A 57,671-nucleotide genomic window follows, 5' to 3' on the forward strand; every position below is an offset into this window, starting at 1 on the left:
GTCAGTTGCCAGACACGGGACATTAATAAGCCCATCGTCACAACCATCACAACAACGATGATTGCCAGTTTGTGCCAGCTCGCTCCCTGCAGCGTTCCAAAGATCCAGAAAACAATGGCTGCCAATGTATCTTCAGACGCCATGTACTGCAGGAATGCCACACCGGAACTGAAAATAAAATGCAACGCCACCCCACCCACGATGATCGTCTCTGTCGATGCACCTCTCAGACGACCAATGGCAAAGATCGCCAGGGAACAGCACATCGCACACACAAATGCACTCGTTGGCACAAAGACTGTTGTCGTCCAGATCAGTGTTCCGGATCCCAGAACTAATGCCAATGCAGCACCGAAACTGGCAGCCGCGGAAACCCCCAGCGTATAAGGACTGGCCAGTGGGTTGTTCAAAACCGTCTGCATTTCTGCGCCGGCGATACCCAAAGCTGCACCGACAAATATCGCCATCAAAGCTGTCGGTATGCGGAAGGTCCACACGATCGTTCGATTCGCTTCGTTGACCGCCCCTGGCTGAAACAGGGTCGTCAAAACATCAGACAGAGACAATGGTGCCGGCCCGGTAATCACATCCAGAAACAATGAGCCCGTGACCAGAATGACCAAAGTCATAATCACGGCTAACCGACGTCGGCCCAGACGCTGATATGCCTGATTGAGATCGTTCGCTTTGGAACTCTGCATCAATCACCATCCAGGCTGGCCATCCAGGTCCCACTCATTTCAACGGGCATGAACTTCTGGTGAAATTCGTGTAACCGCTCTTCTGGATCCAGTTCTTTAAACTCTTCCGGATACAGCCATTTTGCCAACTGTTGCGCCGCTGCAAAACTCATAATGTGACTGCCAAACCGTGTGTGAATCCCATGCACACGACGCTGCTTGACCGCACTCAATTCTGACCAGCCGGGCCGTTCCGTGAATGCAGCCAGTCGCTTTACTGACTGATCCCGATCTGCATAATATCCCAGCTGCAGACTGTCAGGAAACGCGGTCCAATGCGCCCCCGTAATCACAATCACTTCCGGATCGGCGGTGATCAGGTACTCTGGTCGAATCACTCCCATGCCATATAGGCCGGAAATCGAACCGGCGGCGATATTTTGACACCGTAACTGTGCCAGCACACTTCCCCAGTTGACTGTTTTTCCCTGCTGATTTTCCCCGAATGTATTTCCATATTTGTCCGGTCCCTGGGTACCTGCTTCCAGATATATGGTGGGAATCTTCCCTTGAATGGTTTCGATTTTACTGAAAACCAGCTGCAGTTCAGCATCAATCCAGTCTGCTGCCGCATTTGCCTCCGTTACTTTTCCCAGAACTTTACCCAGCAGTCGAATACTCTTCTGTGGATCACGAAACGGATCTTCCGACTTCAAAAATAACAGAGGCACGCCCGCCTGTTGCAGTCGCTCCACTGTTTTCGAACCACGATTCAGCATATACGTATTCATGAGAACCAGGTCGGGCTCTAAAGCCAATACCGCTTCGGCACTCACCGTGTCGCGCAGGATATCTCCCAGAATCGTCACTTCTTCCAGACGTGGATACTGTGTTACAAACTTTTCATAGGTATCCAGATCGCCGGTTTTTAATGAGGAATCCCAGCCTGCCAGCTTCTCTTCGACTTCGTCTCCCAGCACTGTCGCCAGTTCATAGAGTCCCAGGCTGCGCATCAGGATGATGCGTTCGATCGGTTGTTTGAGCGTCACTTCCCGTCCGGCCAGATCAGTAACTGTGATCGTGGGGCTCTCTGCTGGAGTAGCAGGTACCGACAGCGTCTCCCGCTGACATCCGGCAGAAATCAAGACCAGTAAACTTAAAATGGCAGCCAGTATTTTCATTTCGATTCTTGGAGCTCGAGTTGGGTGGGAGTATGCGATCTAAGTGATCGGCGTCTTCGCCACCAGACCAGTAAACCAGTCACATATAATACGGCAGGCAGTAATCCCGACACAAAGACAATCCAGCGACCAGCCAACCCAAACGCTTCTCCATTATGCAGCGGAAACTGCCAGGCGAAGAAAGCGTCAGCCGCTGAACGCTGATTCCAGTCGCGCACCGCCAGCACTTCTCCGTTGAACTGATCAATCCAGACACGGCTGTTGCCCGAACTCTTTCTTACCTCCCCTTTCTGCCTCAGGCGAACCTCAAAAGAATCTTGCGGCTTTGAAGGAAGTTTGACGCGTTTAAACTCGGCGTCCGGAAAGAGGGACCGTGCAATCGCAGTCGCCTGGCTGACTTCAATTCGTTTTCCGGTAATCACAGGCGTTGATTTTTTATTTTCAGTACGCGGTGTCTCTTCTTTTAATACCGCCAGGACGCAAGGTCTGATCCAGGCAGGAAAGATCATATACACGCCCGTAAAGGAAATGACGAGCAACAACACTGCGGCTATGACCCCCGTGCTTTTATGCAGGTCATATTGAAAGCGGCGGCCACTGCGAATGGCAAATGCCGCCCGCCAGCTATGCCGCCATAAAGGCCACCAGAGATAAACGCCACTGGCAACTGACACCATCAGTATCAGACCACACATGCCAACAATAATTTCGCCTGGCCTGCCGGACAGCAGCTTGTAATGCAGACTGTAGAGCCACGTCATCAGGTATTCCCCCCAGACGCGCTGGCCCGTCACCTGTGCTGAGGAAGGATCGACATAAATCTGCGTAAAACCAGCTTCTTTATCGGCAGTATTTCGGAACCAGACCGTCCAGACACCGAGTGATGTGCGTGGCGGTTCTGCAAAAAACAGCTGCAGCCCCGGATCCGTGGCACTCAATTCTGCCGCTTCCAGAACTTCATCCACAGAGCGTATTGAATCACTTTCCTCTGTCAGTAGAATTTGCGGATTGAGCCATTCATCAATGGTGTGATGAAACACCAGCAGACTGCCCGTCAAACCAATAATGACAAACAGCAGACCCACGGTTAATCCGAGCCAGCGATGCGTGATCACCCAGAGCCTGCGCAGCCGATGGTTCAGCATAAATAAAACTCCCGGGAACCCTCAGGCTCAATGACTCAATTGAGAGAAGAGCCTTTCAAGATCTTGACATTCTCCAGCACGATCGGCGCCATTTCATTCGCTCCCTCTTCCACTTTCATATGAATGGTCGATTTTTTGGGATCGGCATACACGCCTTGCAATCGGTCAGGAGGCGGCGGAGGCATTCCCCCGTTCGGCGGTCGCCAGTTACGATCGGGCCATTCAATGGTCACCGTGTAAGCACCCGCTGGTGCACCGTCGGGCCCTTCATAAGTTGTCAGCTGATACACGCCTTCTGCATCGACCTTTCCACTGGGAAGCAGCGGGTATTTCGCTCCGGTCTGAGGCGATTCAGGGTGGAACCTGACCGTTGCCCCCGTCGCGGGTACCCCGTTTACAGTCAGACGACCGGTCACAGCGTTCGTCGTAATCTTATCGTACTCGGTTTCACTACATCCGCTGCACACAGCAAGACACAATACAGCCAGCGAAATGGCCAGTTTCTGAAACATCAAAAACATCTCCCTCAATTCTCTGAACGCATCGTTTCTTCAGCAGTCATGTCTCTGAAGAAACGATCGAAGTAGCCTCAAATGAACTTCTTCACTTAGAACTCGCCTACAACCTGACCATCCTGCTTACCAATCAGAGAACGAAACGTTCCCTTGTCGATATTGGCACTCAGAAATCGGACGGAGCCATCTCCCAGGCTGGCATGCATGCCACCGGTATGATAGGAAAACGCACCACCCCAGTCGTTCGTGCAATTGATTACACACGGACCGTAATACTGCAATCCATCATGGGTCCAGCTGCGAATGCGATCGTGCTGAGTTGACGCCCACCAGCCCTGGAAGTTGGTATCAACCACTGAAGGATAGACATAATCAGCAGGATCCTTTGGGACACTTCCTTTTCGTAGAATATTGGGAAAGTTACTGCGTTCGAAACAGAAGATGGTATTCGTCAAACCATCGGTGATGCTGTTCATTCTGGATCCACACTGTGTCCAGTTCACGCCGCCACTGATGTCACCGTTAAATAATGCGCCAGTAATCTCCTGGGGCGTAAAAGCGGGATCACGGAAACTGCGGGCGATGAAATAGTCACCGCTGCCTGCTCTCAAATTCGTATTGAAGCTGGAAGTGTCGTCTTCCTGCTCGATTACTCCCTGGATCGGACTGCTCCGTGGAGTAGAAGGACAATTAAATACGGCCAGTTGTGTCTGAATGACTGCCTGATTTGACTGATCTGAAACACCATTCGGTGCATTCTGATTAAACAGGTTATAAGCGGGTGCCTGATCCAGATAAGGTAATAACGAAATCCCCCAACTGGTGGTCCAATGTGATGTTGTCGCGTATGAAATACCGACGTCAGGTACCGGCAACATGTTGAATACGTCATTATAATTATGCATCGCCAGACCGAGTTGCTTCAGATTATTTTTACACTGAGAGCGGCGGGCAGCTTCGCGAGCCTGCTGGACTGCAGGCAGCAACAAGGCAATCAGGATTGCGATAATGGCAATCACCACGAGCAATTCAATTAACGTGAACCCACTTCTGGACGCACGGATACGCTTAAACGACATTTGGGAACTCCAGTTCAATCAGGCGGGAGAGTTGCGGCTTTGAAGAATGCAAGCGGCGGCAAGCAGTGAGACTGAGTTTCAATCTCCACCCATATAATAATGGGACTGCGAGAGATTTCAACCCTCGACTCCAGATAATGCACAGTAATGAGCTACAAGTGAGTAGAATTGTGCACAATTGATGCGAATCGGACGAATCTCTACCGGCTTTCGATCACAGAAGCCAAAGACAGAGTCAGAACTTACAACATGAGCAGCATGACTTTCAGCACACATGTTCTAAACAAAGAATCAGTAAACCTGAAATATCAGGCGATGATCTCCTGAATCAAATCGCCGCCCAGATCGGTCAGACGATAATCGCGACCGTTAAAGCGGTAGGTCAGTTTCATATGGTCAATCCCCATCAGATGCAGCAGCGTGGCATGCAGATCGTTCACGCCCACGCGATTATGGACTGCTTTATAACCGAAGTCATCGCTGGCACCGTACTGCACGCCTCCTTTGATGCCACCTCCCGCCATCCACATCGTGAAGGCATTCGGATTATGATCGCGGCCCTGACTTCCCTGTGAGTCAGAGGTTCTGCCGAATTCGCCGCCCCAGACCACCAGGGTCGAATCGAGCAGACCGCGGGCTTTCAGGTCAGCCAGCAGCGCACCAATGGGCTGATCCACCGATTTCGCAGCGATGCGATGATTCAGGCCAATATCACTATGACCGTCCCAGGGAACATCCGCAACTCCTCCGCCTCCTCCATTCGTACCCGCGTAGATTTGAATAAACCGCACGCCCCGTTCCACCATACGTCGCGCGGTGATACACTGTCGCGCAACTAATTCCGTCTCTTTCTGATCCACTCCATACAGTTTCTGTATGGTCTCTGATTCCTCTTTGACATCCAGTGCTTCCGGAGCTGCGGTCTGCATGCGGTAAGCCAGTTCAAACGATTCCAGCCGCGCCGCCAGATCCGCTTCGTGGGGGCGCAGCTTCTGATGGCTGGCGTTTAACTCATTCAACAGATCCAGTTGGCTCCGCTGCTGCTGATCGTTCATCGAAGTGAGTCGCGACAGATTGGAAATCGGCTGTTGGCTGCGACCATCGATGGCGGTTGGCTGATAAACCTTAGGCAGGAAGCCGGGAGCCCAGATCGGGTTTCCCCCCGCGAGGCATGGCACCATGCATCACCACAAAACCCGGCAGGTTCTGATTTTCCGTGCCCAATCCATAAGTCACCCAGGACCCCATACAGGGACGGCCTTGCAGAAATGCCCCCGAGTTCATTTCCAGCATCGCTGGAGTATGATTGTTCGATCGGGAAAAACAGGAATAGAGAAACGACATATCATCCACATGTCGGGAAACATGGGGAAAGATTTCAGAGACCCACGCCCCCGATTCTCCATGCTGCTGAAACTTGAAAGGTGATTTCAGTAACTTTCCGCTCGTCGTGAAGAAGCCGGTTTTGGGATCTGCGCCGGCCAGTTTCTCACCATCCTTTTTCTGCAGCATCGGCTTATAATCAAACGTATCGACCTGGGACGGACTGCCTGGCATAAACAACCAGATAATCGATTTTGCTTTGGGAACAAAATGCGGTTTGCGCGCTTCCAGACCTTCCTCTTCTTCTGCCCCTGCCGACTTGAGAATCCCCTGCTCTGACAGCAGCCCTGTCAACGCCAGGCTGCCAAATCCGGAACCGGCATTCTTCAGAAATGCTCTGCGTGCTTCAAAATGAAACGCGCTGCCTGACGGGAATTTATTTTTTCGTCTCATAGCGTTATATTTCCTGTGTATCGATTAAGGATAAATCTTTCAGGATCAGTCAACAAAGATAAATTCATTCATACAGAATATCAGCTGACAGAAATCAGCCATCGCCAGCGCAGTTGCCTCTGGATTCTTGCCATACGATTCGGTCTGGTAGTGAATGAATTCCAGCATTTTCTGCTGTTCTTCCGCACGTGGTTTTCGGGACAACGCAATCACATAGACTTCGTCAACGAGCTGCTCAAGTTTTTTGGTATCATCCTGACGAACCCGTTTAGCAAAATCTTCTGCCAGCTTCCGAATAAAGGGTGAGTTCATCATCGCCAGCGCCTGCGGAGGCACAGTCGTCACATTGCGTTTGCCGATGCTCTGGATTGCATCCGGTGCATCAAACAGTTGCAGGATCGGAATCAGTTTGTCGCGTTTGACAGTCAGATAAACACTCCGCCGCTTGTCTTCCTGCTTCAATGTTCCCGGTCCGAACATTTTAGGGTCAAGCGTGCCACTCACGGCCAGCAGGTGATCACGAATCACTTCCGCGTCCATCCGCAGCGCCGGTCGTCTCCACCACAGATGATTTTCCGGATCATGCTCCATTCCACTGGCATTGGTTGCCCCCGATTCACGATACACGGAACTCTGCATCATCAGCTTGTGAATCGGCTTCAGATTCCAGTTGTTCTCGACCAACTGAGTTGCCAGGTAATCCAGCAGTGCGGGATGAGTAGGCCGAAAACCCTGGGTGCCAAAATCACTGGGTGTCTCGACAATGCCACGACCAAAATGATGATGCCACATCCGATTGACCATCACGCGTGCCAGTAGATGTCCTGCGCCATGACTGGTATCGGTCAGCCAGTCTGCAAAAGCAACCCGAGGATGAATTGGTTTTTCTTTTTGGTCATCCGCAAACAACCACTGTTTTTCCTGCGCTTCACCGGTCATCAGCACCTGTAGAAATCCAGGTTCCGCCAGACCATCCTTGCGGTTGGAATTTCCCCGCACCAGATAATACACCTTGCGTGTATCGGAACCGAAATTATAAGTTGCCCCCCCTTTACGTGCCGCAAAGACCGGCATCAGATCCCGTTTGGGATGCTGCTGCATATTTTCCTGCTCGGCGTCATTCAGCTCAGCCCAACCTTCATCATAAGGCGCATACCACTTCAGCAACACCTGCTGCTGTTTTTCGTTACGCTCAGCTGCCGGCAGTGCCAGGATTTTCTGAACGTTGTCCGGGGGAGTCGTCTCCCTGGCTTTGAAATAAAATCCGGAAGGCCCCGTCGCATTCACAATTTTGACCAGCAGTTCATTCTTACCGGCTTTGAGCGCCAGCTTGACCTTGTCCTGATCCGCGGCGGCTGCCCCCATCACTTTTTTCGATAGAACCGACTTGCCATTCAGCCAGACCTGAATCGCATCGTCGCGGCCCAGTGAAATATCCAGAGGACCAGCCGTCGGTACTTCAATCGTTCGAAACAGATAATTCGCAGAGTTCTCGCCCGTCAGCGTATTGTGAACAACGCCATCCTTCCATTCCGGCTGGTGTATCCACTTCAACTTTCCTTTCAAATAAGTCTGAGTCAGATCAACTTTCTTTTCGAGCGCATTTTTTTTACTGAATGCCTGATTGAAGTTGTCAGCGGAAAATGGACCAATGACATGCCAGTCACTGAGCTCAGGTTGAATGGTCTCAGTCGGTCGATTCTCCAACCAGACTGCCAGTTGGGCCGGCAATTTTTCTTTCTCGTATTTTAAACGCGCATCAATAAACGGCTGATGCTTTATATCAAAAGCCGCTTTCTCTTTCTGATATTTTTCAGGATGCAGGTCATGCTGATAATCCTGGAACCCGGTTTCCGCAAACGCAGCGACCATCCGGTAATAGTCGTGACTGGAGATCGGATCGAATTTATGATCGTGGCAACGCGCACATCCAAACGTTAACCCCAATGTCGTCGTACCTACTGTGTGGATAATATCGTCCAGCTGTTCGTAGCGACTGCGTTCCCGTTCTTTTTGAGTCTGTTGTGAAGTGAACGGCCCTGCTGCCAGAAAGCCGGTCGCCGCCTGAGACATATAATCTATCGGCCCCAGTTGATCACCGGCAATCTGCAGCCGGACGAAATGATCATAGGGCATATCTTCGTTAAGTGCTTTGATTACGAAATCGCGAAAGTGATACGCTGCAGGTCGATCTCGATCAAAGGCATATCCGTTACTCTCAGCAAACCGGGCCAGATCCAGCCAGTGCCGGGCCCAACGTTCCCCATAATGCGGGCCAGCCAGCAGACGGTCTATCAGCTTCTCATACGCATCGGGAGCCGGATCGTTCACGAACGATTCCACATCCGCAGGTTCGGGAGGCAGTCCCCACAGATCGAAGAAGACGCGGCGGATTAAGGTTTCTCGACCTGCCATTTTGTTGGGAGTAATTCCCGCGGCTTCCTGCTTCGCCAGAATATACTGATCGATCGGATTCGTTCCCCAGGTTTTGTTCTGGGGAACCGGAGGGGGCGACTGATTGAGCGGTTGAAATGACCAGAACTGACGCCCTTGTTCAATATCAATCTTCTCAGTTTTTAATTCAGGTACCTTGCCATCGCGGGGATCGGGTGCCCCCATCTGAATCCATTTCTCAAAGTCGGCGATTACCTGGTCCGACAATTTGTTTTTCGGAGGCATCTCAAACGATTCATGCCGAATCGCCGCCATCAAGAGACTCTGTTTAGGATCACCGGGAACGATTGAGGCACCGGTGTCGCCCCCTTTCAGCATCGCCGGACCCGAATCCAGCAGCAGTTTACCTTCCAGCTTATTATTCTTCTTTGCGTCCAGGGAATGACATTCATAACACTCATTCACCAAGACCGGTCTGATTTTGGATTCGAAAAACTGAATCCCTTCCCGACTCGGTTCTGCAGGCTTGATGGCTTCAACAGCAAACGCAGGTTGAAACAGAGTGATGATTCCCAGGAGTGAGAGCAGACAATAGCGAATCATTAATATCATCCCTAATCAGCAAGGCGGGAAAGTGTGGAGAGAATATCAGGCAGAATCATTTTTTGACTATGATGGGATAGTCGGGTAGCCCCTTCATTTATACATGCAGACACATAAAGCAATACTTAATTGTACAAGGATCCAGACGCTTCGCAAGGATTATCGTTGCCACACCTGACGCCAGTTCTCGTCACATGAAACCGGACTTTCAGCTCTGAAAAGGCACGACTCTGCAGTAAAACAGGTAAATACACGCATCCGGAATGATTGACCACATTAAAAAGAAATGACAGTACCCGTCCGGGCAGACTCGGTTGCCGCTGCCATCCAGGCGACAGCGGCTTGAGATTCCCGGGGAGTAATCCGCGCGGGAGGTTCCCCTGTCCGTACACAATCCGCGAAATACCGCAGCTCTTCCTGCAGCACTCCCAGATAGCGGCCGAACGGACGAGGCCAGTACATCGTGTCAGGCATCTTCACTCCTTCCGCATCATGAATCGTCAAGCCCGCTTCGCCACAGTTGATATAGATCGCACCTTGCGTGCCAATGATTTCCATCCGCGCGTCGATCGTATAAGGCGTCGATTCCGGCAGATGCCAGACCGACTCGACCACGGCGACAGCACCGTTATCAAGTCTTGCAATCGACCAGCCTCCATCGGGATATTTATTTTTACCGGGATGGACTTCCTGCGCATACACAGTGGAAACGTTCGCATCACTGAACCAGAGCATCAGATCCGCATCATGAATTCCATCCCCCATCAAAGCGGAAATGTCATCGAGCACTGTCTCACCGATCGCTTTCGACAGATTCCGCCGCGCATGCATGGAGATAATGTCACCGATTCGTCCTTCTTCAATCGCCTGTTTCGCCAGTGTCACGCGCGGATCAAAGCGACAGATATGCCCCACCATGAAAAATCCAGCAGCGTCTTTGGCTGCAGCAACAATCTGTTCACAGTCAGCCACCGTCGGCGCCATCGGTTTTTCCAGCAGAACATGTTTCCCGCTGCGGAGTGCTTCAATGGCAATCTCGCGATGATCGTTAATGTGAGTGGTGATACTGACCACATCGACTTCAGGATCAGCCAGCAGTTCACGATAGTCAGTATACCGCCGCTTGACTTCCAGTCGATCCCCTATTTCAGTCAGGCGTTCAGGACGTCGGGTACACAACCCCGCCAGTTCAATTCCCGGCATCTCCGACAGGTTGTCAGCATGAACTTCGCCAAACCACCCCAGACCAATTACTCCCCAGCGAACTGTTTTTGACGAACTCAACATATGACTTTGGTCCTCTCGAATCATAATTTCAGCGACCTGTGATGTAACTCAAACTCTTCAAACTACCGCAAACCAGACTCCTCGTCCATGGAACCCTGATCTGGATTACCCTGATAATCCGCCCAGTTTCTTCAATAGGAATTCCATCGTCAGACCATTTCCAAGACCCGTTTCAGCTGTTTTTTGTCTTGTATGCCCTGTCCGCATCGCTTAGTATGGAGAGAACAACACCTGCGTTCCTCATACCTACCTGCCAGCGTTACCTATGATGCTCATACGATTTCTAATTCCTCTGCTTGTTGTTGTATTTGTTCCAGGCCCTTTTGGAACAATTCAAGCCGCAGAAAAACCGCTCCTCTTTGAAAAAGAGATTCAGCCGGTTCTCGCTGCAAAATGTGGCAAATGTCATAGCGACAAAGTTCGCAAAGGCGGACTTGATCTCTCAAATATTACCGGCGTACATCGTGGAGGAGAATCAGGTGAGTCTGCCATCGCAGAAACAGTCGATGACAGCATGCTCTGGATTCTGGTCGACGGAGGCGACATGCCACCTGAGGGACAGCCACAACTGACGGAAGCAGAACGCAACCTGATCCACAAGTGGATCGCCACCGGCGCCAAATCTGAAAAGCCCCATCAGCCTGAAGAAAAACAGATCACACAACACGATGTCCTGCCCATCGTCCTGCTCCGCTGTACCGCCTGTCATGGCGCACGACTGCAGCGGGGCGGCCTTGATCTGCGGACTCCTGCCAGCATGCTTAAAGGAGGCAAACAGGGCCCGGCGTTTCTCGCAGGCAATCCGGATGAAAGCCTGATGATCAAGCGCGTTGAAAGCCATGCCTGTCCCCCTCAGGAACAGCTGCTGAAGTTTTTTGTCAAGCGCCCCCCCCAGTCTGAAGTCGAAACACTGCGTGAATGGATCGCTGCCAAAGCACCGATTGTCGATCCGGAACCGGAAGTCGTCGGTTTGCAACCGGATCCCCTCGTTACCGAGGAAGACCGACAGCACTGGGCGTTTCAAGCACCGCGGGCAAAGCCTGAGATCAAATCGATTGATCAACTGATTCTCAAACAACTGCAGGCGCACGAACTGGAATTCTCTCCCGCAGCCAGCCGTGACACTCTCATCCGTCGTGTTTACCTGGATCTGACTGGCCTCCCCCCCACACTCGAAGAGTGGAAACAGTGGCGCAATACTGACGATGCGAACTGGTATGCATCCATGGTCGAACACCTGCTCGCTTCCCCCCGGTACGGCGAACGCTGGGGACGCTACTGGCTGGACCTCGCCGGTTACGCTGACTCCGAAGGGGGCGTCTCTTCCGACCCCCTGCGTGCCGTCGCCTGGAAATATCGTGATTATGTCATCGACGCTTTCAATAACGATAAACCCTACGATCGCTTTCTGCTGGAACAGATCGCCGGGGATGAACTAACCGACTATGAAAACGCGCCGGTGATCACTGAAGAAATCGTCGACAATCTCGTCGCCACCGGTTTCCTGCGGATGGGTATTGACCAGACCGGTTCCCGTACGATGAATTTTGTGCCCGAACGCCTGGGTGTAGTCTATGATGCCATCAATGTGATGGGCTCTTCGGTCATGGGGTTAACGCTGGAATGCGCCCGCTGTCATTCACACAAATACGATCCACTGCCGCATCGTGATTATTATCGCTTCAAAGCAATCTTCCAGGGCGCCCTTGATGAATACGACTGGCTCTCCTTTAAGAACCGTTCCCTGGAACTGGGCACTCCCGAACAGCAGAGCCGCGTCAAACAAACCAACCCGTTGCTCAAAAAGAGACTGAGTAAACTTGAAAAGAGTTACAAAAAAGCAATCGCCGCACAACAGGTCGCCATGCTCCGTCAGTTTTATCCGGACCAACCTGCAGAGGAACAGCAGGAAACCCTGCAGGCCTTAAAAATCGCCGATAACACCCGCACGCAACGTCAGCGGATTCTGGTCGAGAAATTAAGAATCGCGGAAACCATGCCCGAGTCGGAATTCTCGGAATCGGTACAGCAGGCACTGCAGAACGTGGCCTCCATCGAACAACAGATGAGCGAAGTGCAGCAGCAGATGGAACCACCGCACACAATCCGTGCCCTCTGGGATCGCGGTGAACCTTCCCCCACCTATATCCTGCTGCGAGGAGAACACGATCAACCTGGCCATCAGGTCGGTCCCGGCGTCCCTTCCGTCCTCACAGATGGACGTACTCCGTTCTCTGTCAAACCTCCTTTCCCGGAAGGAACCCCGAAAACCGGCAGAAGGCTGGCATTAGCCCAATGGCTGACTGCCGACGATCAGCCCCTCACTGCACGGGTGATGGTCAATCGAATCTGGTACCACCATTTCGGAACAGGCCTGGTCAAAACACTCGAGAACTTCGGCGTCAAAGGGGAACGTCCCTCTCATCCGGAACTGCTCGACTGGCTGGCTGTCCGGTTTGTCGAACAGGACTGGAGCATCAAAGACATGCATCGCCTGATGCTGAATTCGCGTACTTACAAACAATCCAGCCACATTACACCCGCGATTCAACAACATGATCCACAGAACCGACTGCTCTCTCACATGCCGCTCCGCAGAATGAACGCCGAAGCCTTGCGTGACTCGATCCTTGCCGTGTCCGGTAAACTCGATTCCACCACCGGCGGCCCTCCTGACTCAGTCACCGTCGATCGCAACGGACTTGTCAGTGCTAACGTGACCAGCAAAGGTGGCTGGCGTCGCAGTGTCTATCTGCAGTATCGTCGTACCCAGATACCAACGATGTTGGATACCTTTGATTACCCGGAAATGGGTCCCAACTGTGTCTCACGCAATGTTTCTACTGTTTCACCTCAATCCCTGATGCTCTTAAATAACGAACGCGTGCATTCTCTTTCTCATGCCTTCGCCAGCCGGGTTCGCAACCTGCTGCCCGATGATCAGAAATCGGACCGGGGTGCACAAATTGATCTGGTCTACCAATTGGCCCTCAGCCGCTTCCCCGGCAAGGAGGAACGTCAACTGGGACAAGCCACTCTGCAGGAACTGGAATCCCACTGGCAGGAAAACCCGGAAGCCGCTCTGGACACCTATTGTCATACGATTCTAAACTCTGCCGCGTTTCTATACATTGACTGATGAATATGAACAGCCAGCCTGAACCACTTTCCACCCGTCGAGACTTTTTTGCCCGCACCAGCGATGGCGTCATGGGCGCCGCGCTGACACATCTGTTATGCCAGGATTTCTTTGGGGGCACCGCAGCCCTGGCGAATGATGCCCCACACGCACCGCAGCAATACGACCTCAAACCCAAACAACCCCACCATCCTCCTGCAGCAACTTCGGTCATTCAGCTGTTTATGAATGGCGGACCGAGCCAGATGGATCTGTTCGACCCCAAACCGGTTCTGAACAAGATGGACGGCAAGCCATTCCCGGGCAACATTGAAGATCTGGGAAATTCGAATACCACCAGTATCGGCGAAATGCTGGGCGGCCAGTACAAGTTCGCCCGACACGGGGAATCGGGCATGTGGATGGCCGACGTCCTTCCCGAAACGGCAAAGATGACAGATGAACTTTGCCTGATCAACTCCATGTGGACCGATCACCCTAATCACGACAATGCCCTGTATAAAATTCACAGCGGCCGCCTGTTCATGGGCTACCCTACACTGGGCTCTTGGACCGTGTATGGCCTGGGAACCGAAAACCAGAACCTGCCCGCATACGTTGTACTCACCGATCCACTGGGCGCTCCCAAAAACGGCACACGCAACTGGACATCCGGCTTTCTGCCCCCCACGTACCAGGGAACCCGTCTGCGCCCCACCGGTTCACCCATTCTGAATCTCAAACCACAATACGACCAACCCTCGGCTGTCACCGAGTCCGCACGCAAACTGCTCAATCAGCTCGATTCCATTCACCGTGAAAAACGCCCCCATTACCCCCTGCTTGATGCCCGGATCGAATCGTACAGCCTTGCCGCACGCATGCAGATGTCCGCCACGGAAGCCCTTGACCTCTCGAGTGAAACAAAACACACGCTGACAGACTACGGCATCGGCGCGCAGGAAACCGACTCGTACGGCAAACGCTGTCTGCTCGCCCGCAGACTGGTTGAACGGGGAGTCCGTTTCGTCCAGATCTTCCTCGAAGAACAACCCTGGGACAGCCACGCCGACCTGGCCGCCAATCACCGCGCCATGTGTCAGCGAACCGACAAACCAGTCGCCGGCCTGCTCCGCGATCTTAAACAACGGGGCCTGCTCGACTCCACTCTGGTAATCTGGGGCGGCGAATTTGGACGCACTCCCACAACACAGAAATCCGCTAACGGCTTCTCAGGCCGTGATCATAACATGCAGGCTTTCACATCCTGGATGGCGGGCGGCGGGATTAAAGGGGGCACCACCTACGGGGTTACAGATGAATTTGGGCACAGCGTTGTCGAAAACCCCGTCAGTGTCCACGACTTCCACGCCACAATCCTTCACCAGCTGGGACTCCATCACCAGGAACTCTTTTACACCCGCAGTGGACTCGAAGAACGTTTGACCGGTGTCAATCCACCCCGCGTGGTCAAGGAGATCTTCAGTTGAACTCTCCGGATTGTGAATTCAACCGACGTGAGTTTCTGACGATAGCAAGCGCCGTTAGTCTTACAGCTTCAGTGCGAATCAAATCCACCTTGTCTGCAGAGAACCAGCCCCCCGTTCTCAAAATTATTGATACCAACGTCAGCCTGTTTCAGTGGCCTTTTCGTCGAGTTCCGCTCGACGGCACACAAACACTGGTCAAAAAACTTCAAGCTCTAGGCATAGAACAAGCCTGGGCGGGCAGTTATGAGGGAATTCTGCATCGTGATATCACATCTGTAAATCAGCGACTGACTGACGAATGCAGAGATTTCCCACAGTTGACCCCCATTGGAACTATCAACCCCTCGCTGCCTGGCTGGGAACACGACCTGCAGCAATGCATTCAAAAACATCAGATACCCGGCATCCGCCTGCATCCCAACTACCACGGCTATACGCTCACAGATCCACGTCTGCTGGCACTATTGAAACAGGCCACCACTGCAGGTCTGTTCGTTCAGCTGGCCGCGTCTCTCGAAGACATCCGCACTCAACATCAATCGCTGCAGGTTCCTGATGTCGACCTCACACCGCTCCCGGATCTGGCTGCGAAAGTCCCCGGACTCAGATTGCAGCTTCTTAATACGAAAGCCCGTCCGGATCTGATCAACAAACTCAGCCAGGCACCAGGTATATTTTTTGACACAGCCCGCGTGGAAAGTACCGACGGCGTACCTTCTTTCGTGGAGCGACTTCCTGCAGGACGTGTCCTGTTCGGTTCACATGCCCCGTTTCTGATTCCCGAGGCGGCTTTGGTTCGCGTCTATGAATCTTCTATTCTCGATTCTGCAGATCTGAGATCCGTATTGACAGACAATGCGACGCAATTCCTGTCTGCCAGCAAACCGAACCAGGATTCTGCGGTAAAGATCAAAGTCAAAACACAGGATTCAAAAAAAACGACTCCCCCGCGCCTGGCAGCTGGTCTGCCTGGCAATGAAGTGCTGGAAGGCTACCGCATCTGGGATTCGTACTTCACACCCGCACATTCTCATCCAGGTCGCGATGGCAGCAGTAGCCTGATTGCAGAAATTGAACGGGCGATGCCGGCTATCAATATCGGGAAGTTTGAAAAACTCTGCTACTTCCCGCATGTGGGCATCGGTACGACCACGGACCGTGAACTGGAACAGAAATTGAAATCGCATCCGGAAATTATTGAAAAACCGCTGAAACGCTGGCCTGACCTGCTGCTGGGAATGATTCAACTCAACGCCAACAATGTGACCGCTTCGCTGGAGGCGCTCAATCGCTGGCTGCAAGACGGTCCCATGCGCGGCGTCTATTTTCCCGGAGGTGGACCGGCGGCACTCACTTGCACGCATCGCAATTTTGATCCCCTCATTGAGCGGATTGCGGAATTGAACGGGGTGATCATGCAGCATACCTGGTTCATTACGGGAGGCAAGAAGAGCCCGGGAATGTCGACCCCCACCGAACTGGCAGTACTGGCAAAACGATTCCCGCAACAGAAATTCATCTGCGCTCATTCTGGCGGCGAGTGGGAGCGTGGCATTCGCGCAGTGCGCGATTCGGAGAATATCCTTGTGGAAACATCTGGCTTTGACCCCACCGCCGGCTTCATTGAAATGGCAGTGCGTGAGCTGGGCGCCAATCGAATCATCTTCGGTAGCCACCTGCCTTCGCGTTCTCTGGGTACTGAGCTATGTAAGGTTACCGCAGCGCAGATATCCGAAGCAGATAAAAGTCTGATCCTCGGCACCAATTTCCGCCAACTCTTGACTGCCGAGACTGACTAAGTCAGCTTCCATCAACACCAGACGGAGCAAGGCTGCTTTTCAGAGACTACTGGATTTCCAAGGCAGTCGTCTCGCTGAATGACTCAAATACCTGCGCCCCTTTAAACTTAGTAGCCCCTGTTCAATATTAAAACGGTAACCAGAGCGCATCACATTTAACCATAGCATCTCTCAATCTATTATACTCGGCTCAAATGCCCCTGGAGACACTACAGTAAAACTGGACACCGTCTAAAAAAACAGCCCCCGAAAACCAGAAGTTTTCGAGGACTGTCAGTCAATATTAAACTACCGGTATTAAACCACCGGATTAGTCCAACAGAGGATTATCCCCGTCTGCCACACCGCTGAAGAAATCATCGATTTCAGGCAGATGGCGTTCTGAGGCATCCAAAGCATCACTCATCAGCAAGTCACTATCATCGGCATGATCGTATCCCAGAGTGTGCCCCATTTCATGTAGCATAACGGTCAACAGATCCATTTGACCAAAGGCGGCACTGCCGGACCCGGCAACCAGATCACCATTCGCATCCAGACTGAATTCACTATTGTCGAATGGAGTGTCATCCACAAACCAGCCATAGCCAGCGGCGTTGACGTCGATCAGAATTGTGGTAGTGGTTGCTGCCCCGAGCATCGCGTCAGGCAGATCAGTCAGAACAAAACTGACGGACTCCAGCAGACTGACCTGAGTTTCACTTAACCCAGTCGCTTTCCAGTAGCTCAACGCAGCGTCGCGAACCGAATCCAGATCAGATTGAGTAATCGCGGCGGCATTCGAACTGCTGGCCCCCGCTGCTGCCATCAGTGGACCGGTACGTTCGATGCGAATGGCATCGGCTCGAATTCTTCCATTAGCAGCATTGTCGGTCAGTTCAACAGAAATCAAACCACCGGCTGTGACACTCACAGTCCCCAAAACCTCCCAGTTCGCCCCATCACTGTTCAGGTCATTGGGGGCCAGACGCTGATTGACCACAATTGGACCAGAACCGTTAATCGAGTATTCCGCATTCGTGGCAAGACTGCCATGTTTAGACCAGGTAGCGTATACAACATAGTTGTCACCAGGATTCAGACCGCTGAAGTCCCACGTTGCTGTTCCGCTATCACCGGTATTCAACTGCCGGGTATCACCCTGGAAGTAGGTCAGCCAGCCTGTCCCGTAGAAGTCGCCTGTGACGCTGAAACCGGCATCGCCGTCGTCCACAATCAGTGCTGTCGTCATCGTGGCAGAAAGATCAATCGTGAATGGGTCTTCGTCACTATCATCATTGGGGATGGTAAGTGTCCCGCTGAATACGCCGCCAGCAAGTGTTGTGTTGTTAAATTCGAGTTCAAACGTCGTTGATTGACCGGCATATAAGGTGGTTGTTCCAAGCGGTGTGGAAATACTGTAACCAGCGGCAGCGGGTGGGATGATTGCACTCAGATTGAGTGTATCGGTTCCCGTATTCGTAACCGTGAAGGTCTGGAACAGAGATTCTCCATAGAAGGCGGTTCCCATATCGATACTGCTCACACCATCAACCAGGTTAACCGCACCTGCCTGTACTTCGATTTCCGGAGCGACACTACCAGGTAACACTTTAGCCAGACGCATCGCATCGGCAGCCAGATGTCCGGAAATACCATTATCCAGTAAGGTAATCGTGAAATCACCACCAGCAGCAACCTGGAAGGTTCCGAGTGTTTCCCAGTTCACGCCCTCAGTATCATTAAAGTCATTGGCAGCAAAACGCTGATCCAGGGAAACGGTGATATCACCACCCAGAATTCCTGAAATCACAAATTGAGCATTGGAACTCAGACCACTGTGGGCGGCCCAGTGTGAAGCGATACTATAGGTACCTGCTGCCAGATTAGTGAAATTCCAAGTAGCCGTATTCGTACTAGCCACATTGTCACTTGGTAATTCATCCTGATCATTTTCGTAATAATCGTAGATCGTAGTGGCTGAGCGTGTAATCCAGTCACCAGTGGTATTGTAACCCAGTTCTCCGTTGTCGATAATCATGGTTTCCGCTGCTGATCCGGAAACAGTAAAGTTAAACGGATTCGAATCGGAAGTATCGACGTCGAAGGAAATCATCCCTTCGAAGCTTCCCACTCCGGTGGCATCCATCCGCAGTGTGAACGTGGTTGAAGCACCAGGTGCCAGATTGTTCGTTCCAAACCCACTGACCATACTAAAGCCAGCGGGAAGAGTAGCGAACGAGCCGAGTGCCATATTTCGTTCACCATAATTGGTCACAGTGAAAGTTTTAATGACAGGAGCTCCCACGATCGTATCATCAAATTCGACCGAGCCACTATCTTCAACCGTACCCCCATCCACCTCGACTTTGATCACAGGATCAACAACGCGATAGATGCGTACTTCATCAGCATAGACCACACCGTCAGCCAGATCGCTTAACATTACAGACAATGTATTACCAGTAATGACAACAGGATCGCCGATGTATTCCCAGTAAGTCCCATCATCCAGGAAGTCATTGGCACTGGTCTGTTGATTCACCAAGACGGTAACGGGACTCGCACCGCCAGAGATTGTGTAAGGAGCATTTGTGGCGGCTCCCAACCCGTTCATGGTCACATCAGAGTTGACATTCCAGTGGGCGACGACCTGGTAACGGCCTGGTTCCACATCAAAGTTCCAGGTCGCAGTATTGCTACCAGTACCTGTCTGGAACTCTTCACCAGCAAACAGGAACAGAGGATCTCCAACATTTCCTGGAGTATAGTCTTCCCAGGTTCCAACCGTGGAGAAAGTGGGATTGGGATCAGTAATTTCCACAGTCGCCGGACCTGCTTCTCCACGAACCGTAAAGTTGTATGGGTTCTCGTCAGGATCTCCGGTGGTGAAGGAAACCTTACCAAATGAGGTACCGTTAGTGCCTCCGTCAAACTGAATTCGGAAGACAACAGTGTCACCTGGGCTGCCATTGGCGGCAAGCGTGTACGGAGTCGTATTCGTTCCAAATGGTGAGTCAGGATCAATACTGAATCCAGGTGGAAAATCAATCAGACCTGTCACATCCACTTCTTCCGCAGACAGGTTGGTAATGGTAAATTCTTTAATCACAGGAATACCAGGTATCGTACTGCCGAAGTCTACAACACCAGTGTCATCATCCACGACCGTGCCACCATCGACTGTGATTTCCAGATCGGGTTCGGGTAGATATTCAATACGAACAGCATCCGCAATCACACCATTTGCCAGTGTCCAGTGATCGCGAATAAAATTGCTGGCTTCGTTCGTCAATGTGACTATCAGTTCCCCCCCACTGACAGTGAATGAACTGCTCAGATCAAACCAGGCAGTACCATCTTCAATGAAGCTGGAAGGGGCCACACTCTGATCTACCGTAATAGTCGAACCACCATTCAGTGAGTAAGGAGCATCTGTCACACGATTGTAAAGCTGAGACCAGGTAGTAGAAACCCGATAGTTTCCATTAGCCAGTCCTGAAAAGGTCCAGGTCGCCGTTTCCGTTGGAGGCGCTGGTGTACTACCAGGACCATTGGGAACAGCCCCCGTCACATCCCCTTCGTAACCGTAAGAACCTTCATTCACCCGGGTGTCAAAGGATTCAAAACCGGTCGTTGCCGAGAAGTCCGCATCCCCATCGTCGATGATGACAACATTTGAAACCTGACCATCCAGCAGAATATTGTAGGTCAATTCATCCACATCATTTGTAGTGAAGGAGAAGATACCGGAACGGTCACCGAAGGTGTTGGATCCCATGGTAATCGTAAAAGTGACAGCACTGTTGGCGACGACTGAAGCTGGGAATCCCGACACACTATATCCAGTGGGAACCACCAGATTACTGATATTCAGTGGCGTGGTTAAGCTCGTATTTCTGATTTCAAATGTCCGCACTGCATCTGTCAGCAGTTCTGTAGGACCAAACTGAATCCCGTCTGGATGACCGTCGACAATCAGTGCCGGAGGCGCCAGGACATCAGTGACATCAACAAGTTCAATCTCGGCTCCGGTAGAAACACGTTCAATCCGGATCGCATCCGCGGTAATAAATCCATCGGCAAGGTTGGTCAGCATCACGGTCAACGTTCTGCTGCTCACATCAACAGTACCTAGAATTTCCCAGGTAGTGCCATCGGCTGAATAATCATCCGGTGCCAACTGCTGATTCCGATCAAATGTTCCGCGATCAATAGCTGTAGAACCGATTTCTGCCTGAGTTCCGTCATAGATGGTATACGGAGCATCTGTTGCCGCAGCCTGCACTGTTGACGGATTCGAGGAAACTGGCCAGGTGGCTGAAACACGATATTGACCAGGAGTCAGACCAATGAATTCCCAGTAAGCTTGAGCGAGATCGGTACTAAATTGAGTTTGAGCGTCAACAAAATAAATATCATCTTCAAAGCCCATACCAGTGGTAAGATATGTGTTTTGAAGAGTGAAGTAAGGCCAGTCGCCGGTGAATGTGAATCCAGGGTCACCATTATCTACGATGACTGCGGGATTATCTTCAAAAGGTGTTATATTTTCGAAGTTGAGGTACTGAACTGTTCCCACACCGTCTGCAGTCAGAGAGAAGCCGGTATCGATGACAGCCTGCCCTTTAGAGTCGAAGTCCAGGAAGTCATTGCCCCCCAGGCCATCAGCAGAACGCAGAACAGGAGGCCCGTCAATCGGGTCATTCCCATCCTGAGACAGTGGGTCGATGTAGATAGTATCATTCTGCTGGCTGCCAACCACATTCTCCATGAAACTCGGGTTCGTGACAGGCTGCTCAGGTATAATCTGTTGTAGTGTAACAGTACTGCTGCCAAAGACAGTCTGAGCCACGTTCAGAAGATCCACATCAAACGTGATACCGGCACTGGCAAAGCGGAAATCAATCGTGTCGTTACCGTGAATGTCGGTAATCACATCTGCACTACCGGCGGCTCCGGGTTCGATCAGGAATACATCGTTACCACCATTTCCGCTGCCACCCGCACCTGTGCCACCGCCAGCTCCAAAGCCACCGCCGTCCAGGTTGTCGCTGCCGAGACCGTCTCCCAGAATGTTATTATCATTGTCGCCGGTGATGTTATCGTCGCCGTTACCACCAAATACGTTTTCGATGCTGTTGTCGTCATCACCACCACCGGCTCCTGCGACCAGACCACCACCAATATTGGTAGCAGTTCCGGCAAACAGGTTGACTGTGATACCTGTGGAGTAGTTTCGGTAATCCAGGCTGTCATTTCCGCTGCCACCGTTCAAAGTACCGGTCAGGCCATCTCCGTCAGACAGGTCAAAGCGGTCATCTCGCGTACCACCAACCAGGTTCTCAAAATCTGTGAAATCCAAACGTTCTTCCGCTCCGCTGGCAGTTCCATCTGCACCGGTCGTCGGACGACCACTGTTCAGGTTGGTTCGATCAGCGATGATAAAGCCTTTATCGGTAGCTGTGATCCCCCAGTAATTGTTCAAGTTTGGTCCCTGCAAGGTATCACTGCCATCGGTACCGATCAGATCATCAATGTTGTTAAAGCCAAGGCCGGCGGTACCAGTTCCCAAAATACTGCCATTATCTTCACGTCCACGGAATCCATCGGAACTACCCAGGTCGGTCAGAACCACATTCACAATCGGATCGTAGCTGCTGTAATCAAGCGTATCATTTCCGTTACCGCCGTTAATAAACCCTCGCAACTTGAAGTTGCTTTCAAAGATAAATTCGTCATTCCCGTTTTGCCCCAACAGGGTGGTATTTACACCAACAGGGGTGTCATTCTTCAGGAAGAAGTCATCGCGCCCCTGATACCCGCTAATGGTGACGTTATTCAGGTCCTCTACATCTCCCAGATTCACATCGATGGTATCATCGCCGGCGGATGCCGTTACGTTCAGATTATCAATGTCCGTATAGGTCACATCGGTGCCCGGAGCACTGTTGATTCCTTCGATTGTGGTGGATGTTACTTCAAAATCATCATCACCAGTAACATCACCGGAGTCAATCAGCGTCAGTGTGTCGATATCTGTATCACCGAATCCTTCACCAAAGACCTGGATGGCAGCGTTAATATTATCAACAGTATTTCCAGCATCAAAAATCTGGAATAAATCGTTACCCTCTCCGCCCCGTAATGTGACATTGGTCACTGTTCCCGCAGGAGTAGACCGCACGCGGATCGTATCATTCGCGCTATCCGAACCATCCACATTGTCGGCATCCAATTCGACATCGGTCAGTGAGGTTGTTGAATCCAGACCAACCAGATCCAGCAGTTCGGCTCCCGTTCCGGAAACGACCTGCAGATCATTAAAGCCGGCAAACAATAAATCGGTGAACTGCATGCTACCGGCAATTTGTGAAACACCGTCATTATCCGCTCCGAAATCACGAATCGTAATATTGTCAGTATCAGGAGTGGAAGAGGCATCCACGCGTAAACCGCCACCGGTCGTCGTACCAAAGATCCCGACCCCTTCCAGACGAGCGAACGACAGGCCCAGATCGATATCCGATCCGGCGGCGACGCCAGCAGCAATATTACCGCTGCCCAGTCCATCGTCGGTATCTGAGAAGTAAGCGGCATCATGGTCTGTTACGAAGTTAACATTGACGACATCTGTTGCCGCCATTCCAAAACCACCGTCAAAGTGAATCGTAATGTCATTCACATCGTATGTATTGGGATTGAATACATCTTCCAGAAAAGTGTCCATCGATGCATTCAGATGCGAACCGTTGGAACCAGGAATCGCTGGTGCTGCCACCTGGAAGAATGGCAGAACACCATTCGCATTCTCGTTGATGTTCAACGTCTCGCTGTCGTCCGACCCCAGCACCGTAAAGGACAGGATGTCGGCGACCGCTCCAGTGAAGAAGTTGCCTCCGTTAATATCCAGTAGCAGATTGGTATCCGTTCCATCTACTGAAGCATCGATCGTGTCAGGCGTATCAGCGAGGCCCGTGGTCTCGAAACCGGATGTAACCATATTGAGCACCAGGTGATATGTCCCTGTGCTGGTATTCACGTTTTCGATTTCCGTGTAATCGACAGTCTGTTCGGTATCAGATGGGAAGTCAAACGTTCCCGATCCGGGAGCGGCTCCCAGTGTCAATAAGGGATTCGAGACTCCATTGAAATCCATATTCAGCACATCACCAGGACCGGGGAAGGTCGGAGCGCCACCGTTCACGGTAATCGGCGAATTATCTGTCGGCAAAATATTGAACGTGTCGGCGTCATCTCCACCATTGATAGTCGTCAGGGTTGCATCAACATCACCCAGCAGGTTTACGATTGCACCCGTGCCATCAGTAATTGGATCGACATTGATCTCAATGGTGGTTGAAGCACGCACGGTGCCGCCGGCGGTCAACAGGAAGTCATCGCCAGAGTTCAAAATAACATCAGCGCCGGTTGATTCAACAAGCACACCACCGCCGTTGATCGTCAGGTTATCCCCGGCACCGCCTGCATCTGTTGAGGTCAGCGTCACCGTCCCGGAGCCACTCACATTGCTGGCTACTGTCAGAGGACTGGCAGCGATAATCGTGACTGTTCCATTCGCTGATATGGTACTTGTAGCAATCACACCCGCGGGGAATGCGCCGACCGTACCAATCGTCAAGTCACCTGAATTTCTGACCGAGATCTCACCATCGAAGGCTCGTGCAGCGAGTGTGGTAACAGCAGTGTCGATATCGTCACCGATCCCGATGGAAGTCGCGGCTTCCAGATACACGCTGTCTGCTGTAATTAAATTGTTTCCGGCTGCCGTGTTGTCCAGAATTGCTCCGGCCGCTGAATCAACGGTAATCGTCCCGCCGGCACTTTGCAGATCGGCAAGCCGGATATCACCGGTTGCGGTCACATCCAGGTCTCCGCCCCAAGCGTTGACAACGCCTCCCTCATTCTGAGTAAAGGCACCACCCACGGGGCCAGCGTTATCAGCTGTCAACGTCACAACGGCAGCGACTGTTGCGGTATTAACAAGAGAACCTGCCCCCAGTACCAGGTCATTGTCTGCCAGCAGACTGATTGCTCCACCAACGGTCTGCACGGTGCCATTGACTGTGATATCATTGGCAGAGTCCACCTGAATGGAAAAGCCGCCCGTATTTGAGATCGTCGTAGCAAGATCCGAGATAAAATTGTCAGCCGTATTTTCCAGTTGCAGGTTGCCACCAGAGGCGGCGATGTCTTCAGTCACAGTCATCGTGCCGCCAGACTCAATCCGTGAAGCCGCCCCGACTGTCACGCCGTTGAGCGTGCTGCCGGTGGTGAATCCGATGTCGAGTGTGCCAGTGTCATTGACGTACAGGCTGCCTGTCACGAGCGCTTCCAGGCCGTCCACGGCCAGTTCGACTTCCGTCCCCGGGGCGCCGACGTTACCGGTTGCCCGCAGATCCGCATTGACCGCCGTCAAAAGGCTGGTTCCCGTAATCGAACCACCGGTCGCATTCAGCAAGATGTTACCCGATGACGCTGCAATCGTTTCGATCAAAGCGATGCTACCGGCAGAAATGGCGACATCACCAGAGGTGGACGTCACACCCGTTAATGCACCCCCAAAACCGATGTTGAGAGCCCCCGTGTTATCGAGTTCCAGACCTGCGCCGCTGCTGGCTTCCAAGGCTGCGATCGTCGTTTCCAGAGCGTTACCGTCCCCGGTTCCCGTACCGGAAATCAGGGTGGCGTTCACCGCAGCGATATTGTTTGTGGAATCATCATTGTTGTCAGTGATCGCCCCGTTTGTCGCGGTGACGGTCACATTGCCTCCCGTTATCAGCGTTGCCAGAGCGACGTTGGTATCAGCAACAATATCGATCAGACCAGTGCCAAGGCTGGCCACTCCTGAGCCGTCGTCCAGAGTGACAGCGCCTGCAGAATCAATGTCGATCAAAAAGGCGCCCGTATTGGAGACCAGCGCGGGACTGTTGACTATGAAATCTCCAGCCGTATTTTGCAGCTTCAGCGTTCCACCTGAGCCGGTCACACTTTCGGTCACCGTCATGGTGCCCGTGGATGTGATGGTCAGACCGGCGTCTGCCGCGACCCCCGTTAATCCACCCACAAAACCGATGTTGAGAGCCCCCGTGTTATCGAGTTCCAAACCTGCGCCGCTGCTGGCTTCCAGGGCTGCGATCGTCGTTTCCAGAGCGTTACCGTCCCCGGTTCCCGTACCGGAAATCAGGGTGGCGTTCGCCGCAGCGATGTTGTTTGTGGAATCATCATTGTTGTCAGTGATCGCCCCGTTTGTCGCGGTGACGGTCACATTTCCGCTCGTTATCAGCGTTGCCAGAGCGACGTTGGTATCAGCAACGATATCGATCAGACCGGTTCCAAGGCTGGTCACGGTCGATCCGTCGTCCAGAGTGACTGCGCCTGCAGAATCAATGTCAATCAAAAAGGCACCGGCATTGGAGATCTGCGCGGGACTGTTGACCACGAAATCGCCGCCGTTGTTTTGCAGCTTCAAAGTTCCCGTAGATGCAGCCACATCGTCTGAGATCGTCATGGTATCGTTTGACCTCAGATCGACTGCTCCCCCAGTGACGGCATCACTGACCAGCAGAGTACCAGTTGTCGTCAGGAAGATTGAACTGGCTGCAGCAGTGATCCCACTCAAAAGATCAACCGTACCAATTTCCAATGCCCCTGTGTTGTCGAGGGAAAAGCCACCACTTATTGTGCTGGCAGCCAGAGTATTAACATTGGTATTCATTCCAGTAATGCCAGTTTCAGCATCTAAGGCGACCCGATCAGCCGTGATCAGGGTAGTATTCAGGTTATTGATGCCACCATCGGTGGCAGTCACCCGCACTTCAGTGGTTGTGGTCACTTTCACAGATTCCACATTGAAGGTAGCGGTTAAGTCAATCTCACTGGTACCGGCATTAATGGACCCGCCTGCACCAAAGGTAATATCAAAAGCATTGGCGTTAATATCCACACTGCCCGTGGTGGTGAAATCACCGTTCACATTGATCTGGCCGGCAGTCAGGTTGAGAGCTCCCGATCCGATATCCACGATCCCGGTGTTGATCGTATCATTGATGCCTGCGACCACTGTCAGATTTGCTGTAAAACCAGCATCGACACCTTCGATGTTAATTGTATCCGCCCCTGTCCCCAGCGGAACTACTCCCGGATTTTCCGTATAAATGGTCACTGTTCCTGAGGGATTGACAAAGTTGACCGATTCTCCCAGGGTAGAACCGATCAGCGATTCACCAATAGTAGCGTAATTCGAAAGCGTGATGGTCTCACCGGCTCCCGTAAAACTGAAGGTACGATCGGTGGCAACAATCTGGTCATCAATGGGTTCCAGGCCGGTATAGGCGATCGTTGCTTCTGATTCCCCATCCAGGAAAATACTACCATCACTGGCACTCTCAAAGACATGCCCTACCGAGTTGACAGCCGCCGTGCGTTCCAGAACAAGAGTATCATGTCCGCCAGTTCCGCCTCGGAATTCGATCTGAATGTCCGTAGTATGATCGATAGTGTCCAGATCAATGGTCAGTGTATCGTCTTCACCATCTTCGCCGATAATTACCAGCGGACCGTTTATGGCAGCTACGGGAAATGTCGAGATGATTGTGCCCGAACCGGTTTCGCTCAGAACAAAATTCCCACCCACGATTTCCAGCGTATACTGGTCTGCCGCGTCATTGTCCGGTACTGTGATTTCCGGTGTCGTATCTTCCATATGAATCACAACATCGTTTCCATTTCCACCCGCATAGGTCAGAAATGCACTCAGCCCGCTGCCCAGGAAATCCGTGAATTCGTAACCTTCTGGCAGTCCGGCAAAGGTACCGTTTATAGCATCGGTGCCGTCATTATTGATGATGACAAACTGATCCCCCTGGCCAGGATCGCCGGGACCATAAGCATCAATCAAATTTAATGTGGCTCCTTCGCCGATTGTCACCGTCCCATGAACGTCGATCTGGTCATACCCCGTTCCCGCGACGTTACCACCAATTTCAATATCAACATTAGCGGGAATCGCCGGTGTAGTCGCTGTCAGATTGATGGTAATCGCAGCATAAAACAGATCTTCATTGCTACCATGCGATACGCTGTCACCGGCGATCATCAGGACGCCGGTAATGGTATCACCGTTAATCTGCAGGTTCCCGATTGTCATTTCATCGACACTGGTCAGCCCGGCGTTAATCAACGCACTATCGGAAACGGAAATAAAGTTATCGATCTGGCTGACGATACCCAACCCACTCTGATCAAGGATCAAAGCCCCGATGGCCCCCAGTGAACTTTCTGAACCCTCGCCGTCCACATACAGATACAGCGTCTCTCCGGTTGGAAGCGCAATCGCATCGCCGCTGGGTGACTGGTTCTGGAAATCACCAGTATGATTATCAATCAAAATACCGGCATTGGTCAAAGGACCGCTCGAACCGGCAGGCGCTGTCCACATCACGATATCGCCAAAATTATTTTGTGCGTAAACCCGGCGCTCACCATTGATCTCAATCACGCCTCCGCCACCGGTCGTACCCGAATCGGACAGACCAGCTGTCGGGAACGGATAGCCAATGAATGTTTCATTAATCCAGGTCTGTCCGCTATCGTTGCTGATTGCGTGATACTGGCCTGCCGTACTGGGCCCTGTACCGGAATGGAAGTATCCTTCCAACACGCCTCCGCCTAGATTCAGAATGCTGGCATGATCGCCGGACGTCAAGCCAGTGGCGGTTGTAATCGTTCCCAGAACCAGGTTCGCGCCATCCCAGGTATAGGTGGCCCGTCTCAATTCGCCTGCAGGGTTTTTCCAGAAGAGAATGTTTTCACCCTGCACTGATTCCACGTAACGCAGGTCTTCATTCAGCCCGACGTCAAGCTGCGTAAAGTCACCCAAATCTATGGAATCCAGTTCGAAGGAAACTCCAAAGCTCAAATCCTGGGTCTGCATGACTCCGGCACTGAAGCCGGGTGCCAGTCGGGCATTATCAGTCACGGTGACAGTACCACGAATGTCAGGTGTTCCACTCAGTGTGATACCCTGGCCGACCGTCACATTTTCGTGATAAATACCGGAGGTAATATTGATCGTTCCGCCGGGGGTGACCGCGTCTAATGCTTCCTTGATTCGATCCACAGACCCTGTCTGCTCGCCTCGATCAGTTACATTCAGTACAGAAAAATCACCCTGAAAACCAACTGTCCCAGGATCTGTATCTGTGCCGCTATCCAGGTAAGAAGTGAAATCAACACCGCCAGTCATTAAACCCTCGACGGTTACTTCGTCTCCGGGGCCCCACCAGTTGTTGGAAGCGTTCACAAGTGCTCCGGCTCCACTGGCGATGCCTGCTGCGTTACCGGCAATTGAATTATCATTGATATTCAGCTGGGCACCTGCAGTCAGCCCACCAAAACTGGCTCCCACGGGATCATGCACACTGACGGCAGCATCAAAACCAGTGATGAAGTTGTTCGAAACATTGATAACCGAAGTTGCAGAGATGGCACCATAGGTAGAATCATCCGTCTGCACATAGATTCCGGAATTTTGAGGGACTCCGCCGATACTACCGACATTTCCACCATCAAGTGTATTTCGATTGATGTTGATACTGTCGGAAGCACCTCGCAGTTTAATACCGTAAAAAGAAGTCCCACCGGCAGAATAGGTCCCTGAGAAAGTTACCGAGTTTTCAACAATATTAACTGGAACATGAGTAAAACTGGCGTCGAGACGAATATCGATTTTCCCCCATTCGCCAGTAAAATTACTAACATCACTGTCAATTATATTTCCGCGGATCTCAACATTGCCAGTCAAACCGCTGCCATAAACCAAAATCAGAATAGCGGCATTGACTGTGTCTGTCATATCATTGTTGGTAATCTGCAGATTCTCGACTGGAAATCCTGCAGCCGTAAATGCTTTGTAAACGTAAAAATCTCTTCCATTGTTTTCAAAAATATTATCATCAACAATGGAATCTCGAATTTCCTCAGCATAAACGGCAGCAAAGCTGCTGTTCCTGAAAGTGGAATTAGTAACCTGTAAATCGCGCACATAGCCCGTACTGCCATCATTGGCCTGATAAAACCCTAGGCTGTTCGTATCAAAAGTCGTATTATCAATGTAGATACCATTACCCACAGCGGAAGAAGAGAACCGGATTCCAACCCCCGTATTCTGAAACAGGCTGTCAGCGACATTCATGTTGGTCATTGTGGTATCGTTATGAATTTCAATCCCGCGCGAGCTCATGTCAACAAAATGCACATTGTTAACTTGAAGGTTGTCAATCGTGCCCGCTGGTAAGTAAGTACGGATTCCCTGTGAAGCGTTCTGCAGAGTCATATCCTGGAAACGAACATCGTCTGCTGTCACGGTAAAGAGAACTCCACCGTTATCAATAATTGTGCTGCCAGTTCCGGCACCGTCCAGGGTCACTGATTTATCGACATTCACATTTTCATTGTAAGTACCGGCGGCAATATTAATCGTCGCGCCTGAGGCAGCCAGATCAATGGCGTCCTGAATCTCGGCGCCACCAGCAGAACCTGTGATGTTCACAGTCGCCGCCGTTCCTGTAATCGCATCTGCAGTCACGTCACCTGTCAACTCGACAACTTCCGCGTTAAACTGGATCGTCTTTCCTGCAGCCAGTGAAACAGAAGCATCCACATTGATCTCGTCAGCGGCATCGCCGCCGTTGATGATAATGTTGGCGGTGTAGCCGGCAGCGAGTGAGTTGATATTAATCGTATCCGCACCGGTCCCCGCATTGATGGTCAGTGTTCCCGTCGGGTTGAAAAAGTCAGTCATTTCTCCGAGAGAAGAATTAACACGTGTCTGCCCGCCGCCCAGATCGGAGATATCGATGATCTCAGCGCCCCCGGTATAAGTCAGCGTCACGTTGGTGGCGTTAACAGTGGATGTAACCGGCTCCAGACCGGTATAGGAAATGAAATCTGAGCCTGAGCCATTCAGCCTGATGCTTCCGCTACTGGGATCCACATAGCGAAACTCCATGGAGTCCAGGTTGCCGTTGACTAATTCCAGTGTATCAAATCCACCTGTCCCTCCATTAAAGATTATCTGGAGATCAGTCGTTTGATCGATGCCGGTCATATCGATCGTCAGTTTATCGTCCACACCAGCTTCACCGTTGATGACCAGTGTGCCCTCCAAAGCAGCCAGGGGAGTATTGGAAATGACATCCCCTGAACCCACTTCAGTAATAACGACATTGCCGCCGATGATCTGCAGGGTATATTCATCCGGGTTGCTATCTGCAGGAATATTCACTTCCGGATCAGGAATTTCCGTATAAATGACGACGTCATTTCCATCACCGCCGGCATAAGTCAAAAATGCATTCAGATCAGAGACGCCCAGAAAATTTGTAAACTTGTGGCCTTCCGGATACCCGTTAAATGTTCCTGTAACAGGATTGGGACCGTTATTTTCAATCAGGATAAACGATTCAGCGACATCAGGGGTATGACCATCAATCAGGTTCAGCGTCGCGCCATTCAAAGTCACGTCACCGTTCACTACAAACTGATCAAATCCGGAACCAGCGGTGGTACCGTTAATTTCGATATCAAGTTTATCATCACCATTTAAAATCAAATCACCGTTAATCACCACCTGACCGGGACTGTTACCAGGAGCGAGAGTAATATTAATTCCGGTAGCGTCTACATTACCCGTATAGGTTCCGACAAGAATATTAATCGTCGCACCATAGGCTACACTATCAATGGCTTCTTGAATACGACCCAAAGGTCCGGTCTGCGCTCCTTTAGCTGTTACATTCACGACATTGAAATCACCCTGAAAACCAGCGGTTCCACCGTCTGTATCTGTGCCGTCACTCAAGAATGAAGTGAAGTCGACCTTCGAAGCGTTACCAACACCACCGTTGCTCATCATGGAATTGGCGATTGTTGTTGCGTCCGAGTTGCCCCACCAGTTGCCGGAAGCATCAACAGTATCTCCACCGTAATGAGCGATGGGGTTGGTGAGCGTTAAGGAGTCAAAAGAGTTGTTATGAGCGGCTACATCGGGGATGCCATTGGAAATGTTATTGAAGACGCCGATACCTTCAACTAAGTCACTGAAGGCGTTGCCTTCGATACTGACACCAGCAACGTAGTCATTGGAGACGCCTGCGAACATGTTGTGAAAGTTGTTGCCGAAAACGTCAACATTCGTGTTGACCTGGTTAAAAATACCGCCGAACCAATTGTAAATTTCGTTGTTCTGGATCGTGATGTTGTCGTTATTTCCATTAAATGTGGAGAGCACACCACGACTTCCGGCTCCCGTTCCCGGGCCTACCAGAATATTGTTCTCGATCGTATGCCCCGTGGTGCCGGCGGTCAGGAAGACGGCAGTTACATCGCCAACGCCGGCCGGACCGAACCCTTCGACGATCTTGAGTCCGTCAATCACGACATCGTTCGCAAAGAGACTAAACCCGCCGGTCAGTTCACTTTCCGGGCCGCGGCCACCAGGGTCAACCCCCGCAGCAATCCCGGCATTGGCTCCCTGAATCATCACGGAGGTATTCACGATCACATTTTCGGTATAAGTGCCGGCGGCGATATTTATGGTTGCCCCTGAGGCAGCCAGATCAATCGCTTCCTGAATCCGCCCCACCCCCCCTGTTTGTGCACCTAACGTAGTAACATTGAGTTTGGAGAAATCACCCTGAAAACCAGCGGTTCCACCGTCTGTATCTGTGCCGACATCCAGGTAAGAAGTGAAGTCGACCATAAGTGGTGTGCCACCATCTGCGTCTTCCATTAACGCTGCAATACTACTTTCGTTGGTGGTTACCCACCAGTTTCCCGACGCATCGGCTGCGGTTGTCTGGTCACCGAAATGTCGAATCGCTTTGGCATCGCCGTGAACGCCGCCATCGAGAAATGCGTTGTTGTTGATGTGAATCGTGGATGCATCGATCCCCGATCCTCCATCGGGGAGACGCAATCGGATCCCGTGAGTCGGCTCGGCAGCACCGGCGACATCGTTGTAGTGGATCACGTTATTCTCGATTGTCACGTTCTCTGAAACAGTCGTGCCCCACTGTCCTCCCCAGAGCTCGAATGCCTGCCCAAAGAAACCAGGTTCGGCTTCGATGTTCTGGAATGTGTTGCCGATAATTTCACCACCAATTGTTCCAACCTGAAAACCAGTGAAGAAAGTCCCATCGAAAGTGTTTTCTCGGATCTGAATATTACCAGCAGCGCCCATGTTCATCCCGACACCGCCTGTAAACTCGTTCTGTTCGACGACAGCGTCATTGATCGTGCCGCCGTTTTGGAAGATTCCCCTCGTCGTTCCAGCGAAATGGTTTCCGACAATGTGCATTCTCTCGAAAGAACCGCCTCCGCCGACCAACAGCGCATCTCCGTCTCCCTCGAACTGAAAGAGGTTTTGTTCGACTGTCAAATCATCAAACGAACCGGATTGCAACTGGATGCCACCTGACCCCCCCGGAATATTTGTGTTGTTGAAAATGTTATTGGCAATGGTCAAGTTATCCGCACCTGGGTAGCTATTGATCACACGTCCGCCGTTTCCTTCGAAGGAAAAACCGTCGATTGTGACATCGTCCGCAGTCGGCTGAATCGCATATAAACCATCATGGTTGATGATGCTTTCGGCTGCTCGGCCCAAGGCATTCGGGTCGTTACCTGCATTAGCTCCGAGCAAAGCGACCGACTTGTTCAATGAGATCAGTCCGCTATAGGTACCCGCGGCGACTTGAATCGTGTCCCCACTGGCGGCTGCAGCGATGACAGCGTTGTTAATCGTGTCAAAGGCATTCGTCCCGAAAATCAGCCCTGTTGTCTGGCCGGCTTCACCAAACGCAAAAGTGACAGTATCACCCGCGTTTAAACCGTCGGCCCCCGGGTCATTCGTGATCACCAGGGAGTCATCGACGAAGAACGTGGTCAACAGCGTGCGGTCTTCGAGCGCTTCTGTTGTGGAGATCTGATTATGGACGATTGACTGCCAGCGTTTGCGAATGTCGCGGCGATCGCGGGATCGAAAAACACGGCGTTTTGAAATTCGGGAAGTGAGTGTGTTGAGCCAGTTCGTCAGTAGCATCCTGTCATTCCTTCGTTAGTGAATCAAAAGTCTCGGGGGATGAGAAAAATCGCCTCTACCACTATTATTTTCTAACTGTCCAGTGTATCCAGGTCGTGTTTACAGTCCTGAACATCTCAGCCAATATCATCCAAAACACAAATAACTCTTTACCTGCGCATACAACCTATTTTCATTTAAGATAATAGAAATAACCAATCTGTGGAAGAATTTCCACTATAAAATGGGTCCTCTATCACAATTTTAACAATTTGGGGGTTTTTGATGATAAATCTACAATGTAGGCTTTTTTCAACATAATACCTATACAGATTCGGGAATTCTGGAGATATTTCAGCACGTGTACGCAAAATAATTGACCTGATTGCAAATCTATTTCGCGTTTTTGACTGACATTTTTCCTCAGAGCGTCTCTCTAAGAACCTGACAATATGACCGGGCTACAGACTGATCAACAAGCAGAAATTCCCAGAATGCCAGACGACATCACAAGACATCAGCGAGCCTAAAATTGCGTGACCTGATCAATTCGCAGAATAAGCCACAGTATTCCTCAATAACAGTAGATCTACTGTCGAGAGAATGCGTGTGATGATTGCCGGGCATTCGGACGCAGTTCGGGACCTGAGTTCGCCGCGATCCTTGAAAAAAAAACTCTGGTAGAGCCTTTGATTCGTTTTTCTCAACAGGCACATGATCGCCAATTGACTCCCCTTTCGCACGCAATTGCTTTTGAAACAGGAGACCTGTCAGCGTCGTTGCATCATCATGATGCGGGATTCACTTACAGAGGATGTTCGAGAAAGAGTCCCGATTGAACAGGGGAATTTTGAGAGAGCGAGCAGATGGGTACATGCTTCCGCACTCTAATGCGTGCAGATTAACCAGTAAATCACAGAAACCCTGACTCGGGTGACTGATGTCACTCAGGGGAGGTGCCAGTTTAAGCTTCCTGTTTGACCGCCAGCGCCATAATTTTCCAGCCGGCTTTGGGTACAAAATCGGGCTCGGCTGTAAAGACATGTACGACTTCGTTTGCGTCGATCGCAAACAGGGAAACGCGCTGCGCTCCCTGCTGTTCCAGATAGTTTTCGTAGGTGAATTCTTCCGTCAGCTGGGTCGTTTTCATTTCAGCCCCGTGATGCAGCATTTGTTCGAGATCCTGAAAGGTGACAGAATCACCAAACAGAACGCGTCCACTATATTTGAATGCTGCCTTCGTTTCTTCAGTGCCAGCGGTAGGCTGTGCATTGCGAATCGTAAAAATACTCGAAGGGGCAAACTCCAGTCGGTAATATTGCGCCGCCAGCGCATTCAATTCGACCTGTGGTGACATCGCCAGTAGATTTCCGATGCCCATCAGGTTCAGATTGCGTTCTGCATGCTCCGAAACCGGATTCCCCCAGTAAGCAGTCAGGCCTTTCAGCTTGGCCTCGGTCACAGAAGACCAGTTCTGATCCGTCATCAGAGTATGGATTCCGTTTTTCTTTAATTCCTCGGCAATGATTTGCGCAACCGCGTTTGCTCCCACGATCAGGAAGCCTTTGTTCTCTGGTTCGGCGACTTTGAGAAAGCGGGCCAGAGGACCGGCTGTCGCACTCTGCAGCAATACCGTCCCAATGATGACGATAAATGTTAAAGGCACCATACGAGATGCATCCTGATAACCCAGGTATTCCAGGCGAATCGCGAACAGAGCTGAGATGGCAGCAGCCACAATCCCACGCGGTGCAATCCAGGACAATAGATGTCGTTCATTCATTGTCAACTTGGATCCCAATGCACAGAGATGTACGCTCACAGGACGGATCACAAATTGAATCACGGCAAAGACGGCCAGAGCGGGCCAGCCCAGATCGATAAACGCATCGAGATTCATGCGGGCAGCCAGAATGATAAACAGCATGGAGATCAGGAGGATACTCAGGCTTTCCTTAAAGTCCAGGATATCGTCCAGTTCCAGCCCTTTACTGTTTGCCAGCCAGATCCCCATGATCGTTACCGACAGCAGCCCCGATTCGGCTTCAAACACATTGGAAACCGCAAACACTACACAAACCAGTGCCAATGCGGAGATGTTATGCAGATAGTGAGGAATCCAGTATTTCTTCAAGAGAAAGCCGAATAATAAACCTCCCGCTGCACCAAATAATATTCCGATCAGGATCATCTTCCCGAAAACCAACAGGCCCGCAGCAAAACCACCCTCTACTCCTCCCCCGGAGACGATAAATTCGAATACCAGCACTGCCAGGATGGCCCCCAGGGGATCAATCAGAATTCCCTCCCACTGCAGGATACTGGCCACATTTTCTTTCGGGCGTACGGTCCGCAGGAGGGGCATAATCACCGTCGGCCCGGTCACAACCATGAGCGCACCAAACAGAAAGGAGACACTCCAGGAGAAGTCCAGCAGCGTTCGGGTGGCCAGTGTTGTGATCATCCAGGTGATCAATGCCCCGAGCGTAATCAGATTTCGGATGACCCGTTCCAGCCCGGGAATATTCTGAATTTTTAATGTCAGACTCCCCTCAAACAGAATCACGGCGACTGCCAGTGATACAAAGGGAAACAGCAAATCTCCAAATAACTGATCCGGGTTCAGCCACTGGGTAACTGGTCCGGCAACAATACCGGCTGCCAGTAAAAAAATAATCGCGGGAAACTTGACGCGCCAGGCAAACCACTGACACAGCATGCCAGCCAACAGAATGAATGATAATGAAAGGATCGCGTGTTCGCCCATGAAAATTCCAGCTGGTATAATTCAAATCGGCTCTATTTTTTAAGCCGTTTTTATTCGATAGTAAATCCTCCGGGAATCAATCTTCAGTGGATCGAAAATTGACGAACCGGAAACGTAGCATCCTGATAACAGGCACGAATCAGCCAGAATCATTGCACACTCGACTCAAAAAGCAAGTGTTAGTTTTTCTGATCTGGCTCAACACTCACTGCGGTCCCGATTCCGGTTCTCCCATAGCCATTCCCACAGTAAAACAGGCGTAACCGCTTTCCTTCCCGAATGACAGAAGGATATTCCACCATTTGGCTCTCCCAGCCGGAACCTGTGGGCGTGAGTTGCAGATTGTCTCCCGACTGAATGCCTCGGGTCCAGTGGATGCCATCATCTGACTCTGCATAGCAAATACAATAATAGCCCCAGCGAGTACCAATCGCGGAATACCACATCTGAAAGCTGCCATCTTCACGCTGCAATACAACCGGGCCGGCGACCCCCACGTTTTCGTAATCACGTTCAGGATCTCTCAACATGATTACACCTTGTTTTTCCCAGTGGATACCGTCCTGGGATACTGCCAGACAAATGGTTTTCTGTTGATTAAGCAGGTGGGGTTTACCCGTGGTAGGACATCCCGTGTAATAAAAACGCCATTGCGAAGTACCATCACTTCGCTTAATCTTCAGCACCGACCCTCCGGCAACCCCGATCGCGTCCGGACTCCCCGGTTCATTGCTTCGTGGCAGGACCGGTTGCGTACTGAAACGAGACCAGTTTTTACCATCCACGCTGGTCGCCAGACCAATACCAGGAAATGAGCTGAGCCCCGTCCCCTGCCCACTGTTTCCTGTGTAGTACAAATGCCAGCGGTCATCCGCCATTCGAATCGCATGAGGCAGGACACACCAGCGTGCATCAAAGGCTCCCGACATGCCTTTCTCAAATAAAGGACCACTGCGATTCCACTCTGTGATAGCGTCTACTTTCGCAGTCGCCATCCCAATCCGATGCTGACTGCGATCATCACCGCCTGCATAGAACAGTCGATACTGGTCATTCTGTCTTACTACCCAGGGGTTCATACAACGTGTCGAATCAAAATTACCCGCAGTGCGTGGTGGCAGAATGGGATTTTTTGCTTCGCGTTTCCATTGAATCCGATCGCGAAGCGCACTGAACTCGGCGGAATGCGTCAGCCTGAGCTTCACTACCTCTTTTGAACGTCGGACGATGCCAAAGAAGGTTCCAATATCGCTCTGATCCCAGGCAATACCCTGCCCGGTGATGGGGGCGGATAATGTTTCTACATGCTCCAGAATTCCCGGTGTGTCTGGTATTCTCAGTACATAGACTTCCGCATGATCGTGACCAGTCGCATATAACAGCCCATTGGGTCCGAACGCTCCTCCCGAATTACTGTTGGGCAAAAACCGTTTTACGACGGAATCGGGAAAAGTCCACTCCGCTTCCGGCTGCCAGTTTTCAGCGTAGCGCACGATTCTGGTCTTGCGGACGTTTTCGAGCGGACCATAAAAAGCATAGCAAACCCACCATTTGCCCTGCCGATGATCGACCCAGTTGATGGCTCCTGCCGTCTCGGGAAATGTTAATGTTTCCAGATGTTCCAGAGACTCGGGTTTGAAAACTTCGATCGTATTCTTGAGCGGGCTTTTTGGCCAGTTGGAATGGGCACAATACAGTTTTCCGCCTGTCACAATCCCGCTATTCAAATGACGAATATGGGAGTCTTTCGGGCCCGTCCAGTTTGCCAGTTGTTTTCCAGTGGCTTTATCATAACGGGCGACTTCGCGGCTTGAGATGGCATAGAACGATGTTTCGTCAACCGCGACCGCCTGATGGGCTTCGGCTGCTTTAAATCGGTTTAGTTCCCGAAATCCGCGTACCGTTTTCTGATCTGCTTGTATTGATGAAATCTGGCTGAAGAGAATGAAAGTCGTCATCCAGAAATATTGTAGGGGAAATTTTCGCAAGAGAAATTCAGTCTGTTCAAAGTGATAAAAAATATAAATGAGTTCAATGATAACTCAAGACTGGTATTCCCCAGCAAGAATTAAGCGTTTCACAGTTTTCATATGATATCCAGCATCACAGGTATTGTCTAAGTTCAGCTGTCCCGATCCCGAAAACATCGCGCATTCTCTATGCTGAATTAATCCATGTGCCCCCTCTGCAGTAAAACGGATTTCAGGTTATTACTAACTCAAGAATCCGTGTCTTGAACTCAAACTGGCAATGCGGTAAGTTGACCCTTTCTTATCCCGGTTCTTCAAGACTCAAATACGCTGGCCCCGATCCGCTTTTGCAGGGAACATTCTATGGACGTAGCCACAATCGCGGTGCTGATTCATATTTCGATTGAAATTCTGGTCATTATGCGCGTGATTCTCAGGCCGCATCGCCAACCGACATCGCGTCTGGCCTGGATCGTGGTCGTCGTCACCCTGCCTGTGCTGGGAATTCTCGCCTACCTGCTGCTGGGTGAAGTCAATATCGGACGCCGACGCGTTGCCCGCATGCAGAAAGTGTTCGAACGCCTGCCAAAACTAAGCTGCAAAATCTGTCCTGAAGAAGCTTTTCAAACACAGATTCCCGATAAACATGACCATCTCTTTCGAGTCGGATGTTCTATCAGTGGCTATTCACCAGTGGGAGGGAACACTGCGCAACTGATGGCGGATTCCAATGCCACGATCGACAGGATGGTAGAAGATATTGACTCAGCAGAAGAGCACGTGCATCTGCTGTTCTATATCTGGTTACCCGATCACAATGGCTGTAAAATAATGGACGCCCTGAAACGCGCTGCTGCCCGAGGCGTCAAATGTCGCGCTATGGCCGATGATCTGGGTTCCCGGACTCTGATCAAATCTTCTTTCTGGAATGAAATGAAAGCGGCCGGCGTACATACAGCAGTCGCATTGCCCATTGGAAATCCCCTGCTCCGCCCGTTTATGGGGCGTATTGATTTGCGCAATCACCGTAAAATTGTGGTCATTGATCACAGTCTCACTTACTGCGGCAGTCAGAACTGTGCCGACCCGGAGTTTCTCGTCAAACCCAAATATGCCCCCTGGGTCGATGCCGTCATACGGTTTGAAGGCCCGGTCGCGCGCCAGAACCAGCATCTGTTTATCAGTGACTGGATGACGCAGGTCGATGAAGATCTGTCAGCGCTGTTAGAGACTCCCATCCCCCCTGCTGAGGCTGGATTTCCGGCCCAGGTCATTGGTACCGGCCCTACCGTACGCTTTTCAGCGATGCCGGAGATGTTTGAATCACTGATCCATTCGGCACGTCGAGAACTGGTTATTACCACACCATATTATGTCCCGGATGAATCGATGCAGGATGCCCTCTGTGCCACCGCTTACCGCGGGGTTGATACGAAAATCATTTTTCCGGCCCGCAATGATTCCCGGATTGTTGGTGCGGCCAGCCACAGCTATTATGAAGAGCTGCTGGAAGCAGGTGTGAAAATCTATGAATACGAGGGAGGTCTGCTGCATACCAAATCACTGACGCTGGATGGCGAAGTCACATTAATCGGCTCGGCAAACATGGATCGTCGCAGTTTTGACCTCAACTACGAAAACAACATCCTGTTTTATGACTCTGCTCTGACAGAAAAAGTCCGGGAACGTCAGCAGGAATATCTGGCATCTTCAAAAGAAGTCACAGCGGAAGCCGTCGCCGCCTGGAGTATTGCCCGCCGCTTCTGGAATAATACCATCGCCATGCTGGGACCTGTTCTGTAATCAGCGTGAAGCGTGAGCAGGGTTAACCCACCAGTTCCGGAATTGGTTTGCCCTGATCGGCAATGATCGGTGTCGGACGGCCGTTAAAGTCTTCGATGAAGACACTGGACGAATCAATGCCCAGATGATGATAGATGGTCGCCAGGAAATCCCCCGCGCCACAGATCCGTTCAATGGAATCTTCGCCCAGCTTGTCACTCGCACCGATAAAGCGACCGGTCTCGATACCGCCACCCGCCCAGATATTAGAAAACGCGCGTGGCCAGTGATCTCGGCCCGGCTGTTTTGTGCCGGCAGGTGCACTCGCATTTCCTGCGCCGGTACTGGGCTGGTAATTGACTTTCGGAGTCCGCCCGAATTCACCGGTGACCACCACCAGCACTCGTTCATCCAGTCCACGGTCATAAATATCTTCAATTAATGCAGAGACAGCCTGATCGTATGCCTTCGAACGGAACCGCATGGCATCGAAGACATGGTGGTTGACCGCGTGATCGTCCCAGTTTGACACACGGCCGCAGAGCGGGCCGCTCAAGCTGGTGGAAATCACATCCACGCCCGCTTCCACTAGACGCCGCGCCATCAGCAACTGCTGGCCCCAGCTGTTGCGACCATAACGATCACGGGTACGATCATCTTCCTGAGTTAAATCAAAGGCATCTTTCGCCTTGGGGTTCGTCAACAGAGTCAAGGCCTGGGTTTCAAATTCGTCCAGCGCCTGCAGTTCGCCCGCCTGATCAAACGACCGCTCCAGGGTATCAAGCTTCTGACGCAGAGTCGCACGGCGGTCGAGCTGTTTCACTTCTGCCTGATTCGATAACCCGATATTGGGGACCGAAAAATTCGGTTTATTGGGATCTCCGGAAACCGTAAAGGGACCATAGGCATCCCCCAGATAAGCACCGCCCACACGCTGTGAAGAAAAGTTGATTCCGACGTAAGGTGGCAGCGGGTTTTTGCGTGGTCCTTCTTTAGAACGCAGATAATTCGTGACAGACATCCAGTCGGGATATTTAGGGATTTGCTTATCCCGACGGTCAGTATCCCCCGTCAGCATTCGCAGTGTCCCCGCGGGATGCCCGGGACTGTCGTGACGCATGGAACGCAGAACGGTAAACTTGTCTGCAATTTTCGCCTGCATCGGCAGCAGTTCTGTAAAATTCATCCCCGGCACTTTGGTCGGGATCATGCCGAAAGGTCCGCGGTACTCAATCGGCGCAGCGGGCTTGGGATCATAAGTATCAATGTGTGAACAACCACCCGGTTGCCAGACCATGATGACGGCTGTCTTTTTCTTTTGATCAGGCAGGGGATTCGCTGCCTGTAACCTCAGAATGCCGGGAAGACTGAGAGATGCAAAACCAGCCAGTCCCATTTTGAGAAACCCACGGCGGGTTTCCGGCCCTGGACATGGATGAACTGTCGATGCGTGAAAAGGATCTGTCATCACTATTTCGCCTTCTTAGCTGGATTGACACGAATGGTAATGGGCTTGGAAAAGATGATCTCTACGATGTCTTTGGGTTTTGCTTTCGCGGTTGCCTGCTTTAACTGTTTATCGGCTTTTGTCACATCAGCCTGAGCCGTTTTTGCTTTCGCTGCCGCTTCTTTTGCAGCCGCATCACCTTTTTTCTGCAATTTCTCTGCTTCCGCTGCCAGAGCAGTCGCCTGTTGTTGCGCCTGTTTCAGTTCTATTTCAGCCAGGGCAACCGCTTTTGGGTTTTCACTATACTTTACCACGGCGTATCCGCCGAAAGCAATTTTGTATTCCCCAGGAGGGGTTTTCAGAGTTGCCAGATCCAGAACCGCTTCTGATGCCTCAGCCTTTAGAGGGGCATCAAAGGCTTTATTCCGGTCAAAGCCTTCTCCATACGTTTTCAGGGTAATATTGGCCCCCGAGAAATCGCTGCGGCGATCATGCTTAAGCGGGATGGTCAGCTTTTCACCGGCTGTCACTTCCCAGACTTTTTCTTCGGCAGGAGCGATGGTGATTGGTGCCTGTTCTGAAGTGCTTACAGAAACAGGGACATCAGCCATCAGGCGCGGACTCGGTACTTCACTCCAGGCATTTTTGACAGGCCATTGCATGGATGCCAGAAAACAGGGACGCGTAACGACCTGATCATTGATGGTTGCCCGACCGAAGAATTTCGCACTGGTTAAACCTCGAGGTGTTCCTTCCGCTGCTGAAATCAACATCGTGCCTCTCGATTTTCCCTTACCGATTTTCAGCCCGGTGGCAGTCACTCCCTCTGGCAGGTTTTCCATGAACAATTCAATTTCGCCATCAAAGCCATCACGCCGGACGACAACCACTTCCAGAGGCATTGTGGCTCCGCCCCGCAAGGCAATGGGTTTGGAAAGGGCATTTCGGTCACCGTTTCGCAGGTTCATATGCAGAGCCCAACCCACCAGGGAAAAATCGGGAGCCGCTTTGCGAATAATCAGTCGATAGATATTTTTCGAATCATTGCGTGTGCCACCAAACAGATCCCGGATCTGCAGATGATGCACTCCGTCCTGCTTAATTTCGACTTTCCCGATAATATCTGAAGAGCCGGCATTATAAGGAGGGCCATTGTAGGAATACCCATTGCTGGAAACCTTCACCGGGCTGGGAATGTCACTCAGCTCAACCAGATCGGTAATTTTTACTTCAGAACCGGATCCACTGACATGTTGCACAACAATCGAAGGATCGGTCGGACGCCCCAGACGTTCTGAAGCGACTTCGACCCACCAGACTTCACCTTTCTTCGCGGTAAATTCAAATGTATCAACGTCTGCCGCAGGAAAGAAACTGCCACTGATATCGCAAGGCAGAGTGATTTTCTGTGCTGCTGCACGTGCATTATTTGGTTCTGCTTCCGGCTTGAGCATTTCGCTGGTGAGCCCTGCAGGAGGCCATGAGAAGGCGCTGACTTTTCTAATGGAAGGCATTCGGGGAACGATCTCATCCCGGGCAACATTCTTAACTGCCAGTCGATAAAAATGATAAGGGCCACCATCATAAGTCAAGCCATGCACCTTAATCACGTATTTACCAGTTTCTGGAACTTTAAAATCAAGCATGCCCCCACGTCGTTCTACCACCAGATCCATTCCACGCTCATCAGCAATAATGACAACTGGATTGAGTTTCGAATCGATGCCTTTCGCAGCACAGTCGACAATCACCCGTTGATCTTTGCCGGCTTCGAATGTGTAATAGTCGATCTTCTGTCGCGACATCACTGCATTGCAGATCGAATTCAGTTCCAGTTTCTTTGCTGTTTCCAGACTGGTATTCGCGGCCGTCTGAGCAGTTTCCGGCAGACGCCCTACATTGAAAGCACGGCTGGAAGAAACTCCAAGACGCGTCATGACGTGGGCTTCATGAATTCCCAGCGGGCAGTCTTTGGATATTGTGACCGTATACTTGTTGGCTACTGGCAAACCGTCTTTACCCAGGCTTGGGGTCGCAGTAATTCCCTCATGTGAAAAGCTGAGCTCATCGGCATCTTCAATATTTTCACCGGTAATCGTTACTTCAAAAGTGGTCCCCGCCTGACCTCCCATAGGCATGGTGGTCAATAACCGGGGTGCGGGTAGACAGACCAGTTGCGCCTGTGCTTTCGCTGAAACCAGGCAACTCACTGCCAGGCAGACCCCCATCACAAGTGAGAACTGCAGTCGAAAGTATTTCATATTTCCCGGCCTCTGCTTTATTGGTTACCAACTTGATGATCGTGAGAGAAACTGCTTCAAAGCAGTCTGACGAAGATACGCCACAAGTCATTAATGATTAAACAAAAACTCTTTGGTATTCATCAGCGCCCAGATCAGGTCCTGATAGTCTTTTGAATTCGGTGTTTTCTTCGCATCCGGTTTTGCCTTTGCATCGGCTGCCGGTGTTGTCAGATAATGTACTGCTGTCTGTAATTCTTCAGGTTGTGGCTTGCGGGCAAATGCGATCAGATACAACTCATTCACTTTTTCTTCCACAGATTTGTCTGATGCTTTGGCTAATTGAGCAGCACGCCCCGTCGCTGTTGCCAGCTTGGATTTCATCTCCGAAGAGTTAATCAGATGCAGGCTCTGAGCCAGACTGGAAGATTGCACCCGCTCACATTCACAGACACTGGCACTGTTGGGACGACCAAAGACCTTCAGGAAAGCCGACGCTTTTGTGTAGCTGTTATCTGGCAGTGCAATCGCACGGGTTCCCGGTGGTAAATTAGCAAATGCCGTCGTCGAACCAGCCAGTTGATCGACAGAGTCCAGCAGGACTTCCGCCTGCAGACGACGTGGATAGAACCGCGAATAATTCTGGCGATCCTGAAGATTGTATTCATTCGGCATGGAACTCAGTTGATAGGTATGTGACTGAGTAATCAATGTAATCAGCTGCTTCAGATCAAAGCCAGACTGGATGAAGTGTTCTTCCAGTGCCGTCATCAATTCCGGATTGGAAGGGGGATTCGTATCCCGGATATCATCTTCCGGTTCAATCAGAGCCCGCTTGAAAAAATGTTTCCAGTAGCGGTTCACCAGCGCTTTGGCAAAAAAGGGATTGTCTTTGGAACTCATCCAGTTCCCCAGACGCAACCGGGGATCTTCATCAGGAGAGATTTCGCCGATATCATCACCCAGGGCAACCGGTTTCAACATCTCACCCGATTTCACATTCTTTGCCTGCGCGATACCCCGCTTATGGAAGATCAGGTCTTCTCCCTGGGTCCCGGTCGGCTTACGACCGATCTGTGAGAAGAAAGCAGACAGACTGTAATAATCGTCCTGACTCCAGCGTTCAAAGGGATGGTGATGACATTGAGCACATTGCATTCGCACTCCCAGAAACAACTGGGCAATATCTTCCAGCTGATCTTTGGGATCTTTCACGCGCTTGTACCAGGCGACAGGCGGATTGCTGACGACGGTTCCGGTTGCTCCCAGCAGTTCGCGAACCAATTGATCATAGGGGACATTCGCCAGCAGACTGTCTCGGATCCAGGCATGGAACGCGAAGTTTGAAGTAATGTCATTGGCTGCATCGCGGCGGTTCTTCAGCAGCGGTGTCCATTTGGAAGCAAAGTAGTCTGCGTAGTTGGGACTCCGCAACAGGCGCTCCACGACCTCATCCCGTTTTTTGGGATCGGTACTCGCCAGGAAGGATTCGGTTTCTTCCTGTGTTGGAAAGCGACCACAAATATCCAAAGTGACACGACGTAAAAAGGTCGCATCATCACAGACTTCAGACGGGGGAATTCCCAGCTCTTTCAGATTGGCAAAGACATGACGGTCAATCATATTCTTTTCTGCAGGCACTTCCTGAATTGGTGCCCCCAGGGGAATTGCCGCTGTGAAGACCGCAATCTTGCCCTGATAGCGAACCATCACCGCAACTTTACCGGGGATGTCATGCACTTTAACAAGACCTTCCTCCGTCGCATCTGCCATCGACTTGATGTTCGACTCGTATAAGGCGAACTCAGTGACATCGCGTTTGCTCCCATCCGAATATTTTGCAATCGCCTTCAGTTGTTGAGTCTCACCCATATTGACCAGTCCGCGTTCCGGCTGAACGTCCACTGATTCCAGGCTCGGCTCATTCCCGGTGGAATAGCGGGCTCCCTCTTCAATCCAGCGACGAATCAGCTGATACCCTTCCGAATCACGGGGTAAGCGGGTCCCCCCTCCATGGGGAGTTTCACCTGAAGCTTTCGTGAGCAGCAGGCTTTTCGAAGAAACTGAGGGAAACAGTCGACGGCCATGTGCTTCCTTGACCAGACTGTCATAATCATCCAGCGGTTCAAATCCCAGCAACGATAGCTGAAATCCATTCTGCCCCCCTCCTGCCTTGGCGTGACAGACACCCATGTTGCACCCTGCCTTAGTCAGGACGGGCATCACATCATTGACGAAACTGACCGGGGAGTTTTTTTCTTCCGCGTTCAAGGCACCTGCAGAACTGCCCAGGAGCATCACCACCGGGAAACAGAGAACGAACAGACGTGTTGAAGCAGCGTTATGCAATGTTTTCATGTCGATTCTGATTGAGGTGGGAAGGTTTCGTGGTGGGAATACTAAAATAGCGCTATCTCTATATATAATATATATAAAACCATACACATGCGATTGGCGAATGTCAATAAATAAGTTTCATTTAGCACGAAAATGAATATTCATATGAACACATTGATAAGTGGCAATCTCGTCTCGTAATTCTACGACATACTTCAACACTGTCCTGCCAGATTTTGTAAAATTACCTGAGCCTCGACGATGTGATGTTTTGTATCATTCCTGAAATCATATTTTGAACTCAGAATTCAATACTAGAGCGCATCACATTTAACCATAGCGTCTCTCAATCTAGTATACTCGGTCCAAATGGCCTTGGAGACGCTACAGTAAAACTGGACACAGTCTAGTGGAGTGTCATTTTTAAAATTCGGGTTGATAAATAGCCCGAGAATGCGACAACGGAGCACGTAAACAACGCCCCCTAACTCTCAATTTGTAGCTTGACAAAGCAGCCTCTTTTCTGAAAATTGGTACTATCACATGATCAGTTGCCCGACAGTCCAAAAAGAAGTCATTCGCAGTCATTACAATCTGACAACTCTGTTTTATCGCCTGCTTTGGGGACGCCACATTCATCATGGATTGTGGGAAACCCCGGACAGTCAGTCAGCAAGTCAAATTGATTATGGAAAATCTTCTGCCATCGCCCAGCAACATTTAACGGAAACACTCGCGGAACTGCTGGGGGTCCAGCCTGATGCAGATCTGCTGGATGTCGGCTGTGGTATGGGGGGGTCATCCATTCATCTGGCAAAGACTTTCGGCTGCCATGTCACTGGTATCACACTCAGTCCGGTTCAACGTCGCTGGGCTGCGCTGGAAGCACGCGGACGGGGTCAGCAGCAACGGACGCAGTTCCTCTGTCAGGATGCGGAAACTGCTGAATTTCCAGTCGAATCGTTTGACAATATCTGGAGTATTGAATGCACAGAGCACCTGTTTGATAAGCAGGCTTTTTTCAATAAAGCAGCCACCTGGTTGCGACCGGGCGGCAGTATGGCAATCTGTGCCTGGCTGGCGGGAGATCATCTGGATACAGAAGAAGCCCGGCAGCAGGTTTACGATGTTTGCGAAGGATTTTTCTGTCCTTCCCTGGGGAGTGCCGCAGACTATCAGTCCTGGATGGAAAATGCCGGGCTGGAATTTCAGGCGTATCACAACTGGACGAATCGCGTCTCCCAGACCTGGGAAATCTGTCAGCAGCGCGTTCAGAAAACCGGTGTCCGCTGGCTGGCACGACTCATTGACCGAGACACGGTCATGTTTCTGGACCGTTTTGAAACCATTTTAAAAGCTTATGAATCGGGGGCAATGCAGTATGGATGCTTTATTGCCCACAAGCCACTGTAAGATTCGGTTGTGCTGTCGGTCCGGCACTATTTCACCAGCGCCGCTTCAATCACCAGTCCGGGACCAAACCCCAGCATCACACAGGGACGTGCTGCCTGAGCCGCCTGCAGACGCTGCAGAATAAAGAGTACGGTCGGCGAAGACATATTTCCAAACTCGGAAAGAATTTCACGGGAAGTCGCCAGTTTTTCTTCCTCAAACTCAATGGCTTCTGCCACCGCAGTCAAAATCCGTGGACCGCCCGGGTGAATGGCCCAGCTGCCAATCTCTTCAACCCGGGTCCCTTCAGCGGCGAGCCAGTTCACAAGCCAGGGACGTAACCGGGATTTGATCAAATCGGGAATCTCTGGCGACAGTGTCATTTCAAATCCATGATCTCCAATCCGCCAGCTCATCAGCTCTTCAGAATTCGGCACGACTGTTGAGCCGGAGGCAACTAGGTTCCAATGATCGCTTGAACTACCTTGTGATTGTTTCCCGACGACAGCCGCCGCCCCATCTGCAAACAGGGCATTTGCCACAATCTTGTCCGGGCACCAGCCATACTGTTGATGCAGTGTGCAGAGCTCGACCGCACAGATAACGACACAGGCTTCGGGATCACTATCAGTAAACGCCTTCGCCACGCGCAGCCCGTTCAGAGCACCATGACAACCCATAAAGCCGATATGCGTCCGTGAAACATCGGGTGAAAAGCCAGGCTGTTTCAAGACCTGCAAATCAAATCCTGGCGCACTGAAACCACTGCAGGAAACGGTCACGAGGTGTGTCACTTCAGCCGGGTCAATCTTAGCAGAGTCTAATGCAGCGTGGACGGCAGCAATTGCCAGCAGACCCGCATGTTTTTCGTATTCCTGCATGCGGATCGAAGTGGCAGGCCCCAGATCAACCGGCGATTCAGAAGGTTGATAAAATGTCTGTCTGACTGCTTCTCCATCGGAGCTGTTTTCCAGAACAACGCTGTGTCGTGTTTTCACTCCGGCCCGTCGATAGAGCACCGGCAGCAGGCGTTGCAGTTGATCTGTTGTTTCGGTCTGACAGGAGAAAGACAAGGCGTGTACGGCCGCATCCGACTGCTGAATCGAATGCTCGGGATTTGTCGTGCCGATTCCCAATATTTCAAAACTCATAAATGCTCTTTAGTTACTCTCAGGATATTTAGTGATTTAAGCGGGCTACAATCGGGCGGGCCATTCCCGGAAATAGATGAAACAGTCGCAGTCCCCAGCCCACGGCTGTGGGCGAACGCAATAAGCGGGCCAGCCAGCGACACCAGAACAAACGGCCGTCCGTCAGGGCATAGTGAGCGTTTAACCATTTTTGTTCCAGCGCGGAATCCCAGTGGCGTATTCCTTCCGGCACCAGTTGCGCAACAGCCATTCCCTCTGTAATCGCGTTCGCCATCCCTTCTCCGGTAAACGGTTCCAGATAACCGGCTGCATCTCCCAGCACAAACAATCGGTCGCCCACCGGTCGCAAAGTTTTACGGGTGACAGGCAACGTGCCCTTAAAACTGCTCTCGGTCATTTCCGGCAGTACCGGGGATCCAGACTCTCTCAGGATCTGCAATACCGCGGCTGCTGGACCGGCACATTGTTTGATAAAAGCCCGATCGATGGCAGCAGCCAGATTCAGGTTCTCTCCTTCCACGCGTACCAGACCCACATAGCCGGATCTGTGGATCGCCATGTGAATCATGCCTGGTGGATAGGATGTATGGTTTTTCACGGCAAATGCCGCACCGACTCCAATCCGGGAATCGGAGGCAACCTGCATGTCAAACCCCGAACAGTTCTGCAGACTGGGATGCCCCAGCCCGTCCGCCGCCAGCACAATTTTTGCAGAGACGGAACCAGCGAAGTGCCCCTGGTAATTGAGTTCTACTGTTCGTGAAGAACGTTTTTCTGAACTGCCGACGACGATCGCAGTGGTATCCTGCAGAAACTCAGCACCGGCGTCGATCGCCGACTCAACCAGTCGCGTATCGAAAACTTCTCGAGAAATCGCCAGTCCCCCCGGTAAAGCGACCGCTGTTTTTCGTCCCTGGTATTGCATACGAAACTGATTTATCGGCACTGCACCGGCAGATTCCAGTAACTGGCCCAGACCGATCTGTTGCAATGCATTGATCGCCCGCTGATTGAGACAACAGCCACAGACTTTGTAACGGGGAAATGTTTTGCGTTCGACCAGCAGTGTCCGCAGTTTCTGCTGTGCCAGTTGCCGGGCCGCCACAGCCCCAGCGGGACCGGCACCGATGACGAGGGCATCCCAGTGCTGTCCACAGGCTGCTTCCCGATTCAACGAACTGGTCAGAGTCATACTCGACTCCACTTCAGCAACCAGCGTTGCGGCCAGTGACGCGTGACCTGAAAACCACTTAATCCGGCCTGTCCGGCCAGTTCCGTAATCTCATTCACCGTAAACGCGCCTGCCACTGAGAGCGGACCATCAGTGTGCACAACCGATGAGCGGGTTAATAAACGACAGGCCGTCCAGGCAAGCCCGTATCCGGCGCGCGATCGTCGCAAATCATTCACCAGCATCAGTTGCCTGGTCGACTGCGACATAATTTTCAGAAGCTGTTGAGCGGGCTCCTCATCAAGATGATGCAGGAACAACGAGCACATGACCACATCATATTGTTTATCCAGCGATTCCGAGAGCACATCGCATTCAAAAAATCGCACCTGCTCCTGCCCCCGGTTTGAAGCCTGCTGTGTCGCATACTTGACAGCGAAGGGGCTGATATCACAGCCATCAACCTCAACGGAAATTCCCGCACGCTTCGCACGGGCAGCAATGCTTAACGCGACATCCCCGCCGCCACTGGCAATATCCAGTATCTGTAAAGGTTTCCCAGTTCGACGTCGGGCTAATTCCAGAATGACCGGCCACACGATGGCATCACTGCGACTCCACCAGTTAATTCGCCCCAGACCCGCTAAGGCGTGACTATGCTCGCCTTCAGACAACCCGGGCTGATCCATCAATTCCGGTTCTCGCTGGCGGATTTTTAAATTCATATTTAAGTCAATTCGATTCGATCCATCGCCTCAGCCCGCATTGATGCTGAGTTGAGCATACCCAATCGCTACTAATAATACAGTAGTTCGGGTGCGCGATCATTGTGATTCAAGCCTTAGTTGTTAAGACGAGATACAGTCTATCAGGCTCAGGCTCCAGGTTGAACAGATCAGAGCGAACTATGCCAGAATGTCAGACACAACTCTCGCAGGACGCCCATTCGTAATCATCTGTTCCTGACCATTGTGATGATAGAGCAACTGCTGATAATCAAGTCCAAACAGCCGCATGATGGTGGCCTGGAAGTCATTGGGGGTCACAACATTTTCTACCGCTTTATGCCCGAACTCATCTGTTTTCCCAAAGGTCATTCCCCCTTTAATGCCACCTCCGGCCAGCCAGATACTGAATCCCTGGCCGTTATGATCGCGGCCTGCACTCTTGGCATCGCCGTGGTTCTGCGTCACAGGCAGTCGCCCGATCTCGCCCCCCCAGTGCACGAGTGTGGAATCCAGCATGCCCCGTTGCTTCAGATCTTTTACAAGTGCCGCAGAAGGCTTATCCGTGCGACCACATATCGCAGGCAGTCCGGTTGAAATATTGCTGTGATTGTCCCACGGTTGTCCTCCGAGGAACAGTTGCACGAACCGCACCCCGCGTTCCACCAGGCGGCGGGCGATCAGACATCGGGTTCCGTATTCTTTTGTTTTGGGATCATCCAGACCATACATATCCTGTGTGGCTTTGGTTTCCTGAGAGAGGTCGAGCGCTTCGCGGGCGGAAGTCTGCATCCGCGCTGCCAACTCATAACTTGAGATTCGCGCTTCCAGATCCGATTCGTGAGGATGCTGTTCGTAATGTCGCTTATTGAGTGTCTGCAGCAGTTCCAGATTCAGCTGCTGCAAAGACCCCTGCAGATGTGCCGGTGCATCCAGATTCAAAATGCGTGGCTCCTTGGGTCGCAGTACGGTGCCCTGGAACAGTGACGGCATAAATCCGTTAGACCAGTTGGTGACGCCATCCACGGGCAATCCTCCCGGATCAGTCAACACCATGTACGCCGGCAGGTTTTGAGATTCTGAACCTAAGCCATAAACCAGCCAGGACCCCAGATTCGGACGTCCCAGCACTCCAGGAATCCCCCCATGAAAATAGCGAATTGAGACCTCGTGACCATTGGCGCCAGTATGCATGGAGCGAACCACACAGATGTCATCCACAATTTCTGCCAGATGAGGCAACAGTTCTGAAAGTTCGGTCCCACATTGCCCGTGCTTCTGAAATTTCCACGGACTCCCCAACAGCTTTTTACTCGCCTGCTGCACGAAGCTGTATTGGATATCGCCTTTAAAATCAGTCCCGCTATATTTAGTCAACTCCGGTTTGGGATCGGTCAAATCCATATGCGCCGGGCCGCCATGCTGAAACAGCGAGATCATGGCTTTCGCCTGTGGTGCGAACTGCGCTGCCTTAGGCGTCAGATCAAAATGAGGTTGCTTGATGGGAATGTTCTTGGGCCGCGCCAGGAGTTGATCTTGCTTCAGTAGCCAGGCCAGCGCAACAGTACCAATGCCCATCGCGTTTTCTGCCAGAAACTGTCGTCTGCTAAAATGTGTCATCGGCTACACCAAAAAGAAGGAACTCAAATACTTTCGAAAATTATACTCAGTCAAAACGCTGATCACACTTATTAATCGACATATAAAAATTCGTTAGAACTCATCAACGCCTGGCACAGATTCGTAATCACCTGTTGCCCGGGCGTGACGCCTTTGGGAAGCTGTTCCGGATGTTGTTGCAAATAAACCATCTGGTTGTTGATGAATCGGATTACCAGAAGCAGTTCGTCCGGCGTCGGTTGTCGGCAAAGGGCCAGTTCAAAGGCATAAGCTGCCTGGGCAGGCAGACTTTTCTGTTCTGGTTCCGGTCCTCGGAATTCAGCAGCAGAATCCCACTTATGCACTCCTCCCTGCTCGTTTTTCAGCGACAACTGAAAACCCCAGGAGAAAGAATCAAAGCCGACATCCTTCTGTTTACAATCCGTAATGAAGTCAATGGTATCGCCCGGTTGAACCATTAATGAGCCCACTCCTGTATCAACAGACTGATTTTTGATGTCCCACTGACCGGCCAGCCCGGAACGACTGGAAAGGACCAGTGCCCGCACGCCATTCCCGTGTTCACTGCCATGCTGTAGTTTTCCTGTGACAGACAGCGTCCCCGAAGCCGGCGCTGTCCAGCGACGGATGGCAACATACTGACTGCCCGGATGACCGCCTCCCGCATTCAATGTCACCCAGCCCAGTGCAGGATCCGGGAGCTTGGGGCCTCCCTGCCAGCTGGAACCAGACCAGTGAGGTAGTGCAGTAAAGGTACTCTTCAGCGAATCGGTTTCATCCAGTTTCCCATAGCCATAACTCCACACGGGCCTGACAGTCGGCGGGAGTTCAGGCAGTGATGCCAGCACATCCGGTTTCAATTCCGGTGCATCCCGCGCCAGTCGTTCCGCCAGCTTCCCGGATTGTGAAAGGATAAAACTGCCGTTCATCAGCATCAGAGACTGGGTTGCGACGGTCGAACTCGAACGCCGCTCACAGTTGATCTCCATTACCGGCGCATCAAATGTCTGCAGCATCCCCACCGGCTGACTGCGGCGGGCCTGAATATATAGACTGCGACGGAGCTGATCACCGGAGACGACAACCTGACCGAAGTCGTCCTCTTTGATAGCCACCGGGGCACCATACAGCTGAGGATCAAGCACACCGGAAACGGCCAGCATCCGATCCCGTAACGTTTCTGCTTCGAGGCGGACAATTGGTTTACGCCAATAGTAATTATTTTCCGGATCGATTGATTCCTTACTCGGATCAGGGGCGCCTGCCTGTCGATAGGCAGTCGATAACATGATTGTACGATGCAGTTTTTTCAGGTCCCAGCCCTGCTGCATGAATTCAGTAGCCAGCCAGTCGAGTAACTCCGGATGCGTGGGAGTCGAACCCAACTTGCCGAATTCGCCTGGCGTGCTGACAATCGCCCGTCCGAAGTGATGTAACCAGATTCGATTTACTAACACGCGAGCGACCAGCGGATGTTCTCCATTGGTCAACCAGCGGGCGAATGCCAGCCGACGCCCGGTCGTCGGCAGGGTAGTATCATTAACCGGGAATTTCCTGCGTTCCCCTTCCGGTGCTACCACTGTCAATCCTGCAGGCTCTATCACCTGCATGGGCTGTCGATAATCGCCGCGGTGAAACAGTTTTGTCACGGGCAGATGATTGGCAGGTTCAACGGCCACTCGCAAAAACTCTTCCACCGGCTTTTTACTTCTGATCTCAGCGATCTGTTTATCAAATTCCTTCAACTCTTCTGCGGCTTTGGGAAGATACTGATACAACACGCCCGGTGAAATATTAACACTGGGGTTTTTCTTGAGCAGTTCTTTCTGCTCAGGAGTTCTTTTATCTGCGGCAGTCTGGTAGGCGGTTTTTAACTGGTCCCGCAAAGGCTGCTCATATTTCTTCAGCTCCGTTTCCAGAGCTTCCGCCATATAGGCGGCCTGCTTTTCAATTTTGGTGGCGACGACTTTTTTGACTTCGGCTTCTATTTCTGCTGCTTTCACCCGATCAGCGGCTGTATACAGCGAGACTTTCCTTTGGGGTGGTGTCTGCCAGTGCTGCCAGTCAAACGCCGGCTCAAAAACAGCCCGCATTGCAAAGTAATCCGACTGTGGAATCGGGTCATAACGATGGTCATGACATTGTGCACAGGCAACACTGACCCCCATCAGCGAACTGCTGACAATCTTCATTGTATCCGCAATGACCTGATTGCGCGCTTCAGGAGTATTACTGCCGCTGCCAGTTCCGTCAGCTGCCATTCGCAAAAATCCTGTAGCCGTCAACAGTTCAATCTGTTTTTCTGTCAGATCGCCTTCACGCTTTCCGGCCAACTCATCCCCGGCCAGTTGCTCCACGATGAATTCATTGAATGGTTTGTTCGCATTCAACGATCGAATCACATAGTCACGGTATTTCCACGCCCAGGGGCGCACGACATCATTCACCGTATAACCTTCGGAATCAGCATACCCGGCGATATCCAGCCAGTGACGTGCCCAGCGTTCTCCGTAGTGAGGCGACTGTAACAGTTCATCCAGATAGACTTCGTACCAGCCAGCAGACTGATCTGCCATCACCCGGCGAATCTGTTCCGGACTGGGAGGCAGACCCAGCAGGTCGAAACTGGCGCGCTTGGTCAGCGTTAGTTTCTCGGCATCGGGAGAAAATGCCAGACCTTCCGGCATGGCTTTTAGCAGCAACGCATCGATGGGCGAACGTACCCCCGGTCTGCTTTTGAGTTCTTCAGAAACCTCTGGTCTGTGCACAGGCTGGAACGCCCAGTAAGCCCGTTCTTCGGGTGTAATTCCCAACCCCGGTTCAATCGTCTCTGGCTCGGGACGAGCCGTTTTCGCTCCTGCGGCGATCCAGCGTTTCAGAGTCTCGATCTGATCCTGGGGAACCCGCGCTTCGCCGGGTGGCATATCGCCACTCTCAATGCGTTCGATCAGATAACTCTTGTCCGGTTTCCCTGGAATGATGGCTTCGCCCGATTCCCCCCCCCTGGTCATGAAACGGACCAGGCGCAAATCGAGGCCCCCCTTCATTTCTTCAACGGCGCCGTGGCAGTCAAAACAATGGGCACGGAAGATCGGTCGAATATGTTCTTCGTAGGTTAATTTCTCCGGTTTTACTTCTTCAGCAGACACACCTGCGCAAAGTACACAGCAACTTACCAGTAACATCAAACAGAAGCGTTTGAACAGGATCGTCATACAGGACTCCATTAGAGGTAATTTACACGAATCTTAGTACCGGTATCGTAAATCACTCCCGAATAACATTCAAGGATTTAGATATTTTGATATATGCTTACCGTTCACTTCTATTTTCGCACGAATATTCCGTTTGACAAACCTCCAAATCCAGTTTTCCCAACGATTTGTAAAAATTCTGAGCCAGTCACCGGTTCGGATTGGCTATCGTCAGCTAATAACCACTAAACTATACCTTCACCGCATAGAACGCATACGCTAAATACCTGTTCAACATCACAAGATCGGGATACTCTGCGATGGAAGTCGATCAGTTACGCTATTTTTTACGAGTTGCCGAACGAGGTAATTTCACCCGGGCTGCCGAAGAACTGCTGATCTCGCAGCCGGCCCTCAGCCGTTCCATCCAGAAGCTGGAAGAAGAACTGGGGCAACCCGTCTTCGAACGTAAAACCCGCTCCGTTGCCTTAACGGAAGCGGGTAAGTTGCTGCAATCTCGTGCCCAACAGGTTCTCACACTGATCGCTGACACCAAAGCAGAAATCTCAGACGATGGCCAAAGCGGCCAGATTCGGGTCGGTGCGATTCCCACGATCGCTCCTTTTTTTCTCCCTGATTTATTGCGGCAGTTTTCTACAGAGTTCCCCAAAGCTTCTCTGATCGTACAGGAAGATACGACCGACCATTTACTCAAACGCTGTACCCAGGGAGAAATTGATCTCGCGATCATCGCACTTCCGGTCCCGGCCAAATACCTGGAAGTTGAGGAACTGTTTGAAGAAGAACTGCTGTTGGTTCTGCCTCCCGATCACCCCCTGGTAGATAAACCACATATCCGCTTGAACGATATCAAATCCTATCCGTTCGTCCTGCTGGATGAAGCACACTGCCTGTCAGACAATATTGTTTCGTTCTGCCGACAACGCTCATTTCATCCCGTGGCGGTAGAGCAGACCAGCCAGCTGGCGATGGTACAGGAACTGGTCTCTTTATCGCACGGAATTTCCATGATTCCCCAGATGGCGCGGCGACTCGATAAAACAGACCGTCGCGTCTACCGCTCGATCAGCGGAAACAGTCCCACGCGAAAAATCGCTGCTGTCTGGAATCCCTATCGTTTTCAGAGTCGACTGCTGCTGGAATTCAGGAAACGACTTCACGAGTACTCGCAGATTCAGTGCTCACTGAAATAATCAAATCCATCCATGCACTTCAGACATAACAGCTATCCATCGATTGCATTAGACATACAGAATGCAGCGACGTATAGTTGAATCAAACAATAAGCAGCTTCATCTGTTTTTACAATTCAATTTTATGCAGATGATAGAACGATTCTGCCAGCCATCAAGGAACAGAGACTATGACTGACAAGCCGACGCTGACCACCACCGGCGGAGCCCCCGTCCCCGACAATCAGAACTCATTAACAGCAGGACCACGTGGCCCTGTACTGATGCAGGATTACCAGTTAATCGAAAAACTGGCTCACCAGAATCGGGAGCGAATCGCAGAACGAGTCGTACACGCCAAAGGCTGGGGCGCGCATGGTACGCTGACGATCGAAAATGACATCAGCAAATACACGAAAGCCAAGGTCCTGCAACCAGGTACAAAAACGGAAATGATCGCCCGTTTCTCTACGGTCGCCGGCGAGGCAGGAGCCGCGGATGCCGAGCGTGATGTACGGGGATTTTCATTGAA

Annotated in this window: 25 protein-coding genes and 1 pseudogene (2 of these 26 cut by a window edge); 7 read left to right on the forward strand and 19 right to left on the reverse strand. The window is 51.5% G+C overall.

Going from position 1 to position 57,671, the window contains the following annotated elements; all coding sequences use genetic code 11:
* From Pan161_RS08025 to Pan161_RS08060, 8 genes and pseudogenes are all read right to left on the reverse strand, one after another.
* Positions 1-701, reverse strand: partial view of a FecCD family ABC transporter permease gene (locus Pan161_RS08025; RefSeq protein ID WP_145225716.1) — the 5' portion only. The gene continues 355 nt to the left of window position 1, outside the view; 701 of the gene's 1,056 nt are visible here — the first part of the coding sequence; the start codon lies at positions 699-701; the stop codon falls past the left edge of the window.
* Positions 701-1,861, reverse strand: a complete 1,161-nt coding sequence (locus Pan161_RS08030) for an ABC transporter substrate-binding protein (RefSeq protein ID WP_145225717.1) — start codon at positions 1,859-1,861, stop codon at positions 701-703. Before Pan161_RS08030 ends, Pan161_RS08025 begins: the two co-directional genes overlap by 1 nt.
* Positions 1,858-3,006 (reverse strand): PepSY-associated TM helix domain-containing protein, encoded by a 1,149-nt coding sequence (locus Pan161_RS08035; RefSeq protein WP_145225718.1) that lies wholly within the window; start codon positions 3,004-3,006, stop codon positions 1,858-1,860. The genes Pan161_RS08030 and Pan161_RS08035 overlap by 4 nt, the downstream gene beginning before the upstream one ends.
* A gap of 35 nt (positions 3,007-3,041) precedes the next feature.
* Positions 3,042-3,518 (reverse strand): carboxypeptidase regulatory-like domain-containing protein, encoded by a 477-nt coding sequence (locus Pan161_RS08040; RefSeq protein WP_232103660.1) that lies wholly within the window; start codon positions 3,516-3,518, stop codon positions 3,042-3,044.
* A 95-nt stretch (positions 3,519-3,613) separates the two neighbouring features.
* Complete coding sequence (locus Pan161_RS08045; RefSeq protein WP_145225720.1) at positions 3,614-4,600, reverse strand: DUF1559 domain-containing protein; 987 nt, start codon at positions 4,598-4,600, stop codon at positions 3,614-3,616.
* 308 nt (positions 4,601-4,908) lie between these two features.
* Positions 4,909-6,376, reverse strand: a pseudogene (locus tag Pan161_RS31350) (DUF1501 domain-containing protein).
* A gap of 45 nt (positions 6,377-6,421) precedes the next feature.
* Positions 6,422-9,373, reverse strand: coding sequence for a PSD1 and planctomycete cytochrome C domain-containing protein (locus Pan161_RS08055; protein ID WP_197995766.1), 2,952 nt, complete (start codon positions 9,371-9,373; stop codon positions 6,422-6,424).
* A gap of 276 nt (positions 9,374-9,649) precedes the next feature.
* Positions 9,650-10,660: a Gfo/Idh/MocA family protein gene (locus Pan161_RS08060; protein WP_197995767.1), complete on the reverse strand. Its 1,011-nt coding sequence runs from the start codon at positions 10,658-10,660 to the stop codon at positions 9,650-9,652.
* Between the two features lie 265 nt (positions 10,661-10,925).
* Here Pan161_RS08060 and Pan161_RS08065 point away from each other — a divergent pair, with 265 nt between their 5' ends.
* From Pan161_RS08065 to Pan161_RS08075, 3 genes are read left to right on the forward strand one after another with little or no spacing between them, the layout of a single operon-like run.
* On the forward strand, positions 10,926-13,799 hold the full coding sequence (locus Pan161_RS08065) for a PSD1 and planctomycete cytochrome C domain-containing protein (protein ID WP_145225723.1): 2,874 nt from the start codon (positions 10,926-10,928) through the stop codon (positions 13,797-13,799).
* A 5-nt stretch (positions 13,800-13,804) separates the two neighbouring features.
* Positions 13,805-15,268, forward strand: coding sequence for a DUF1501 domain-containing protein (locus tag Pan161_RS08070; RefSeq protein ID WP_232103661.1), 1,464 nt, complete (start codon positions 13,805-13,807; stop codon positions 15,266-15,268).
* Positions 15,265-17,067 (forward strand): amidohydrolase family protein, encoded by a 1,803-nt coding sequence (locus tag Pan161_RS08075; protein WP_145225725.1) that lies wholly within the window; start codon positions 15,265-15,267, stop codon positions 17,065-17,067. The genes Pan161_RS08070 and Pan161_RS08075 overlap by 4 nt, the downstream gene beginning before the upstream one ends.
* A 310-nt stretch (positions 17,068-17,377) precedes the next feature.
* Here the strand turns inward: Pan161_RS08075 and Pan161_RS08080 are convergent, their stop codons facing one another.
* From Pan161_RS08080 to Pan161_RS08090, 3 genes are all read right to left on the reverse strand, one after another.
* Positions 17,378-34,171: a golvesin C-terminal-like domain-containing protein gene (locus Pan161_RS08080; RefSeq protein WP_145225726.1), complete on the reverse strand. Its 16,794-nt coding sequence runs from the start codon at positions 34,169-34,171 to the stop codon at positions 17,378-17,380.
* Between the two features lie 943 nt (positions 34,172-35,114).
* Positions 35,115-36,917, reverse strand: a complete 1,803-nt coding sequence (locus Pan161_RS08085; RefSeq protein WP_145225727.1) for a cation:proton antiporter — start codon at positions 36,915-36,917, stop codon at positions 35,115-35,117.
* A gap of 179 nt (positions 36,918-37,096) precedes the next feature.
* Positions 37,097-38,905 (reverse strand): glycoside hydrolase family protein, encoded by a 1,809-nt coding sequence (locus Pan161_RS08090; protein WP_232103662.1) that lies wholly within the window; start codon positions 38,903-38,905, stop codon positions 37,097-37,099.
* A 345-nt stretch (positions 38,906-39,250) separates the two neighbouring features.
* Here Pan161_RS08090 and cls point away from each other — a divergent pair, with 345 nt between their 5' ends.
* Entirely contained in the window at positions 39,251-40,690 is a 1,440-nt protein-coding gene (gene cls, locus Pan161_RS08095) for a cardiolipin synthase (RefSeq protein ID WP_145225729.1), read from the forward strand.
* A 22-nt stretch (positions 40,691-40,712) separates the two neighbouring features.
* Here the strand turns inward: cls and Pan161_RS08100 are convergent, their stop codons facing one another.
* The 3 genes from Pan161_RS08100 to Pan161_RS08110 all read right to left on the reverse strand — a co-directional run bounded on the left by Pan161_RS08100 (position 40,713) and on the right by Pan161_RS08110 (position 46,714).
* Positions 40,713-42,137, reverse strand: coding sequence for a DUF1501 domain-containing protein (locus Pan161_RS08100; RefSeq protein ID WP_145225731.1), 1,425 nt, complete (start codon positions 42,135-42,137; stop codon positions 40,713-40,715).
* Positions 42,138-42,139: 2 nt separating this feature from the next.
* Positions 42,140-44,377, reverse strand: coding sequence for a serine protease (locus tag Pan161_RS08105; protein ID WP_145225733.1), 2,238 nt, complete (start codon positions 44,375-44,377; stop codon positions 42,140-42,142).
* A gap of 90 nt (positions 44,378-44,467) precedes the next feature.
* Complete coding sequence (locus Pan161_RS08110; RefSeq protein WP_145225735.1) at positions 44,468-46,714, reverse strand: DUF1549 and DUF1553 domain-containing protein; 2,247 nt, start codon at positions 46,712-46,714, stop codon at positions 44,468-44,470.
* A 522-nt stretch (positions 46,715-47,236) separates the two neighbouring features.
* Between Pan161_RS08110 and Pan161_RS08115 the strand changes: the two genes are divergently transcribed.
* On the forward strand, positions 47,237-48,106 hold the full coding sequence (locus Pan161_RS08115; protein WP_145225737.1) for an SAM-dependent methyltransferase: 870 nt from the start codon (positions 47,237-47,239) through the stop codon (positions 48,104-48,106).
* Between the two features lie 26 nt (positions 48,107-48,132).
* Here the strand turns inward: Pan161_RS08115 and Pan161_RS08120 are convergent, their stop codons facing one another.
* From Pan161_RS08120 to Pan161_RS08140, 5 genes are all read right to left on the reverse strand, one after another.
* On the reverse strand, positions 48,133-49,236 hold the full coding sequence (locus Pan161_RS08120; RefSeq protein ID WP_145225739.1) for a type III polyketide synthase: 1,104 nt from the start codon (positions 49,234-49,236) through the stop codon (positions 48,133-48,135).
* A 28-nt stretch (positions 49,237-49,264) separates the two neighbouring features.
* Positions 49,265-50,428: an NAD(P)/FAD-dependent oxidoreductase gene (locus Pan161_RS08125; protein WP_145225741.1), complete on the reverse strand. Its 1,164-nt coding sequence runs from the start codon at positions 50,426-50,428 to the stop codon at positions 49,265-49,267.
* The gene (locus Pan161_RS08130) at positions 50,425-51,132 is read right to left on the reverse strand and encodes a methyltransferase domain-containing protein (RefSeq protein ID WP_145225743.1); all 708 of its coding nucleotides are present in this window, start codon (positions 51,130-51,132) and stop codon (positions 50,425-50,427) included. Before Pan161_RS08130 ends, Pan161_RS08125 begins: the two co-directional genes overlap by 4 nt.
* A 180-nt stretch (positions 51,133-51,312) precedes the next feature.
* The gene (locus Pan161_RS08135; RefSeq protein ID WP_232103663.1) at positions 51,313-52,752 is read right to left on the reverse strand and encodes a DUF1501 domain-containing protein; all 1,440 of its coding nucleotides are present in this window, start codon (positions 52,750-52,752) and stop codon (positions 51,313-51,315) included.
* 71 nt (positions 52,753-52,823) lie between these two features.
* Positions 52,824-55,967 (reverse strand): PSD1 and planctomycete cytochrome C domain-containing protein, encoded by a 3,144-nt coding sequence (locus tag Pan161_RS08140; RefSeq protein ID WP_145225745.1) that lies wholly within the window; start codon positions 55,965-55,967, stop codon positions 52,824-52,826.
* Between the two features lie 299 nt (positions 55,968-56,266).
* Here Pan161_RS08140 and Pan161_RS08145 point away from each other — a divergent pair, with 299 nt between their 5' ends.
* The gene (locus tag Pan161_RS08145; protein WP_145225747.1) at positions 56,267-57,160 is read left to right on the forward strand and encodes a LysR family transcriptional regulator; all 894 of its coding nucleotides are present in this window, start codon (positions 56,267-56,269) and stop codon (positions 57,158-57,160) included.
* 170 nt (positions 57,161-57,330) lie between these two features.
* On the forward strand, positions 57,331-57,671 hold the beginning of the coding sequence (locus Pan161_RS08150; protein WP_145225749.1) for a catalase. It continues 1,099 nt past the right edge of the window; only the first 341 of its 1,440 coding nucleotides appear in the window; it begins with the start codon at positions 57,331-57,333; its stop codon lies beyond the right edge, outside the window.

Source organism: Gimesia algae (assembly GCF_007746795.1).
Classification (GTDB): Bacteria; Planctomycetota; Planctomycetia; order Planctomycetales; family Planctomycetaceae; genus Gimesia; species Gimesia algae.

Coding starts and splice junctions, on each gene's coding strand:
- Pan161_RS08100 (WP_145225731.1), bottom strand. CDS start 42,137: ATGACAGATCCTTTTCACGCATCGACAGTTCATCCATGTCCAGGGCCG.
- Pan161_RS08070 (WP_232103661.1), top strand. CDS start 13,805: ATGAACAGCCAGCCTGAACCACTTTCCACCCGTCGAGACTTTTTTGCC.
- Pan161_RS08030 (WP_145225717.1), bottom strand. CDS start 1,861: ATGAAAATACTGGCTGCCATTTTAAGTTTACTGGTCTTGATTTCTGCC.
- Pan161_RS08125 (WP_145225741.1), bottom strand. CDS start 50,428: ATGACTCTGACCAGTTCGTTGAATCGGGAAGCAGCCTGTGGACAGCAC.
- Pan161_RS08115 (WP_145225737.1), top strand. CDS start 47,237: ATGATCAGTTGCCCGACAGTCCAAAAAGAAGTCATTCGCAGTCATTAC.
- Pan161_RS08145 (WP_145225747.1), top strand. CDS start 56,267: ATGGAAGTCGATCAGTTACGCTATTTTTTACGAGTTGCCGAACGAGGT.
- Pan161_RS08035 (WP_145225718.1), bottom strand. CDS start 3,006: ATGCTGAACCATCGGCTGCGCAGGCTCTGGGTGATCACGCATCGCTGG.
- Pan161_RS08065 (WP_145225723.1), top strand. CDS start 10,926: ATGATGCTCATACGATTTCTAATTCCTCTGCTTGTTGTTGTATTTGTT.
- Pan161_RS08060 (WP_197995767.1), bottom strand. CDS start 10,660: ATGTTGAGTTCGTCAAAAACAGTTCGCTGGGGAGTAATTGGTCTGGGG.
- cls (WP_145225729.1), top strand. CDS start 39,251: ATGGACGTAGCCACAATCGCGGTGCTGATTCATATTTCGATTGAAATT.
- Pan161_RS08135 (WP_232103663.1), bottom strand. CDS start 52,752: ATGACACATTTTAGCAGACGACAGTTTCTGGCAGAAAACGCGATGGGC.
- Pan161_RS08140 (WP_145225745.1), bottom strand. CDS start 55,967: ATGACGATCCTGTTCAAACGCTTCTGTTTGATGTTACTGGTAAGTTGC.
- Pan161_RS08130 (WP_145225743.1), bottom strand. CDS start 51,132: ATGAATTTAAAAATCCGCCAGCGAGAACCGGAATTGATGGATCAGCCC.
- Pan161_RS08040 (WP_232103660.1), bottom strand. CDS start 3,518: ATGTTTCAGAAACTGGCCATTTCGCTGGCTGTATTGTGTCTTGCTGTG.
- Pan161_RS08080 (WP_145225726.1), bottom strand. CDS start 34,171: ATGCTACTGACGAACTGGCTCAACACACTCACTTCCCGAATTTCAAAA.
- Pan161_RS08045 (WP_145225720.1), bottom strand. CDS start 4,600: ATGTCGTTTAAGCGTATCCGTGCGTCCAGAAGTGGGTTCACGTTAATT.
- Pan161_RS08055 (WP_197995766.1), bottom strand. CDS start 9,373: ATGATTCGCTATTGTCTGCTCTCACTCCTGGGAATCATCACTCTGTTT.
- Pan161_RS08110 (WP_145225735.1), bottom strand. CDS start 46,714: ATGAAAACATTGCATAACGCTGCTTCAACACGTCTGTTCGTTCTCTGT.
- Pan161_RS08085 (WP_145225727.1), bottom strand. CDS start 36,917: ATGGGCGAACACGCGATCCTTTCATTATCATTCATTCTGTTGGCTGGC.
- Pan161_RS08105 (WP_145225733.1), bottom strand. CDS start 44,377: ATGAAATACTTTCGACTGCAGTTCTCACTTGTGATGGGGGTCTGCCTG.
- Pan161_RS08120 (WP_145225739.1), bottom strand. CDS start 49,236: ATGAGTTTTGAAATATTGGGAATCGGCACGACAAATCCCGAGCATTCG.